This window comes from Collinsella sp. TF06-26, from assembly GCF_002232035.1.
Classification (GTDB): Bacteria; Actinomycetota; Coriobacteriia; order Coriobacteriales; family Coriobacteriaceae; genus Collinsella.
On the sequence record NZ_NKXR01000010.1, the window covers coordinates 1 to 57,671 of the forward strand.

The window sequence follows — 57,671 nt, forward strand, 5'->3', positions numbered from 1 at the left end:
TAGCGGGTGGTTTAAAGCTGGCCGCTGCGCGGCCAGCAGACTAAAGTCTTGAACAAATAGCCGGGGCCCGCGCGATGCGGACCCCGGCTCAATACCGTGACGATATGTCAGTTACGCCCTACACGTAGAACAGGATGTCGTCGTAGGTCGGAACCGGCCAGTAGTCGGCGGCCACGATCTCCTCCATGGCGTCCACGGCGGCACGCAGCGTATCCATAGCGGGAACGACCTCGTGCGCGTACACGTTGGCCTGCTCCTGGCCATCGAGAGCCTCGGCCTTCTGATGTACGGCGTCGAGCGCCTTGATGGAGTCGTTGATGGCGGTGATACCGTTGCAGAGCTTGTTGAGCGTGTTCTGCTCGCACTGCATGGCGGCATCGGCACCGGCGGCACGGATTGCCTCCAAGCCCTTGGCGACCTTGGTGGCATAGGCGGTAATGACCGGGCGATAGGTACGACGCGCCTCGCGAACCATCGTGGTAGCCTCGATGTTCATGAGCTTGTTGTACTTCTCGAGCTTGCAGTCATAGCGGCACTGAGCCTCGGCCTTGGTCAGGACGCCCGTCTCCTCAAAGAGCGCGATAGCCTTATCGGAAACAAAGGCGGGAAGAGCGTCGGCCGTGGTCTTGTTGTTGGCAAGGCCGCGCTTCTCGGCCTCGATGGGCCACTCGTCGGAGTAACCGTCGCCGGAGAACAGGATGCGCTGGTGATCGGTCAGCACCTTCTTGCAGTACTCGAGCGCGGCGTCCTGGAACTTATCCTCGGGCGTACCCTCGAGTGCGTCGGCGAAGGACTTGAGCGACTTGGCCACGGCGGCATCGAGCACCAGGTTGGAGTCGGAGACGTTCTGCTCGGAGCCGCAGGCACGGAACTCGAACTTGTTGCCGGTGAAGGCGAACGGGGAGGTGCGGTTGCGGTCGGTGTTGTCCTGCATCAGTTTGGGCAGGGTATCGGCGCCCAAGTCGAGCACGCCGCGCGTGGCATGGACGGAAGCTTTGCCATCGATGATCTTCTCGACAACCTCGGTGAGCTGGTCGCCCAGGAAGATGGACATAATCGCCGGAGGAGCCTCGTTGGCGCCCAGACGATGATCGTTGCCGGCCGAGGCGACGGAAGCGCGCAGGAGCTCCTGATAGTTATCGACGGCCTCGATCACCGCGGTGAGGAAGACGATGAACTGCAGGTTGTCGAGCGGGGTGTCGCCCGGATCGAGCAGGTTCTCGGACTCGGTGCCAAGCGACCAGTTGTTGTGCTTGCCCGAACCATTGATGCCCTCGAACGGCTTCTCGTGCAGCAGGCAGACCAGGTCATGGCGGGAAGCGATAAGCTTCATCTTCTCCATCATGACCAGGTTCTGGTCGATGGCCTCGTTGACCTCGCCATAGACGGGGGCGAGCTCATGCTGGCAGGGAGCAACCTCGTTGTGCTTGGTCTTGGCGGGAATGCCGAGCGCCCACAGCTCGTTGTCCAGGTCCTTCATATAGGACGAGACGGTAGGACGGATTGCGCCAAAGTAGTGTTCCTCGAGCTCCTGGCCCTTGCAGGGAGCGGCGCCAAAGAGCGTGCGGCCGGTGATGACCAGGTCCTTGCGCTTGCGGTAGGCGTCCTTCTTGATCAGGAAGTACTCCTGCTCGTCGCCCACGGAAGGAACGACCTTCTTTGGCGTCTTGCCGAACAGCGCCAAAACGCGCTTGGACTCACGCGAGAGCGCGGTCATGGAACGCAGCAGCGGGGTCTTCTTGTCCAGGGCCTCACCCGTGTAGGAGCAGAAAGCCGTGGGGATGCACAGGACATCGTCCTTGATAAAGGCAGGGCTAGTGGGATCCCAGGCGGTGTAGCCACGGGCCTCGAAGGTGGCGCGAAGGCCGCCGTTGGGGAAGCTGGAGGCGTCCGGCTCGCCCTGGATGAGGTTCTTGCCCGTAAACTTGGTGATGGCGGTGCCGTCGTGGTTAGGCTCGAGGAAGCTGTCGTGCTTCTCGGAAGTGATGCCCGAAAGCGGCTGGAACCAGTGCGCGTAGTGCGTCGCGCCCTTGGAGATGGCCCAGACCTTCATGGCGTGGGCAACGGCGTTGGCCACATCCAGGTCGAGCGGCTCACCGTCCTCGAGGGTTGCAGCAAGGCGCTTCCAAATGTCCTTGGGGAGGTAGTCCTTCATGACTTCCTCAGAGAACACCATGGTCCCGAAGCGGTCAGTAAGTTCGGCCATACGGAACTCCCTTCGTATCGGCACCGCGTGAGAAGCGGTGTTGATTACTAACGAACGAGTCATAGATTAGGCTCGTCGTGTTTCCGCAACATTACCGTTATGTTGCTGTCACGAAACCAATCAATGAGGTTACCGCATCGCGGCGGCGTTGCCGCCCTCAACGGCCAATCAACTGTATAAATTGCAGACCTCTCCCCATGGTTTAAGGATAGTCAATTTGGGATGGGGCTCTATTAACTGGTATTTCGCATCAGATACCAGTCTTTATAGCCCCATCCTAGATTGGCCGCTCTGCTATAGGGAATGTCGATAGCAAGGCATCTTTGATTGGTATCCCCCAAATAGTGAGTGAAACTCCACCGTGGCATAGTGGTGCTGTAGAATCCTTACAACACATCACACTATTTAAGTATCTAAAGGAGCACGATATGCGCGTCGACGAGGTTTTTAAGCAGGCAGCATCCCAGGGCACCGCACCCGTTTCGTTTGAGATGTTCCCGCCCAAGGGCGAGCTGACCCTCGACACGGCTCGCGAAGTGGCAGGCAATCTGTGCAAGCTTTCGCCGAGCTTTGTCTCGGTCACCTGCTCGGCCGGCGGCTCGGGCAACGGTGCCACCACCGCCCCCATCGCGCATATGATTTCGAGCGAATTCGACACGCCCTCGGTGGCGCACCTTACCTGCGTTGGCCGCACGCATGCCGACATCGCCGCCAAGATCGACGAATACCGCTCCGCCGGCGTAGAAAATGTGCTGGCCCTGCGCGGTGATCTTCCTGCTGGCGCGACCGAGGACGACAAGCCCGCCTCGGACTACGCCTACGCCCGCGACCTCATCCCCGAGCTCGTCGACGCCGGCTTTTGCGTGGGCGCCGCGGCCTACCCCGAGGGCCACATTGCCTGTGAGGACCTCAACGCTTCGGTCGAATACCTCAAGCAAAAACAGGACGCCGGCGCGAGCTTCTTTGTGACGCAGCTCTTCTTTGACAACGAGTGCTTCTACCGCTTCCGCGAGCTTGCCGACAAGGCGGGCATCACGGTGCCCATCACCGCGGGCATCATGCCGTTTATGGGCAAGTCCCAGATCAGCCGCATGGTCTTTATGTGCGGCGCGTCGCTGCCCTCCCCCGTCATCAAGATTCTCGCCAAGTACGAGAACGACCCCGAGAGCCTGCAGGCAGCCGGTGTAGATTATGCCGCCCGTCAGCTTTGCGACCTTAAGGAGCACGGTGCCGCCGGTCTGCACCTGTACACTATGAATCGTCCTGCGATCGCCGCGACCATTATGGAGCGCCTGGGGTAATGGAAAAACCGCACATCGATACAACCGCTGTCGAAGTGCCGGCCGACCTTGCGTCGCCGGCGCTTTACCGTGTCGATGCTGCGCACCATCCCCGTGTCGACCGTGCCGAGATGCTGCGGTATCTGGGCTACGGCGGCCAGCAGATTGAGCCCGAGCTGTCACGACGTATTGAGCTTGTGGTCGAGCGCCTTGAGCTGGACATTGAGCCCCGCGGCGTGCGGCGCGTGTTTACCGTCGATGCCACGGGCGTGGACGAGCAGGGAGAGCCTTGCATCCGTCTGGTTGGCACCAACGTTGAGCTGCGCGGTCGCGACATCTATCGACATCTCAAGGACGCCCGCATGGCCGCGCTCATGGCATGCACCCTCGGCATGGACGCCGAGCGTCGTCTGCGCACCACGGGAGCTCAGCAGCCCCTAGAGGGAGCCGTGCTCGACGCCGCATGCTCTGCCTATGTAGAAGCCGCCGTTGAGCAAATGGACCAGCAGGTCAAGACGGACGCCGCCGTTCATGGGCTCGCCGGCAACTGGCGCTTTAGTCCCGGCTATGGCGACTGCCCGCTCTCGGCCCAGCGCTCGATCGTGAATGCGCTCAACGCCACGCGGCTCATCGGGCTTACCGTCACGCCCACCAGCCTGCTCATGCCCACCAAGAGCGTGACCGCGGTGATTGGTCTGTTTGACGGCGAAGTCCACGACGCCCAGAGCCGCCCCACCTGCAATATCTGCCGCATGCGCGAGCACTGTCGCTTCCGTGCCGCCCACACCACCTGCTATTCCAGCCATTAGGAGCCCTCGATGTTTACTCCGCTTATCACTCATGATCTGGACGGTGCTGCGCTGGCGGCACCTGTCAATGCCGCGCGCTGCAACGGCGCCGCGTACAAGACGCGCACGATCGACGATCTGCGCATTAAGGACGATCGCCTGCGTGCGGCCATCGAGGGCACGGGGCACTTGCTGTTCGACGGCGGCATGGGCACCATGTTGCAGGCCGCTGGTATGAAGGCAGGCGCCCTGCCCGAGCTGCTCAACTTTGAGGAGCCCCAGGTCATTACCGACATTCAGCGACAGTACGTCGAGGCCGGCTGCGACGTGATCACCGCCAACACCTTTGGCGCCAACGCCCACAAGCTCGACGGTACCGCCACCGTGGCAGATGTCTTTGCCGCCGCTGTCGCCTGCGCCCGCGCAGCCGGTGCCCACTACGTCGCCGGCGATATCGGCCCCATCGGCGCGCTGCTGCGCCCCTTGGGTACCCTCAGCTTCGACGAGGCCTACGACCTCTTTGCCGAGGAAGTGCGCGCCGGCGTCGATGCGGGCGTGGACCTCTTTATTATCGAGACCATGACCGACCTTGCCGAGATCAAGGCGGCCGTCCTCGCCTGCCGAGAGAACTCCGACCTGCCCGTCTTTGCCACCATGACCTTTGAGGAAGACGGTCGCACCTTCCTGGGCACGAGTCCCGAGGTTGCCGCCATCACGCTCGATGCCATCGGCGCCGACGTTTTGGGCATCAACTGCAGCCAGGGACCGGCCGAGCTCCGAGGACTCGCCGCTCGCATGCTCACCGTTACGGACAAGCCCGTTATGGTGCAGGCCAACGCAGGACTGCCCCACGTGGACGACGACGGCAACACCGTCTTTGATATCCAGGCGCCCGAGTACGCCGTGGCCGTCGCCGGTATGATTGAGGACGGCGTAAGCGTCGTGGGCGGCTGCTGCGGCACCACGCCGGCGCACATGGCAGCGCTGCGCACGCTTATCGATAACCACACGCCCAGTCCGCGCCACCGCAAGCCCAGCATGTCGGTCACAAGCGCCCAGACCGTGGTGGACCTCCCCTGCGACGGCCACAAGATCGCCGTCATCGGCGAGCGCATCAACCCCACCGGCAAAAAGCGCCTGCAGCAGGCCCTGCGCGACGGCGACCTGGACTACGTGGTGAGCCAGGGCATCAGCCAGCAGGAGCAGGGCGCCGACATCCTGGACGTCAACGTGGGCCTGCCCGAGATCGACGAGGTCAAGATTATCCAACAGGCCACCGAGCAGCTCCAAGGCTCCACGCTGCTGCCGCTGCAGATCGACTCCACCGACCCCGCCGCCGTCGAGGCCGCCGTACGTCGCTACGCCGGCAAGCCCATCATCAACTCGGTCAACGGCAAGCAGCAGATCATGGACGAGATCTTCCCGCTGGTCGCCCACTACGGCACCAACGTTGTCGGCCTTACGCTCGACGAAGGCGGCATCCCCGATACCGCCGAGGCCCGCTTTGCCATCGCCGAGCGCATCGTGGCCGAGGCTGCCCGCTACGGCATCGGCCCGGACCGTATCCTCATCGACTGCCTGGTCATGACCGCCTCGACCAATCAACGCCAGGCCGAGCAGATCCTGCGCGCCATGTCCCTGTGCAAGGAGCGCCTGGGCGTCAAATGCGCGCTCGGCGTGTCGAACATCAGCTTTGGTCTGCCTGCCCGCCCGCTGCTGGGCTCGGTCTTTTTGGCCGCCGCCTTTGGCGCGGGCCTCGATGCCCCCATCATGAACCCGGGCTCCAAGCGCTTTATGGACACCGTCTACAGCTATCGCGTCCTGAGCGTTGAGGACGAGGGCTCGACCGGATACATCGAGCGCTATGCCGGCTGGACCGATCCGTATAAGATCGCCGCCAACCCGGCAGCAGCTCAGGCCGCATCGACCGACACCGTGCCCGCTGCCGGCACCGCCGGCACCGACGGCAACGACGACCCGATTCGTCGCATGGTCGTCTCGGGCCGCAAAGGCGAAATCGCTGCCGAGACCGAGCGTCTGCTGGCAGACCACGACGCCATGGACCTTATCAACAACCACTTTATCCCCGCCCTCGACGAGGTGGGCGTCCTCTTTGACCAGGGCAAGTTCTTCTTGCCGCAACTCATGGCCTCGGCCGAAGCCGCACGCGTGGGCTTCGACACCATCAAGCGCCTGATGCCCGCCGGCGAGATCGCCGACAAGGGTAAGATCTGCGTGGCCACCGTCAAGGGCGACATTCACGATATCGGTAAGAACATCGTCAAGATGCTGCTCGACAACTACGGCTATACCGTCTTTGATCTGGGCCGCGACGTCGATCCGCAGGAAGTGCTCAAGACCGTCAAGGAGCGCGACATTAAGCTCGTCGGCCTCTCGGCGCTTATGACCACCACGGTCGTCGCCATGGAGGAGACCATCAAGCTGCTTCATGCCGAGGTGCCGGGCGTCAAGATCATCGTAGGCGGCGCCGTGCTCACCCCCGAATACGCCAAGCAGATCGGCGCGGACTACTACGCCAAGGATGCCGCCGAAAGCGCGCGCATCGCCGAAGAGGTCTTTGGGCAGTAACACAACGGAAACAACCGAGCACCAAAACGTGCCGCATGCGCCACCTGGCATGTGCGGCACGTTAGAATAGAAAAGACTATGCTCGTTTTGGCAGATAGGAGCGCAAGGATGGCGATCACGCCCGCAGAAATCGCGGAAACCCGCGGCATGGTTGAGGAGCAGAACCTCGACATCAGGACCATCACCATGGGTGTTTCGCTCATGGGTTGCGGTGACGAGAACCTCGACCGCATGTGCACGAAGATCTACGACCACGTGACGCACACGGCTGAGCATCTGGTCGAGACCGCCGAGAACCTCGAGCGCGAGTACGGTATCCCCATCGTCAACAAGCGCGTTTCCGTCACCCCGGTGGCGCAGATCGCCGCGTGTTGCAAGGATGAGGACCTCACCCCCATCGCGCACGCCCTCGACCGCGCGGCCGAGACGCTCGGCATCGATTACCTGGGCGGCTTCTCCGCGCTCGTCCAGAAGGGCATCGGCGATGCCGACCGCCGCGTTATCCAGTCCATCCCCCAGGCGCTCGCCACCACGAGCCGCGTCTGCTCCAGCGTCAACGTCGCCAGCCTGCGCGCCGGTATCAACATGGATGCCGTGCTCATGGCCGCCCAGACCATCATCGATGCCGCCAAGCTCACGGCCGACCAGGATTCCGTCGGCGCTTCCAAGTTTGTCTGCTTTGCCAACATGGTCGAGGACTCCCCGTTTATGGCGGGCGCCGTCCACGGCGGTGGCGAGGCCGACGCCGTCATCAACGTAGGCGTCTCGGGCCCCGGCGTTATGGCCGCAGCCCTGGAGACGCTGCCCGATTCCGCCTCGATGATGGAAGTCGCCGAAAAGATTAAGCAGACCGCCTTTAAGATCACCCGCGCCGGCGAGCTCATGAGCCGCGAGGCCGCCCATCGTCTGGGTGTCGAGAAGGGCATTGTCGACCTGTCGCTGGCTCCCACGCCTGCCATCGGCGACTCCGTCGCGCGCATCCTCGAGATCATCGGCGTGGGCACCTGCGGTGGCCCGGGCACGACCTGCGCGCTCGCCATGCTCAACGATGCCGTCAAGAAGGGCGGCGTCATGGCCAGCTCCAGCGTGGGCGGTCTTTCCGGCGCCTTTATCCCCGTGTCCGAGGACGCCGGCATGATCGCCGCCGTCGAGGCCGGCGCGCTTTCGCTCGAGAAGCTCGAGGCCATGACCTGCGTGTGCTCCGTTGGCCTGGACATGATCGCCATCCCCGGCGACACCCCGGTCGAGACCATCGCCGGCATCATCGCCGACGAGATGGCCATCGGCGTCATCAACAACAAGACCACGGCCGTCCGCGTGATTCCTGCTATCGGCAAGGGCGTGGGCGACTGCGTCGAGTACGGCGGCCTGTTTGGCCGTGCGCCCATCATGCCGGTGAACCCCAACGCCGGCACCGTGCTTGCCCACCGCGGTGGACGCTTCCCGGCACCGCTGAACTCGCTCAAGAACTAGCTGAGGGGTGCTGGCGAGGAGCCCCGGGGAGGGCAAATATATAAGGTCGCCTGCTCGGACAGTCCTGACTCGCACGGAGAGCACATTAAGTGCTCTCCGGCTCGTGCGGAACTCGCGATCGACCTTATATATTTGCCCTCCCCGGGGCTCCCGCACAACGGGCCCTCGGTTGGGTTCTATCCCTTTGGCAGTCGCTTCGCTTCTGCCCCACTTTGCTGGTATGGCGGTTTGGCGTTGGAACGGTTCTTTCTGATATATGCTGGTTGCGGCTCTTCTTTTGGGAGGAGTCGCTTTTTTGTTGCTAGGAGGTTGGCCCATGATTGATGGGGATGCTCGCTCTGAGCTTCTTTCTGCTGATTGGAATCAGGAGTGGATGCGTCTGCAAGCTGGTCGGCGGCGGGCTGATGACTCTTTTGAGTGGGACAAAAGGGCTCGGCATTTTCGGCCGCTTGAGACTGCTCCGTATGCTCGGGACTTTATCAAGCTGTTGGCGTTAAAGCCTGGTGAATCCGTGCTCGATATGGGGTGTGGAGCTGGGTCGATTGCTATTCCGCTTGCTCAGGCTGGACATCCTGTGATTGCTGCTGACTTTTCCCCTGCCATGTTGGGCACGCTTGATGCTGGCATTGAGTACTATGGGCTCGAGGATCGCATTACACCGCTTGAGCTTGCTTGGGATGATGATTGGGATTTGGTTGGACCGGTCGCGAAAGCGGTGGATGTTGCCTTTGCCAGTCGGTCGGTTACGACGACCAATCTAAAAGATGCGCTTGCCAAGCTTAATCGAACGGCTCGTCGGCGTTGTGCTGTCACGATGGTCGCCAACTCCAGCCCGCGCTATGATCTGCACTTGATGAACGCCATCGGCGCCTCGGTTACCTGCAGCAATGGCTTTGTGTACGCCTTTAACATTCTCATTCAGATGGGTGCCCTGCCGCAGGTCACGTACTTTGAATCGCCTCGTCGCGATACCTTCGATAGCCTTGAGGCAGGCGTGGCGGACTTTTCCCGCATGCTTGAGCATGGCAACGAGGATAAGGTCGACCGTCTGCGCGACTACATCGCCCAACACATGATCGAGAATCCCCATGCCGGTGAGCCGGGCTCCAAGGGCGTGCCGCAGGGGTGCTATATGCTCGACCATATCCGTAAGGTTCGCTGGGCGTTTATTGCATGGGAACCGGTCTCTGAATCCCGCTCGTAGCCCGTTCACAGCCCGAGCTGCCCATCACCTCGGCATCCGCATTCTTTGCGAACTGGGCAAACGCGCCCCACACCGCGCCGTTCCTGCGCTATCGTGGGACAGCTCACGTAGATTAAGGCCCCGTCGCGGGGCGCCCCATACATAGAAAGCGAGAACCCATGGCACTGACAGGAGCCCAGGTCAAGCAGCTTCGCAGCATGGCCCATCACCTCAACCCCGCCATCATCATCGGTAAGTCCGATGTCAACGAGGGCACCGTCGAGCAGACGGTCGCCTACCTGGAGAAGCACGAGCTCGTTAAGTGCTCCGTGCTCGATGGCTCCAGTCTTTCCGCCCGCGAGGCCGCCGAAGAGCTCGCTGAGCGTTGCCACGCCGAGGTCGTCCAGGTCATCGGCCGCAAGTTCTCGCTGTATCGCGAGTCCTCGCGCAAGGACATCGAGAAGATCAAGCTCGTCTAAGAGCCAATGATCCGGCGAGCCAACACATAGCAAGCTTACGGGTGCCCAAGTACTTCGGGCGCCCGTTTTTTATCGCTCGACCAGCACGCGATTGAGCCGCCCCTCCACCAAGCGCTCGTATAGATGCCGCGTCTCGGGCTCGGGCACGCCATTGACCTGTTCCCTCAGATGGTGCATATGCCCGCTGTACAGCTCGACGATATCGCGCCGCCGCCCCGCCGCACTGTAGACGCGCATGGCACAGCGCACCATATCCTCGCGCGCCGTTTCCTGCCGAAGCCCCGACTCCGCCAGCCAAATCGCCGACTGCAGATCGTTTTCTTCTAGAGCGGCATTTGCTCCCTTAATCATGCAATCGATGTACTTTGACTGCATAATGCGTCGCATACGCAAAAAGTAGGTGGGGTTACAGCCATTGGGAACATACAGCGGCCCGGCATAAAGCTGCTCAATCTTAAGGCACAGCTCAACTAAATGGGGCCCGCGCGCACCCGTGCGATTTCCCAAAACCTCGCGGCTTATCTGGTCAAACAGCCGTACATCGGTCTTGACGTAGTCGCCGTTGAGTCCGATGCATTCATTTTGGATGAGCACACACGACTTGCCATCCGGCGTCGGTCCCAAAGCCGACCGCAAGCGCGATATCGTCGAGTACAGGTTGTTGCGGGCGCTATTGAACTCGGCATGGGGCCACAGCTCCATGGCCAGCGTCTCACGATCGACGAGCGCGTCCATGCCCAGCGCAAGCCGCTCGGCAAGTGTCGCCGCCTTCTTGCGCCGCCACATTTTGTCCGTGATGGGAAACCCATCGCGCTCGGCGCGAAACGCACCAAACATGCGAATCTCGATATGGTCGATGGTATCAACGGCTTCAACCTCGCCGGCCTGGAACAGGCGCTCGCCCTCCCCTTCCAGATCGTCGCGCAGCGAATACCGCGATAACTCGCGCACGGGAAGCTTCTTGCGAATCCTGGTCGCCGGCTCGCCCAGACAATGCATGGCAAGGCGCGCAAAGAGCCGATACGATGGCTCTAGAATCCCCGCGCGATTCATGGACATCCAGGCCGCAAGATCGCTGTCTCGGCCCGCACAGGCCAAATGCAGCGCCACCATCCAGGCCTCCGCTCCACCAACCTGCGTCTGGCTTATATCGAGTAGCTCCGCTTCCTCGCGCACCGAAACCATCGAGGTGTTACGCAGATACGCCGCGCGCTCCAGCAGCAATGCGTTATCGCGCATGTACGCAATCGACTCCTCGGCAAGTTTGAGCACTTGGACCGCACGAAACTTTGCATTAACCGGCCGTCCCTCTGCCAGCGACTGCCAGCCTTCTAGCAACAGGCCAAACAGCTGAATCTGGTTGTCGCGCATGCGCACGGCAAAACGATCGAGCTCGTTGAATGCCGCGTCGTCGGTTACCGGCAGGCCGGAAAGGAGCCGCCGTGCCGCCAACACCATGCGCACCCAGATAGCCATCGCCTTAAGCCCACGTACGTCGAGCGCCTCCCGCACCACCGTCATCTCGTCGTCGCGCTCGTCGGTTCCCGCAAACGACCCGTCAAAAAGCTCCACCAGCATGCTATCGGCCCGTATAACAATCCCCGCGATGTCGAGCTCACAGTCGTAGGCCTTGCTCGTTTTGAGCTGCTGTAGAACGCCGCCGTCATCTCCCCGCTCGGTCAGGCAGCGCTTGACCTCGATATGTGCGGACAACATATCGAGTGCGGTATGGGATGTCTCGATTTCTGGCACGGCCAGGTTCGTAGGAAGCCCAAGCCCGTTGTCCCCATAGCAAACAGCCGTCAGTGTCTGGGCCACCCTCCATGAAACAGGGTCTATTTCGCAGGCCGCCCGTTCGCCCCCGCGCTCGATGACCGATGCCATATAGCGAGCGAGCTTTGTATTGGACACGCTGACCGCTGCCAGATATACGCCAAGCGCCTCGGCAGGCGTTGGCTCTGGAGCCGGATCCTCGGCATCGATCGTGCCCAGCGCTGCTCGGCAGATATCGGCCCCGTGCCCCGTCAGAGCCAGATCGACCCCATACTGCCCAGCAAGTTCAAGGACCGCATCACGGTCCAAAAAGGCGTCCGCCAGGCCCATCGCCGCATCGCATCTACCCGCCTTAAGCAAAATCCGGGCCGCCCTCGGAACAAGTTCGGGGCGAACCTCGGCCACCAACTTACGCAAGCGCAAGCGTCCGTTATCCTCCGTGCCCAGACACGTAAAACTCCGCTCGGCGGGGTCCAAGCCAAAGATCGGGTAGTCGCGTACAAAGTAGGACTGGTCGACCATCGACAGCCTCACCCCGCAAGCCTCGAGTTCTGCGATATTGCCCTCGCCCATCAAAATCATGAGACATGCCACGCAAAACAGCGCATTATTGTCGAGCGAAGCCAGATCGACAAGTGCCGCGCCATATACGTTGACAATCTCGTTTTCGAGCAGACCGGCTACGTCGCCTTGGCCATACAGACCCGTCTGCAATGCCGAAACGAGCTCGGGCACGCCCTGCGTGAGCTGATAAAAGTCGAGCGATGTGCTGATCGAAAACGCCGATGCCCACGCCGAATACTCATAGGCATGCACCTTGAGCATCTGCGCATTGATCTTAACCGAATCGCCCAGCCCATGAATCAGTTGACGATTTGAAGGACGGCAGGAGATAAAGACCCCTACCCCCATAGCGCGCAGGCCGCGAATCCTGTCGATGAGGTCTTCGGTATCGTGCTGATCGAGGTTTGGCACATTATCAATCGCGATAAGGGAGTGCGGTTTGTCTTTGAGTTCTTCGGTAACCACCTCGAGCTGCATAAACACCTCGCGCCCAGTGGCGCGATCGGCCTCGATAATCCGCACAGGGCCTCGCGTCGGGTCGCATTTAACCTCATGGGTGTACTGCAGCAGCACCGAGGTCTTCCCAAACCCGTCGGGCGCATAGAGAACCACGATGCCGGCCTTTCGGCCCTTGGCGAGAAGCTCATTCATCAAGCGTTCGCGTCGCACCATATAGCCTCCGCCCAGCGGCATCAGCTCGAGGTCGTCTATACTGCTCAAATCGTTTACCATGCCCGCTCCTCAACTCGACCGTATGGACACTGTAACCGCAAGACCATACAAGCCGCGCTATGAATAGAGCGACCTTGTGTTCTAGGTTGTCTTTTGGTACGCAAGCGGCAAGTTTTTGTACAGCGAGGGCCGATTGTTATTAATCCCCCGACTAATCGGTCTTTAAGCAGGTAAATGAGCTTGTCAGCTTGTTCCATCCAAGCGGCAGTGTAACGCAAATGAACAAGGTTCAGCCATGTCATTCAACTCGCCTAGCACCCGCTACCGTCTACGACCTTTTAGTGGCATTTTTGCATAGAATCTGGTATGGAATGAATCAAGCTGTTTGACATCCGGCATTCGTCAAGCTTGCGGCAAGATTTTGGTCAAGCGGGCGGAAAGGGATAGCAAAAAGGCCCCCGCAAAGCGGAGGCCTTAGGCAAGGCTATGTCGAGGTGCAGGATTCGCGCTACTCGCAGAGCGAAAGGGCGGCCTCGTCGGCAACGACAACGCAGTTGGTGTGCAGCTGCAGGATCGAAGCCGGGCACGCAGGCGTAACCGGACCGTAGCACATGTCATGCACGGCCTGAGCCTTGGCCTCGCCGTTGGCGACGACCAGGATCATGCGGGCATACATGATGGTCTGGGTGCCCATGGTGTAGGCCTGACGGGGAACGTCGTCGATGCTGTCGAACAGGCGGCTGTTGGCCTGAATGGTGCTCTCGGTGAGGTCGACGCAGTGCGTACCCTTGGAGAAGTGGTCATCGGGCTCGTTGAAGCCGATGTGGCCGTTGTTGCCAATGCCGAGCAGCTGCAGATCCGGGTAACCGGCGGCGGCGACGATCTTGTCGTACTCAGAGCAGGCAGCGGCGGCGTCGGGGTTGGAACCGTCGGGCACATGCGTGTTGTTCAGGTCGATGTTGATGTGATCGAAGAAGTTCTCACGCATAAAGTAGTGATAGCTCTGGGGATCGTCGTGCGAAAGGCCGCGATACTCGTCCAGGTTGTATGTGCTGACCTCGGCAAAGTCGACGTCGCCCTTCTCGTACCAAGCAGCGAGCTGCTTGTAGGCACCGATCGGGGTGGAGCCGGTGGCAAGGCCCAGCACACAGTCGGGCTTGAGGATAACCTGCGCCGAGATGATATTGGCGGCCTTGCGGCTCATATCCTCGTAGTCTTTAGCTTTAATGATCTTCATTACGCGTCCTTTCTCGTACAAGAGAGGCAAGGCTCCCCTTACAAGCACTTGCCCGCGGCCCGCGTCGGCCGCAACCAACGTGTGCGGCCACCAGGGCGAGGTCGCGTAATGTATGTGTCTCGTGTCTAGCCGCGTCGAGGCCCCTGCCCGTCCACGGTGACCCGAAGCCTTTTAGCTTCGGACAAATCCCATCTTGCCACGGAGGGCGTCCTCTTTCAAGGGCGCCCTCCGTAAACGTGTTTGAATTGTAGGCTAATGGCCACGTGCACTTGCTAGCGCTCGCGAGCAACGATGAGCTGGTCCATCTCTTCGACATGCACGCCAACGGAGCCCTTGATGCTCGAGAACTCAACAGAGTTGCACACCAAGATGGGAACCGTCACATCGTAGCCCTCGGCAGCAATTGCCTCGCGATCGAACTCAATGAGCACATCGCCCTTATGGACGATGTCGCCCACTTGCGCATGTACGGTAAAGTGCTTGCCCTCAAGCTGAACAGTGTCCAAACCAACGTGGATGAGCACGTCCAAGCCATCGACCGTGTTAAGCGCAACAGCGTGTCCCGTGGGAAAAATGGCCTCGACCTTGGCATCAGCCGGTGCAATCACACGCGTGCCGGTAGGCTGAATCGCCACGCCCTGGCCCAAAAGGCCGGTGGCAAATGTCTGGTCGTTTACCTCGGAAAGCGGAATGACGTCGCCCGAGATGGGAGCATCCAGCGTAAGGACTCGACCACGCATACCAAAAGACCTTAGGACTTTAGTGAACATGCTCCCCCTCGGACATACCAATCGACCAAAATAGCCTTAACAGTTTACCACTTGGCACTCGTTTTTGACCATTAGGGAAGTTCGCGCTTGACAACCTCGACGATGTCGTCAACAACGCGCTGGGTCAGCTCGTGCGTCTCGGCCTCGGCCATAACGCGGACCAGCGGCTCGGTACCGCTCGGACGCACCAGAATGCGACCGCGGCCGTCAAGTTCCTTCTCGGCAGCAGCGACAGCATCCCAGATGGGCTGGCAATCGTCCAGACCAGCCTTGTTGTCGGAATGCACGTTGACGAGTACCTGCGGGTACTTCTTCATGATGCCGGCAAGATCGGTGAGGGTACGACCGGTGCGCTTGAGCACGGCCAGCAGCTGAAGAGCCGTCACCAGGCCGTCACCGGTGGTGTTGTGCTCCAGGAAGATGATGTGGCCGGACTGTTCGCCGCCGATGACGGCGCCATCCGCGAGCATACGCTCCAGAACGTAGCGATCGCCCACGGCGGTCTGAACCATTTCGAAGCCCTGCTCCTTCATAGCGATGGAGAAGCCCAGGTTGCACATGACGGTCGAGACGATCTCGGAGTTGGCGAGCTTGCCGCGAGCGGCCAGGTCGGAACCGCAGATAGCCAGGATGTAGTCACCGTCGATCTCATTGCCCTCGCTGTCCACGAACAGCACGCGATCGGCGTCGCCGTCGTGGGCCAAGCCGATATCGGCGTGGGTGCGCAGCACGAGCTCGCGCAGGGGCTCAAGGTGAGTGGAGCCGCACTCAACGTTAATGTCGGTGCCGCAGTAATCGGTGTTGATGGCATGGACCGTGGCGCCCAGGCGCTGCAGCGCAGCGGGCGTGGTCTGGCAGGAAGCACCGTGGCCGCAGTCGACGGCAACAACCAGGCCATCGAGCTTAAGGCCGTCGAGCGTGCTGATGGCATGATCGACATAGGCCTTGCGGGCGTCTTTCATCTTGATGATGTGACCCACACCGGCGCCGGTCGGCAGCGTGTCGGCAGCCATGGCCTCCTCGGACATGACCCAGGCGCTGATCTCTTCCTCGACAGCATCGGGAAGCTTCATGCCCTTGCGGCTAAAGAACTTGATGCCGTTGAACTCCGGCGGATTGTGCGAAGCGGAGATGACGATGCCACCGTCGAGCTCATTTTGGACGGTGAGCAGCGCCACGGCCGGCGTAGGGATAACGCCGCAGCAGTGCGGACGGCCGCCCTCGGCCATAATGCCGGCGGTCAGAGCGCTCTCGAGCATGGTGCCCGAAAGACGCGTGTCGCGGCCGACGCAGATATCCGGACCAAGGAACTTGGTCGCCGCGCGGCCCAGGCGAAACGCGAGGTCGCACGAGAGGTCGGCATTGGCGACGCCACGGACGCCGTCGGTACCGAAGATGTTCTGGGGCATAGGATCGCTCCTTCCCTAGCAGGCGATATGCAACCGCCCACCCTAGTCGAAAAAGAAAAGCGGGACCCGCCGAGGAATCGGCAGGCCCCGCTTGTACATTGTATCTCGTAAGGAGATAAAACCTTAGCGCTTGGAGAACTGGGGAGCGCGGCGGGCCTTCTTGAGGCCGTACTTCTTGCGCTCGACCACGCGAGCATCGCGCGTAAGGAAACCGGCCTTCTTGAGGTCAGCACGGTAGTCGCCAGCGTTCAGAAGAGCGCGAGCGATGCCCAGGCGCAGAGCGCCGGACTGACCGGAGATGCCGCCGCCATCGCACAGAGCGATAACGTCGAACTGACCGGCGGTGTCGGTCACCTTGAAGGGAGCAAGGGCGTTCTCAACGAGCTGATGACGGCCGAAATACTGCTCGGCGTCACGCTTGTTGATGGTCACCTTGCCGGTGCCGGGGACGAGACGGACGCGGGCGACGGCGTTCTTACGACGGCCGGTACCCTGGTAGACAACGGTGTTCTCAGCCATCTTTAAGCCTCCAGCTCAATCTTCGTGGGGTTCTGGGCAGCATGCGGATGCTCGGCACCAGCGTAGACCTTAAGCTTGGTCATCTGGGCACGGCCGAGGGTGGTCTTGGGCAGCATACCGCGAACGGCGCGCTCGATGACCTTCTCCGGGTGCTTCTCCATAGCCTGGCGGAAGCTCTCAGCCTTGAGGCCGCCGTTGTAGCCGCTGTGGCGATAATAGGTCTTCGTGTCGGCCTTGTTACCGGTAAGCTGGACCTTATCGGCGTTGATGACGACAACGAAGTCGCCGCAGTCGCTGTTGGGCGTGAACTGGGGCTTGTTCTTACCGCGCAGGATCATTGCGATCTGGGTGGCAAGACGGCCCAGGACAGCACCATCGGCGTCGACGAGAACCCAGTTGCGCTGGACCTCGCCCTGCTTGGCGTAGTGAGTCGATTTCGAAATCACTTAGACTCCTCCATGTACAGTACGTGTTGTTACAGAGATTCACGGGGCTCTGCAAGTAACCCGTCCATATTACCCCGCTCGCCGTACGAGTCAACAGGTATTTTGGCTCCGACCAGAGTTTCTGCACATGTCATCCACGAGCCGTGATTTTTCCAACTCTTTAGCTGTTGTCATTTTTTGAGGGTTCGCCGTCGCTAGCGCTCAACGAACTCTTGGATTTCCGCGAGCAGGCGCTTTGCCTCCTGACGGCCCTGGATATACAGGTCCAAAAGCTTTGCCGGATCGTGCTCGACATGGCCGACCTCGACCGGCTTTTGCGGAGCGATGACCAGCGCGCGGCCCTCGCGCTCATACTTCCACAGGTGCATGCGCTGGAGGTTATAGCGGTCGTGGCGCGTCTCGATAGCCTCGAGCAGGTAGGGGTAGTCGGCATAGCGGGCGCGCGCGGCAGGCATAAACTCGTAGGGCTTTTTCTCGTACGAGCGGTCCTGGGTGACGATGACGACCGCACGGTCGAAGCCCGCCTCCTCGAGCACATGCTCGATAGGAACCGAATCGGCCACGCCGCCGTCGACGTATTTGTGCCCGTCGATCTCGACCGGCGGCGTCACCAGCGGCAGCGACGTCGAGGCACGCACAGCATCGAGGTCGAGCACGGCGCTTTTGACCGGCAGGTAGGCAGCGGTTCCAAACAGCATGTCCGTCGCGACGGCGTACATCTCGATGGGGCTGGCGTCGAACGTCTCGTTATCAAAGGGATCCAGGCGGTCCTGGATATCGTTGAAGATAAAGTCGTAACCCACGATGGAGCCCGTGGATGCGAAGGATGCGGCACCCATGTAGCGGTTGTCATTGCAGAAGGTCAGGTTGATGCGATTGACGCGACCGATCTGGTGCGACTTGTAGTTGACGCCGTTGAGCGCACCGGCCGAAACGCCGTACACCGCCGGAATTTCGACACCGGCCTCCATGAGAACGTCGAGCACGCCGGCGGTAAACTGCCCACGAAAACTGCCACCCTCCAAGACGAGCGCGACCTTGCCGGCGTTCTTTGCCTTATCTTCTGCAGTCATATTGACCTCCTGCGATTGCGTTTTGGCTTTCTTCTACCCAGTTTTGGAATGGAGGGCGCATGGGTTTTGGAGTTGAGGGGGCGGCTGGCGGAAAGCACGTCCCGTTCTGAGGGGCGATTCCGGGATGCGCTTTCCGCCTGGGTTGCCATGGGGAAAGCATGTCCCACTCTACGGCTCGATTCCGGGTCGCAGCTTCCACTTGAGGCGTCATCCGGAAAATGTATCCCATTCCGAGCTTAGATTCCGGGATGCGGTTTCCGCCTGGGCAGTCATTGGGAAAACGCGTCCCACTCTGCGTCACTGAGGCGTTTTCTTTACGCCCGCGCCCTGCATAGAGTTCGATTCTCCGCGGTACGGGGGATCCGTTGATGCTGGGCGAGGCCAGCTGAAATTCGATAAACATCGCATCTATATTGGGCTGAAGCTTTGCGCGAAGAATCCGCGTATTTGCTGCACCGGCTTCGGCCGGCTGCCGCCGCCCTCGCCCGCGGGCTACAAACGCTTCGCGTTTGCTTAACGCCCGCGCCCTGCACAGAGTTCGATTCTCCGCGGTACGGACTAGAAATAAAAAGACAGGTAGATACGAATATCTACCTGCCTGTTACTTATGGTGGAGGCGCGGAGAATCGAACTCCGGTCCACGAAAGCCCCCTGATTGGCATCTCCAAGCTCAGTCGCTGGTTTAGTCTCGGACGCCTTGCGCGCAGCGACACGCTCGCGACGTCCTAACCGGTTCGGTCTTAGCCCGCGCCATACCGATTACGTGCGCAGGAGCATTCCCCTAAGATGACGTCGCGCCGGTGTCGGGGAAATCACCGGGTTGACGCGCCGCTATAAATTAAGCAGCGAGAGCCATAGGCTCAAAAGAAGAGTTGTTGTCAATTCAATTTGACGGTACCCCTGTTTAACGAGGCGAGGAGACCTCGGCTTGCTTCCTCTCTCAGAGCTATCGTGTCGAAACCAGTCGCCCCCGAATGTCGGGAAAGTCTGGATGGTATCGGGCCTGCAAACACCCGATAACCGTCGACTTTTCAAGGAACATACGGGGCGAGCCCCGCTTGTGGAGTGTTATCTTACCACGTTCTGAAAGCGGACAGCTGTTCTATGCACGAGCTGTGAAGACCCCAATGTGCGCCGCACTTCGCACTTTTGTTACCGATCGCGTCACGTATATTTTCGCCAAGCAAAATTGACCCGTCGAAAGGACCGTTATGGATACCAAGCAGCAACTCGTCGATGCCCTCGCAGGCCTGGGCTCAACCATTACCGAAGCTATGGATGTCATCGAGGGCTTTGTCCCCTGCGGACATCCCGCCCTCACGGTATCGAACGCACTCGTCGCGCTGGACGTTGACGATGATGCAGCTCTCGCCCAGCAGCTTGAGACCGTCGAGGGCTTTATCGACCACGTGAGTGAGAACCGCGGCGTGGCCGCCTACCACGGTATCGAGGTCGAGCTCGCGGGTCCCAAGGCCGATCTGTTCGCAGCAATCCGCGAGGTAGGCACCCTTATGCAGACCGCAGGCGTCAAGAACACCCAGGTCAACGAGTGGGTCTACCGCAGTCTGGCAGCACTCGACAGCTCCGACGAAAAGGCAGCCGAGCAGCTCGCAGAAAGTCCCGCCATCAAGGCCGAGCTTTTGTAAATAGCAGACGCGGGCCCCTTGGCGCATCGTCGTCCAAGAGGCCCGCAAACAGTTCGCGTCAACCGATTGCCGCGCCGCCGCATTCGGCCAAGGCAAGAATCGGCATCATTTGACGAGGTGTCTTTGCTGCAAGATCGGCATGTTCGAGCAGTTTTCGATCGTTGGTCACCAAGTAATCGACCTGGGCGCGTTTGCATGCGGCGAGTACCAAGTTGTCCTCGTAATCGCGATGGAGCGCTAAGTATTTGTCGGCCAGCCAAAGGTCCGACGCATCTGCACCCACGGCCGTGGCGTTTTCGGTCATGTTCCGAACAAACGCCAGCGCCGCATCGCCAATCGCGCGGGCAGAAGCCTCGCCGAGCGCTCCCCCGCTGGCAAGAACGCTGCGCTTCAGTTCGTGCTGTACAACATACAGTACGTCCTTGGCGATGTGCACCGGAAAGAACAGCAATGCCCCCGCCTCCGTCGCCTGCCCAATAAACGCACGCGCGGCAAGCGACTCGGCATGGTCGACGCAAAACGAATCAACCCATACGTTGGCATCCAAATGCAAAAGACCTGCGCCCGGACGACACCGATGCCGTCTGGGCGCAGGCCAGATAACGTGGGCGAACACGTCTGCTAACGCAGGTACGCCTTTGCGTTGCCCAGGCTGTAGGCAATCGTCGAGCCGTTGTGCAGCAGCGACGACGCTTGCGGGGTAATCGCGCCGGTAATGCCCAGCGCCAGGAGCGCTGAGTTGGTGAGCATCACCTTAGAGTAGGAGCTCGTCAGACGATCAACGAGGCCCTGACTCATGCGGCGCAGGCGCACGATCGCGGCAAGATCCGTATCGGTCAGGATGATGTCGGCAACCTCCTTGGCGATGTCGCTTCCGCCACCCATCGCCAAGCCCACGTCGGCCAAACCGAGCGCCGGCGAATCGTTGACACCGTCGCCCACCATGGCAACGTGGCGCCCCTCGCCCTTAATGCGCTCCACATACGCGTACTTGTCCTCGGGCAGCAGCTCGGCCTTAAACTCGTCGACCCCCGCCTCGCGAGCAATGCGCTCGGCCGTGCGCTCCGAGTCGCCCGTGAGCATAACGACATGCTTAACGCCCAACGCGTGCAGGTCGGCGATGGCCTCACGGACCCCGACCTTGAGCGGATCCTCGATGCCGAGCACGCCGACGACCTTTCCATCGACCGCCAGATACAGCGGCGACAGGCCCTGCATCTGGGACTCAATGCGCTCCTTAATGTCGGAATCGAGCTGCGCGCTCTCGTCCTCAAACACAAAGTGTGCCGAGCCGATAATCGCGCGACGCCCTTCGATGGACGAAGCAATACCATGCGCCACGATGTACTCGACCGCAGCATGGCGCTCGCGGTGCTCGAGCCCGCGCTCGCGGGCGGCGTTGACCACGGCACGCGCCACCGGATGCGGGAAATGCTCCTCCAGGCAGGCAGAAAGGCGCAGGACCTCGTCCTCGCTCCAGCCGTCGGTCGTCAGCACGCAAGCCAGGCGCGGCTGCGCCTCGGTGAGCGTGCCAGTCTTATCAAACACAATGGTGTCGGCCTTGGCAAACGACTCAAAGTATTTTGCGCCCTTGACCATGACGCCCATCTTGGCAGCATCGCTCATAGCGGTCATGACGGCGACGGAACCCGTGAGCTTGAGTGCGCACGAGTAGTCGACCATCAGCGCCGCTGAGGTCTTGATGAGGCTGCGGGTGGTAAGCGCGACCAGGCCCGCGAGCAGGAAGTTCCACGGGACGATCTTGTTAGCGAGGTCTTCCATGTGCGACTGGCCCTCGGACTTGAGCGAGTCGGCCGTCTGCACGAGCGAGACGATCGAGCGAAGCTTGGTCTGAGCCGTGTTGGCGCGCACGCGAACCAAGATGCTGCCGTCTTCCACGACGGTGCCGGCGAACACGTCGTCCCCTGCGCTGCGCTCGACGGCCAGCGGCTCGCCGGTCAGGGTCGCCTGGTTGACCATAGCACTCCCCTGCTCGACAACACCGTCGATGCAAATGGACATGCCAGTGCGCACGACGACCAGATCGCCGGGCTCAAGCTCGGTCGCGGCAACGCTTACCTCGGTGTCGCCGACGACCTTTTGCGCCTTGTCGGGCACATCGAGCAGCGAGTTGATGAGCTCGTTTTCGCTCATGGCGCGCGTGTAGTCCTCGAGCAGCTCGCCCACGTTGAGCAGGAACATCGTCTGGCCAGCGGTGTCGACATCACGTTTGACGAACGAAATGCCGATGGCCGAAGCGTCGAGCACGGGAACGGTCAGGCGCGGCTGCGCGAGCTCGTGGAGGGCGGCACGCAAAAAGGCCATGTAACCGACCACGACAAACACCGCACGCAGAGGCGTCGGCAAGAACCAGCGGCGCGCGTAGTGGGCGCCGATAAGTGTGGCAAGATCCATGACGAGCTTGTGCTTGCGTGGCTCAAGCTGCATCACGTAACCCGTCTTTGCGTCGGCAATGGCCTGGGCATCGAGTGCGCCCAAGGCGTCGAGCACGCCCGCACGACACCGCTCGTCATATTCGAGTGCCATCTGGCCGATACGGCCATATACGCGCACCTTGTGCACGCCGTCGATATCGCCGCTGAGCTTAAGAAGTGCATCGAGATCGCTCTCTGGCACAGGACCCGCCAATTGAAGACGGGTCCTGCCGGGGATCTCGCTAATAATCGAGAATCTCATAGTTTGTGCCTGGGAGCGTTACTCGGCTGCCTCGTCAGCAGCGGCCTCGCTCTGGGTGATGTAAGCAGCCTCGGCAACCATGTCGTCGACATTAGCCTTGGCCTGCTCGACCATGTCCTGGTAGCCGTTCTTGATGCGCATACCGCACGCAATACCCTGCACGCAGGCATTCTTGACCGGAGCGCTGGTAAGCAGCTTGATGCCGGCCGTGCCAAGCAGAAAACCGCCACCGACAAGCAGGGTATTGAACGTCGACTTCTTCATGTTGCTTCTCCCTTTTGCCGCATCGGACGCGGCACGGTGCCTCAGCACCCGAGTAAACAAGTTTGCTCGAGCACACTTTTGAAATATCTCAATTTTATCTAACTATCTAGGTCAGCCATGGCTAACCTTTTGAAAATTAACGATGCGGAGTAACCGATTGTCAATGTGACAAAGGGACTGTCCCTTTGTCCCTTCTTACAACTGCCAGGTAGCTGCTTCCTTTTGCAGCGCAACCATGCGGGCGAATTCTCCGCCGGCCGCTTTGAGTTGCGCCGGAGCGCCCTGCTCGGCAACCACACCATCCTTGAGTACAACGATTTTGTCGGCATTTTCCACCGTACGCATACGGTGGGCGATCACGATAACCGTCTTGCCCGCGAGCAGGCGGGAGAGCGCCTGCTGCACCACGGTCTCGTTCTCTACGTCCAAGCTCGCCGTCGCCTCATCCAGCAACACGATCGGCGCGTCTTTGAGCAGCGCGCGGGCGATGGAGATGCGCTGACGCTCGCCACCGGACAGCTTGGAGCCGTTCTCGCCGATCATGGTGTCGTAGCCCTGCGGCATGCGGCTTACAAACTCGTCGCAGTTGGCGGCACGCGCGGCAGCAAGCACTTCCTCATCGGTGGCATCGCGACGACCAAGACGGATGTTTCCCATCACCGTGTCGTCAAAGAGCAGCACGTCTTGGAACACAATGGCGTAGTCGCGCAGCAGCACCTCGGGGTCCACGCTCGCAACGTCCACGCCGCCCACGGTGACCGTGCCTTCGGTGGCGTCCCAAAAGCGCGCGGCCAGGCGGCTCACCGTGGACTTACCGGAGCCCGAAGGACCGACCAGTGCCGTGACCTCGCCTTCCTTGGCGGTAAAGCTCACGTCGGTAAGAACTTTCTCGCCGGCGCGGCCGTCCTCGCCCGCACCATAGCCAAATGCCACGTGATCGAACACCACGTCATGGCCCACGGGCTCAAACTGCTCGCTGCCCCGCGCCACGGGCTCCTCCATGATGGAACGCATGCGCTTGGCAGACGACTCGGCAGCAAACAGCTCAGACATTAACATTAACGCCTGGTCAAAAGGCGCATAGATGCGGCTCACCATAAGCAGGAAGGCAAACATCACCAAAAAGTCGACCTGGCCGGAGGCGACCATCGCAGCGCCCGTGACCAACGTGGTGGCAATCCCCAGGCGCAGGATGGCAAAGGCGGAGTTGACCAAAAGCCCATTGGCGAGCTCGCCTTTGGTGGTCTCGCGCTCCTCGGCATCGATCACGGCGTTGAGCCCCTCAAGATAATGAGCCTCCTGGTTGGTGGCGCGGATCTCGCACACGCAGTCGAGCGTCTCCTGGATCGCCTCGGTAACCTTGACCTTCTCGGCGCGCACATGGTCGAACACCGGGGTCATGGGGCCGCGTGTCAGATACAGCATGGCAAAGGCCACGGGCACGCTCCAAAACGCCGCGATCGCCAGCTGCCAGCAAAAGAACAGCGACGCCACGAACACAATGGCGCTTGCGATGATGGCACCCCAAAGCTCTCCCAGCACGTGGCTGTAGGCGTGCTCCATGGCCTGGACGTCGCCCATGATGGTCTCGGTTAAATCGGCCAGATCACGACGGCCAAAAAACGACAGCGGCAGCTTGCGCAAGCGCTCGGCAATCTCCATACGCTGCTTGCCGCACTCCTCGTAAAAGATGCAGTAGGTGTAGTAATACTGCTGCCAGTTAGAGGCAAAGAGCAACACGAAAAAGACCAGGAGGCCGCCCACAATCGGCAGGGCATCCGGCAGGTCGGCACCGGTGGCGAGATGTTCGACAAAACCGGCCATGACCAGGAACAATAAGCCCATGCCGGCCATGGTAATGAGATTGGTGAGCGCGGTCCAGAAAATGCCGCGTTTTACGCCGGCGACGCCTTTATCGGATAGGAAATACTTCTTTTGGAATGAGGCGAACATTTAGGCCTCGCCTCCCTTCGTGACGGCGGCATCTGCGGCGGCAGTGATCTTCCAGCTCGCGGCCTGTTCGTATTCGGCCCACATCTTGGCATACAGCCCCTCTTGGGACAGCAACTCGGCATGGGTGCCGGCCTCCTGCACGCTACCTTGATTGAGCACCACGATCTTGTCGGCCCCCACTACAGTCGAGAGTCGGTGCGCAATCATAATGACCGTGCGACCCGCCGCCAGCTTGCTAAAGGCGCGCTGGATGAGCGCCTCGTTCTCGGGGTCGGCAAACGCCGTGGCCTCATCGAGCACCACGATAGGCGCGTCTTTAAGGATCGCGCGGGCGAGTGCTACGCGCTGCACCTCGCCGCCCGAAAGATATGCCCCTCCAGCACCGAGCATGGTGTTAATACCCTGCGGGAGCTTGGCCACAATGTCGTCGCACTGAGCTGCGGAGAGGGCCGCACGCACTTCGTCGTCAGTGGCCGTGGGCTTGGAGGCACGCACGTTATCGGCAAGTGTTTGCCGGAACAGCTGGTTGGTCTGGAACACGAAGGCAACCTGGTCCATAAGCTCGTGCGGGTCCATGTCGCGAACGTCCACACCGCCTACGAGCACTCGACCCGAAGAAACATCCCAAAAACGCGGAATCAGGCTTGCGCAGGTTGACTTACCGCCGCCCGAGGGACCCACCAGGGCGAGGGTGCTACCCGCGGAAACGTTAAAGCTCACATGGCTAACGGCAGGTGCTTCGGCACCCTCGTACGTAAAGCTCACGTCCTCAAATCGCACGTCGCCGCCGGCAGGGTGCTTGGGTTGCGCGGGCACGGAGAGCCGCTTGGAATCCATGACGCTTCGAATTCGAGCCAGCGAATCGGCACTCATCTGAGAGGCCTCGCCCACAAACATGAGCTTGGTCATGGCCGTCGGTACCACGGCCGAAAATATCGCGTAAAACGTGAAGTTGGCCATAAAATGCGCGAAGTCCTTCTCGCCCGGCGCCAACAGCAACGCCACGGGCAACAGGAATGTCACAAGACCATTGAGCGCGGTAAGGTTGAGTACCTGCGGACCTCGGCAAAACGTGCCCGCATAGCTTTGTGCCATGTCGGCGTATTCGGCGATCGCGTCGTGGAACGCCTTAAAGGAATAGACCGTCTGCTGAAACACCTTGACCACGGGAATGCCGCGTACGTATTCGGTACCGGTCTTGTTCATCTTGACCAGCGCGCCCATGTAGGCCTTCATGAACTCGGCGCCCTTGCCGCTCATCATGGTGGCCATGGCGCCAAGCGAAACGGCGACCGAGATAAGGCATGCCGCGCCCAAGCGCCAATCGAGGGCGAAAAGCAGCACGAGCAGACCTGCGACCATGGCGGTGGCGCCGGCGATATCGGGTAGCATGTGCGCGAGCAGGGTCTCGGTGGAGGCGGCGCATCCGTCTACGATACGGCGCAGCTCACCGGTGGCGTGTGTGTCAAAGTAGCCAAGCGGCAGCTTAAGCAGGTGCTCGCTCGTAGTCTTGCGGATATTGGACGCGCAGCGAAACGCAGACAGGTGCGTGCACATGAGCCCCACGAAATAGACCACGATGCTTGCCAGCGCAAACCCCACGGCCCACCAGCCATACGTCGCGATGTCGCAGGCTTCGCTCCAGTTAGGTGCCACGGCGATCAGATCGCGCGCGACAAGCCAAATGCACACGTACGGGCCAAAGCTCAGCAGCTGCGAGAACGCCGAGAGGGCCATGCCCAAATACGTTAGGAATTTACGGTCACCGGCATATGCAAGCAGCTCGCCGATGCCGCCACCCTCCTTTTTTGATCCCTTTGCCATGAGATTCCTTTCTAACGGCTTGAGAGTTAACCTTAAGAAACTTATCATTGGCGTGTTAGCCGAGGCACACAATTGAGCCAGGCGTGGACGTTTCCGCAAAGGAAGGGGACGCTTTTGAAAATGCGGCGGGCAGCAACCGATATAACCGAGCTCTACGCACCGCAGTTTGAGCAGTTTGGCCTGCAACTTTCCGGCAAGGGCGCCGTCTTTACCGGTGAGGTGGCAAACGATCGGACGCACGGACGCGCATGGATCATGCCCCTCTCCCCCACTTGCATCGTCATGGAGCATTTCATTACCCCGATGCACAACATGCACCTAGCCGAATACACGCCCGAACCGTACGCGTGCGTGAGCGAGGTCAGCGCGCCCACGCTCATGTGCATGCCCGAAGCCGGCATAACGCCTGCGAACCTCAAGCCGCTGCGTGGGCCGTGGCCGAGCAGCGCAGTCTGCAGCTTTATCCAAGACAGCTGCGGCGAGGAGCTAAGCCCGCTGTTTGCAGGGCAGCTCTACCACTCGCGCTCGGTCCTCTTTTTGCCCGGTTATTTTGACGAGTTGGAGCATCGCTATCCCGCCGAGTTTGCGGGGGTCTTTGAGGCGTTTGCCGAGTCGTGGCACGAGGAGGCAGCATCTGCCATCTGCCACACACTACGTCGAATCAACGAGGACCGCGCTCGCGCCGTAGGCGGACACGTCTATATGCAAGGCATCGTGGAGACCATGGTCGCGGAGCTCGCCTGTTCGCGCGCGGCCCACAAGCAGGCGCAGCAGGCGGCAGACACACGCGCCAGCGTGACCATTGCCGAAGAAGCAACGGCGATGATTGAGTGCGAGCTCGACAAAGGCAGACGCGTGGGTATCAACGAGGTGGCCGAGAGGCTCTACACAAGCCGCTCCAAACTATGCGCCACCTTTAAGGCCCAAACTGGCGAGTCCCTGGGCGCCTACATTCGCAGACGCCGTATGGAGCGAGCACAGGACCTTTTGGCCGATAGCGCGCTCACGATAGCGCAGGTGGCAGAGCGTCTAGGCTACCCTCAGCAGGCCGCCTTCACCCAAGCCTTCAAGCAACACAGCGGCACCACCCCCACCGCTTGGCGCTCCCAACATATATAAAGAATGAAGGCGCCAACGGCACCCTCATTCACTCTATTCCATTCAGCCCCGCCTGACCCGAACGGCCGAGTCGTCACGGAACCGAGGGGCCGGGCGCAGGGCCTTGCCTCTCAATGAGTTCCGCACGAACAGGAGGCGCCAGTGGCGCCTCCGTCGTGAGTCAGGACTGTCCGAAATTGAGAAGCAAGGCCCTGCGCCCGGCCCCTCGGTTCCCGTTTACGAGAGCGACGTTCTCAGCAACTCGTTGAAGAGCTTCGGGTTGCCCTTGCCGCGGCTCGCCTTCATGCACTGGCCCACCAAAAAGCCGATAACCTTCTGGTTGCCGTCACGATACTGCTGCGCCTGATCGGCACAGTTAGCCAGCACCTCGTCCACGATCGGCTGCAACGCACCGGCATCGCTCACCTGACGCATACCACGCTCGTCGACGATCTTGTTGGGGTCGTCACCGGTCTGGGCCATGGCCTCAAAGACCTCGTGCGCCTGGTTGGAGCTGATGGCATCGGTCACCAGCAGCTTGGCCAGCGCTGCTACCTGAGCCGGCGCGATGCCGGACTCGGCGAGCGACACGCCTGCGCTCTTAAGGTAGGCGATCATCTCGTTGACCAGCAGGTTTGCGACCGTCTGGGCCTCCTTGCCAGCCATACCGGCAGCGGCAGCCTCAAAGAACTCGGCAAACTCGGGGTCGCCCGCGATCTGCTCGGCATCGGCCGCCTTAATACCAAAGTCGGTCTCAAAACGGGCGCGCTTGGCATCGGGCAGCTCGGGAATCTCGCCACGGCAGCGGTCGATGAACTCGTCGTCCAGATCGAACGGCGCCAGATCGGGATCGGGGAACAGGCGATAGTCGTCGGCCGTCTCCTTCACACGCATGACCACGGTGCGCTTACGGCTGGGCTCCCAGTGGCGGGTCTCCTGATAGATGATTCCGCCCTCCTCGAGCACCTCGGCCTGACGGCAAATCTCGTAGGCAAGGCCGTCGTGCAGGCTCTTAAACGAGTTGAGGTTCTTGAGCTCGGTCTTGGTGCCCAGCTTGGTCTCGCCGCGGCGGCGCAGCGACACGTTGCCGTCGCAGCGCATGGAACCCTTCTCCATGGAGCAGTCCGAAATGCCCAGCGTCACAAAGATGCGACGGAGCTTCTCCATAAACAGGCGAGCCTCCTCGGGCGTGCGCAGATCGGGCTCAGTCACGAGCTCAATCAAAGGCGTGCCGCAGCGGTTGTAGTCGACGAGCGACTCGGCCGCAGCGGTAATGCGGCCCTCGGCACCGCCCACGTGGACCATCTTGGCGGCGTCCTCCTCCATGTGGATGCGCAGGATGCGGATGGGCACCGTGTAGGAACCGTCCTCGCGGCGCTCGGGCATCTGCAGGTTGGAGGCATCGTAGCTGGCCAGGTGACCGGCGCGCTGGTTGCCCTCGCGCATGGTCGACGTCATAGACGTGGACAGGCCCTCGGCGTTGGCCGAGGCGCTCGCCAGGCTCTGAGCCTCGGCCTCACCAAACGCGCAGTCGGGGCGCTCGGCGGCACCGCGACCGGTCACGTCCAGGTCCAGGTGGCCGTACATGGCAAAGGCGACCGGACCCTGCGTAGTCTGGAAGTTCTTGGCCATATCGGGATAGAAGTAGTGCTTGCGGTAAAACATCGAGTGGCGCTGGATCTCGCAGTTGGTGGCGAGACCGGCCTTGACGATGCTCTCGATGGCGCGCTTGTTGGGCACCGGCAGGGCGCCGGGCAGGCCCAGGCACACCGGGCACACGTTGGCGTTGGGCTCGTCATCGTGGCTGAGCTTGCAGTTGCAGAACATCTTGGTATCGAGTGCGGTGAGCTCGGTATGGATTTCCAGGCCGATCACGGCCTCCCAATCCTGCAGGACCTCGGATAGCTCCTTCATTACAGCTCGCCTCCCTTCCCGGCAAAATCGGGCGCGACAGAAAGCGCGGGCGCACCCGTGGCGGCATCGGCAAAGCCGCGCTCCAGGGCGCGGGCAAACGTAAGCAGCTGACGGTCTTTAAAGGCAGGTCCCACCAGCTGGGCAGAAACGGGCAGCTGAGTATCCTCGCCCAGGCCCAGCGGCACCGAAATGCCACCGTTACCGCAAATGTTGAGCGAGATGGTGTACAGATCGGAGAGGTACATCTGCGTGGGGTCGCTGATCTCGCCAAACTTAAAGGCCGTGCGCGGCGAGGCGGGCATGAGGATGGTGTCCACCTTGGCATACGCGGCGTCATAGTCCTGCGTGATGAGCGTGCGGGCCTTTTGCGCGGCGTAGTAGTACTTGTCGTACACGCCCGAGCTCAGCAGGTAGGCGCCGAGCATCTGACGGCGCTTGGCCTCGGCGCCAAAACCGTGGGCACGCGAAAGCGAGCTCTGGTCGGACAGGTTGGCGCAGCCCTCCTCCTGATAGCCATAGCGAATGCCGTCGAAACGAGCCAGGTTGGAGAACGCCTCGGCCGGGCCGATGACGTAGTAGGCGGCGATGGCGGCGTCCAGGTGCGGCAGGTCGACCTCTACCAGCTCGGCGCCCTGGTTCTGCAGCTCCTGGGCGGCGCGCTCAACGGCGGAGCGGACCTCGGGCGTCAGGCCCTCGGCCTCCATAAACGCGGGGATGATGCCCACGCGCTTACCCTCGATGCTGTCGTTGAGGTGCTCGGTAAAGTCGACGGCGCAATCCTGGCTGGTACAGTCGTACGGATCGTGGCCCGCGCCGGTAAGCGCGTTCATGGCCAGCGCAACGTCCTCGACCGTGTGTCCAAAGGGGCCCACCTGGTCGAGCGACGAGCCAAAGGCAACCACGCCGTAACGGCTCACGGCGCCATACGTGGGCTTAAAGCCCACCACGCCGCACAGCGACGCCGGCTGGCGAATGGAGCCGCCGGTGTCCGAGCCCAGCGAGAGCGCGACCTCGCCCGCGGCGACGGCGGCAGCGGAGCCGCCCGAGGAGCCGCCGGGCACGCGTTCGGTATCCCAGGGGTTGTTGGTGCGGTGGAACGCCGAGCTCTCGGTGGAGCTGCCAAAGGCAAACTCGTCCATGTTGGCCTTGCCCATGGGCAGGCAGCCGGCGTCGAGCATGCGCTGGACGCAGGTGGCGGTGTAGACGCTCTGGTAGTCCCCGAGCATGCGGGAAGCGCAGGTGGTGCGCGTGCCCACGAGGTTCATGTTGTCTTTGATGGCCAGCGGCACGCCCGCAAGCGGGGGTAGCGGCTTTCCGGCGGCACGGTCGGCATCCACGCGCGCAGCGGCCTCGAGCGCAAGCTCGGGCGCTACCTGCAGGAATGCCTGGACCCCGCCCTCGCGCGCCTCGATGGCGGCAAGGGAGGCCTGAGCCACCTCGGTAGCGGTAAAGTCGCCGGCGGCAACGCCCGCGGCGATCTGGGCGGCGGTAAGGGAATCGAAGCTCTGCGCCATTACTCGCTCTCCCCCTCTCCCAAAATGGACGGCACACGGAAGTAACGGTCGCGCGCGCTGCCGGCGTTTTCGAGCGCAACGTCGAGCGGCAGGTCACGCTCGGGCTCGCGCAGGTCGTCGCCCATCACGTTGGACAGGCTTCCGATGGGATGGAACGTGGGCTCCACGTCGGGCAAGTCATATTGCAAGACGGGCTCGAGCATCTGGACGGCGTCGTTCATGTAGGACGTCATCTGGGTGAGCTCGTCATCGGTCAGTGCGATCTTTGCGTACTCGGCGATGCCGCGCACGTCTTTCTCGCTGAGTGCCATAGGCGCTCCCTTCCGCATAACAGATAAACCGCTCTAGTATACAAGGCAACGCCGCTTGGAGCAGGTGCTTTACCCAAATGCAGCGAAAACGTAACGAGGGGGCGGGCTGGCAGGCGGCGGGCTGGCGATTCTGTAGCGAAACCGCACTGTCCATAGCGAAAACCGTCCCGCCCACAACGAAAACCATCACAACATTCGACGCTTTTCGCCAATATCGAGATTTTCATCGAATGTTGTGATGGTTTGGAAGTCCCGACCACCACAAAGGTACCTGTCCCCATTGCGGTGGTTCTGAATGATGCCCTATGCCGAGGCCTTGGCCTTGCGGCGCTTGCGGACCGCGTGGATCACGATGTCCAGCAGCAACAGTACAATAGCTACGACCACAATGAGCACGGCAAACTCGCGCTTGCCCCAGTGGCGACCGGCCAGCGACTTTTGCTTGTCGACGTCCTTCTTGTTGTATTTGGTACGCACGCAATGCACCAGCAGACGATGGTCGTTTACGCCGTAGGGCGTGCAGGTGACGAGCGTCACTTTGTCGGCGCCGGGCTCGATGGCCAGCGACTCCATCTCCTCGGGTAGCACCACCTCGGAGTCCACCATCTTGTAGGCGATCGTCTTGTTCATGGTGTGCAGCAGCACCAGGTCGCCGGGCTCCAGCGAGTGGATGTCGTCGAACATGCTCAGGTTGCGCATGCCCGAGTGCGCGGTGAGCACGCAATGCGTCGAGGTGCCGCCCACCGGCAGGCTCGTGCCCTCCAGGTGGCCGACGCCCGCCATAAGGACTTCCTCGCTCGTGCCGTGGTAGATGGGCATACTCACGTCGATGGAGGGGATCTCGACCCAGCTCATCATGGGGTCGCGGTCAAAGATGAGCTGCTGAGCGTAGGGCTCGATCTGATCGGCGGGAAGCTCGGTGGCCTCGCCCGCAAGCTGCTCGTTAAAGGAGCGAGCCTGGAGCAGGATGCGCTCGCGCTCCTCGGCAGACAGCGCGTCCACGGTGCTGGACACGGTGCTGATCTGGTTGAACACGCCCGAGGCCTCGAGCCGGTCCAAGATCCACGGCCAGGTCATAAGGCCCACGCCGATAAGGATGATGACGATGGTGATGAGACGGTCGGCCCAGCGCGGCAGCCGCTTACGGCGGCGCTTGGGCTTTTGTTGAGGTTTGGGCTGAGGGCTTGAGCCACCGTTGGCCGCGGCGTTATTGCTCTTCATATGTTTGGCGCCCTGCACCATCGCCGGTCACTCCTTACAGCTCAGGTTGTCTAAACAAATAATAGCCGATTAGCGAGCTTCCGCGCCAGACAACGCCGCTAGACTGCACCGTTCGGGCCACGTAACCCCACTCAACCAATCAAGCCATATGTTGCTTTCATCGTCTCGAGCAACTGCGCCATCGTTACGCCCGCAACCCCGATCTGTTTCAGATTGACGTCGCCCACCTCGCAATCTTTAACAAACGCAAGCATATCGTCCTTCAGTTCTCCGCCCAGGTCGACACCTTCCGACTCGCCAAGCAGCTGAGCAAGCCTCAGCGCATCGCGTTTATGCTTTTTTACCTTCTTCGAATCAACGTTCTCCCCCGCTTCCCTTCTGGCTTTTAGGTCGAGATACGCCTTCGCTTTGAACGGGACAATGTATTCCGTACCCAGGACCGAAACGCCGCCTACGGTCCGAATTCCCTGAAGAAACAAGCTGTAGTAAGCATCGTCCAACAAAATTGCCGAAAGACTGCTTATGTTTTCATCAACGTGAATTGGCGCCACATCAATCCCCTCACGACCCTTTAGAAAGTCGGGGCACTTCGCGAAGAGTTCGATCATATGGGGGTAACCCGGCCTCTTAGGCTCTGTAAACCGATAAAAACATGAGCCTTTGCCTTCGCCCCAGCCGCAGCGGTAGCCGCCATCACGCACCAAAGTCCATATAGCTTCTGCCGTCTGAGGCAACCGGTCATCGGCGACAATTACCACATCAAAATCGTGAGTCATCCTAAACGGAAGTCCCGCCTCCGCGAGCAAAATGTCGCATGCCGTGCCGCCGATAAGAGCATACGATCCTACAGCTTCTTGCATATGCTGCTGGAATTCTTGGAGACCTTCTACAGCGCTTCTTGCCATGGATAATCCTTTCCAAACATGCGATCGACTTCGAGCTGAATTCGCTCATCGTCGATTGCCGCCAAAGATAGCGCAAGCGAAATGTCATCGACACGGGAGGAGTTGGCAAACACGGGCGCATAGCGCCACACTTGGATCATCGCCGTTTCGTTATCCGGCAACTCCCCGTCTGCGACTTCGAGGTCACTCAGTTGACGCCATGCACTTCTTAAGACGGCCTTTTGTTCCATACCCGGCGCAGCGAGCATCGAACGCGCAGCGAGCGCCGTCTCCCCGGCGTCAACAAGATACTCGATCTGCGGCGTCTTCCTTGCAAATAAGACCTTCAAGACAGGCGAGGAGAGCTCTGCCATGTGCTCACTGAGCAGAAGATCAACGGCAACAGGGAACACGACGACACGTCGCTCGCAACGCTCGCGCCTCGCGAGCCCCCTGTCAACAAGCTCGGTTATGGCCTCACTCGCGCGGCTTGCCGAAATCCCAAGCGCACGACAAAGGTCATAGGGACGATATGGCTCCTGGGCTGCTCCCCAGATTGCGGCAGCCTGCGCGTTGGGTGACATCTTGGTCGCGTGATTGCGAAACCGGACACTGCCCCTCTCCGTGCAGGCCGTGCCCATAAATGGAAGAAAAGCCTGTCTGCCGGGGCAAACAAACGGAATCCCTTGTGCGACCAATGCTTTGCGCTGACGTGCATCGGCATCAGGAAACGAAACGACAACGGGAGTCTCCGCGCGCAAGGCTAGCTGACTATAGACTCTCTTAGCCTCGGGAAGCCCGACGCCAGTAGGCAAACTTGCAAGCAAAAACGAAAAACCGTTTGCGTCAACAGCGCGGACCTCAATCGCCCGCAGATGCAGCGGCAAGCATGCGGATCCAGGCCAAGTTTTGGTCTTGGCGGAAAGGCCTAGTGCTTCTTGTAAGTAGATTAGCGCTTCGTTCATTTCCATTGTTTTCGTTCGATTCCAGTTTGTATTGGAATTATACATAATTTTCGGAATTAAAGAGATACCGTTCGTGCCTAAGCCCGCATTTGAGTTTTCAAAATGTCCCGGATCGGCGGGACGATTCGGGATACAATGTCAATAGAAAACGACGCATCCCGCGTAAATGTTTGGGAGCGCTGGCGGCCTAGTTTTCAGCTTTTGTTAAATGCCCGGGATCCGACCCCCGGGCATTCTTATTTGCGCTTGCGGCGCAAATGCCGTCCACCGTCCGCACCGCGCGTGCGCCTACGGACCTTAAACCGAACCTCATACGAGTCAAGAAACGCGATGACGAACGCGCCCACCGCCGCGAGGGCGGCGAGCGCGTTAAGGAATTTCAGCATTTGGGGACCTCCGATCGAGTCGTCGGCCGCCCGCGCACGGGATGCGTCGCAAAGCCATTTTACTGCGAGCGCATGCACCCGCAGCTGGTAAACGCAATAATTGCAAACATCTGTTCGATATTCATATGCTTGATCCATCGGACGATGGAGGCTGGCTGCGTTATCCCAAAAAACGGGGCAGACTCCAGTGCAGAGTCTGCCCCGAAAAGAGAATGGCAAAGCAAGAACGTAAATAGACGAGAAAAGTGTCCGCAAGTCTCATGACCATCACATCCCACCTGCCAAGGGGATGGGTGAGTGAGCGTTACTCCTGCTCGGACTCCTCGGCCTGCTTACGGCTGCGGATGAGGTGCGCCACGCCGATGCACAGCACCGCGCCACCAGCGATCCAAGTAAAGGTCACGCCGTTGAGACCGGTCAGCGGGAGGCCGGAGCCCTTCTTGTTCTGGACGGTAAGGGTGACGGTGCCTTCATTGACAGTCGGATCGAGGACGAGGTTGGATCCGCTCTTGGTCACGCTGACGGCTAAGGCGTTGTTGCCCTCATCCCGGTCGAGATCGGACGCGGAGATGGTGAAGGTAAATGTGGGCAGGGTGTTATAGTCGTCGAGGGCATGGGTCTCCTTGACGGTGTAGGTGCCGGCGTCAAGGCCCTTGACGTTAATCTCGCCCTTTTCATTAGTCCTGAACTCATGCTCTTTGGAATCAAGCGAGCCATTTTCTTGGACGTACAGGCCCTTGGAGTTGGAATCGTCGGGGTCGGTGGCTTGGATGGTGAACTTTACTCCCTCGAGCTTAATGTTTTCGTTGGCAGAATCCTGCTTGATGAGCTTGAGCGCGTAGGTGTAGTCGCGTACGGTGTCGGGCACGGAGGTGCCGGTACCCTCTACCATGGGGTTGTTGGAGTAAACGAGCTTGACGGTGTTCTCGTTGCCGTTGCCGCCCACGACAACATTGGCGTCCTTTTCGGGGTCGAGCTTGGCGGTATACTCGACATAAATCTTCGTCTGCGCGGAGAGATCGTCCACGGCGGTCTTGAGGTCGGTGAACTTGACAGTCAGGGTCGACTTGCCGGTGAGTTCGTCGGCGGTGACGTCAGCAGTGTAGTTGTTGTCTGCCGCGATCTCTGTTGCAGTACCACGATCCGTCCCTGCGTAAACCTTGATGCTGCCTTTCTCTGCGGTCAGGCCGGCGGACAGTTCGTCGTAGAACTCATACTTGTACGTGCTAAAGGACGCAACGTTGTTGGCAACGGTGCCGGTAAGCTGGTAGTTCACGTTCTGGCCCATCTGCGAATCGGCCTTGTCCGCCCAGTTGCTGTTCGGCTTGTCGTCCTTGACCTTCTTGGTCACGGTAGGAATGCTGGTCTTCTCGGTAACGGTCACGGACTTGCCGCCAACGAGGGCAAAGATGGGCGAGGTACCGGTGTTGGGCTTAGAGACGTCCAGCGCGTCGGTCACAAAGAGGTAGTAGCCGTTGCTCGGAGCGGTAAAAGGAGTGCCAGCAGCGAAGGAAGCACCCGTCTGGGTGGAAGCCTTGGCCACGGCATCCGCGATCTTGTAGAGCAGGTCATTGTTATTCACGCGGGTATCGTCAGTGGTGTCCTTCACGTTCTGGGCAAGATAGTCCGCGACGGCCTCGGGGGTCGAGGAGTCGTCAATGCCGGAGCCCTTGACCTTCTTGAGAACACCGATGACGGCCTTCTCCGTCTCATCGTTCGCCCAATTAATGTCCGAGGCGACCTTGGATTTGTTCTGGTCCACAACCTTGGCCGTAAAGATCTGATACGCCTTAAACTTGGTCGTGCCATTCTTGTCGACCTGCGTGATCGTGATCGTATTGTCACCCTCAGCAAACGCCATGGTCACCGGAGCCATCACGCCGCCGAAGCTCAGCGCCGCCGTGAGGCCGGCGGTTACTGCCAGGCGTGCGATGTTCTTGTTCATGCTCATCTTCTTTTCCTCCATTTTCCGGTTGGTTCTCATTCGATCGGTCATCATCTGTCTGTGTCTTAGCATCTACTTCGCTACGTCTCGCCCCGCTCTCTGTGGGGCTGACAGCTATTCTTTATGGCTGCCACCTCCCCGCTTGACCAGGAGCGCGACCACGATGAGCGCGGCTCCGGCGACCGCTGCGGCGGCCGCGGCGTACATTGCCATATCGCCAGTCGAGGGCATAAAGCCTCCGGTGGTAATGCTAGGGGGTGTGCCGGTGGGCGTGTTGATGAGCGACGCCTCCAGGCTGCCCGTCGACCCGTCCGCGCTGTCGGCGCGCAGGGGCGACTCGGCCGTGATGGTGAGTTTGGGCTTGGCGGCGGCCACCTGGTCGACGTCCAGGCCCTCGGCCTTGACCGTCACGGAGCGCGTGCCCTCAAAGGCGGTGTAGCCCTTGGGTGCCTTGAGCTCGCGGACCTCCAGTTTGCCCGAGTCCACGCCCGAGACGGTCACGCGGCCGTCGTCGCCCGTGGTGACGGTGGCCTTGCCCTCCGCATCCCACGTGCCGTCGGCCGCCAGCGTGCGACCGCGGTCGTCGGCGATGCTCAGGACCGCCCCGGCAAGCGGCTTGTCGCCGTCGCTTCCGCGCTTGGTGAGCGCGAGATCCCAAGTGTAGGCGCACGCGTCATCGCTCGGCGTGCGGGTAAAGCCGGCATCGCCGGACTGGTCGGCAAAGGGAGAGCGCGGGTAGCGCAGGTAGACCTCGTTGGGGTTGCCCTTCGCGATGCCGTGATTGCATGCGCTGTTGAGCGGCGCGTTGTACACGGCGACCACGCGGGCGCCCGCGGTGAAGGCGTCGACCCCGCCGAGCGCGGCGATCAGGTCGCCGGTGTGCACGGTGAAGGTCCTACCGTCCGCCGCCACCTTGGTGGCGCACTGGGCCGTGATGTCGGTCCAGCCCTTCGCGGGCTCGGTGCCGGCGCGGCCATCCTTGTCGGCCGAAACGGCGTCGAAGCCGCCGTCCGCGCCCGCCGCCACGTACACGCGCATGCTCGCGGCCACCTTGGAGGGGTCGAGCCCCGCGCTCATGGTGTCGACGAACTGCACCGTGTAGGTGTCGTAGGCGGTAAGACCCGCCGGGACCGTGGCGGAGAGGCGCCAGTACAGGTCGTCGGCGACCGTGGCGTCGGCGGCCTTCTGCCAGGCGGCGGTGCTGTCCTCCAGCACGTGCTTGGCGACCTTGGGGGTCGCGGCCTTGGGCTTGACGGTGACGGCGCTGCCGCCCACAAGAGTCATGATCGGCGCGGTGCCGGCCTCACCCTGGGCGATGGCGTCGTCGTCGGCGACGATGAGCCAGTAGCCACAGGGCAGCTCGGCCGTCGTGCCCGCGTTAAGGGCCACGGACACGGCGCCAGAGCCCTGAAGGGAACGAGCGAGCTGTGCGCTCAGCGCGCTCGTAAGGTGGGAATCGGTGTTGAGCCACTCGGCAGCTTCCTGCGCGGTAGTCTGGGAATTGGGCATGCCGGCGCCGTGAAGCATAGGCAGTGCGGCGTCGCGCGCGGCGTCGCTTGCCCAGGTGAGGTCGGTGGCGATCTTGGCGTCGCTGTCGCCGTCGACGACGTTGGCGCTAAAGATCTGGTAGGCGCCGTAGCTGCTCGCCACGGTGCCGCTCACCGTGATGGAACCGGTCGAGGTCGGCGCGGCCTGCGCGGAAGCGGGGAACACAACCGCGCAGGTGCCGATCAGGAGGGCAAGCAGCGCAAACAAGATCGGGAAGGAGCAAACTTTCTTATTCACGACGCTTACCTCCCTTCGCATTCGCCTTGCGACGAATGTGCATCCAGGCCGCAGCAGCGCAAAGCACCGCCGCGCCGGCAAGGTACGTCAGAGTGACGCCCGACATACCAGAAAGGGGCAGAGTGGTGGAGTAGGTGTTGGTGAAGGTGGAGGCGGGAATGGCGTTGGGCGCGGCGTCCTTGCCGATGGTGTTACTCACGGTGTTGCCCATGTCGTCCTTCACCTGCGTGACCGTGGTGGAGGTGGTGAGGCCGGAGTACTTGCCAGTGGTCTCATCCATGACGGCCTTCACCGTGACGGCCACCTGGTACTCGGCCTTGGAGTAGCGAAGCTTGTCGATGGCACCGGTGGTAGGCGCGACCTCCTTCACCGTGTAGGTGTAGGTCTTGGCGCCAGTCGGGTTCGAATCGCCGATCTTGGCGAGGTACTTTTTGGAGAACGAGATACCGCCAAAGAATGCCACGATGTCGTTGACCTTGGTGGAGCCCGCTGCGGGAGCGACGGAAATAGTCGTCGGATCAAGCTTAGGTGCGCTATCCTTATTTGCCCCCGTAGCCTCGATGCTGAACTCGAACGGCACATATTTGTCTTTATCGCCCTTCGGCCAGTCCGTATTGCGAACAGATTTGGTCACCGGGATCTTCACGGACGTAGTGGTAAGGGCGTCGGAAATGTAGACGTTGTTCCCGTCAATCGTCGGGCTCTTTCCCTCGGTCCACGTGACGGAACCGTCCTCGTTGGACACCGTGAACTCATAAACCGTGGTGTTCAAGTTGTAGCCAAACGGAGCCTGGGTCTCAACAAGCGTGTACGTACCCGGCAGCAGACCCTCGAGCGTGAACTTGCCAGGCGCGGTGTCGGTGTCTGCCCACGTGGTATCGCTCGAAGTCGACTGGTCGCTCTCCCGGTCGATCACGGTCCAGGACTGGTCGGCCGTACCATCGGCGTCCTTTTTCTTGGTGAGCTTCCACTCAGAACCAGGCAAAGGAGTGTGTTTTGTGTCGTCCTCCGCCACCTTGGTCCAAGACACCGTACCGGTGATCCTGGCGTTGGGAATGGCACCCGTGGGGTTATTCTCGAACGGAACATTTTTGCCGTTCTCATCCACGTAACCCTGAACGTAGTTCGGCTTCTCGCCAGTATTGTTCATAGTGGCATAGTAGATGGTGTCTGACTTCTGGTAGCCAGCCGGCGCCGTCTCCTCTTTGATGTAATACGTGAAGTAGTTGGTATCGTTGGAATTGCCGATGTTTGCCTTCTGGTTCAGATAGTTGAACTGAAGCTTGCCATCACCCGAAGCGTAATCATTTGCGCCACCGTCAGTCACCGTCACGATAGCGTCCTTGCCCGCGACAGCATTCTCGACAGAACCATAGATAGCCCACGAGGAACCAGGAAGCGACGTGTTGCCGTTCGCCGCATCGACCTTGCTCCACGCAACGGCGGAGCCGTCGGGCGTATACGACCCAGACCACGGGAAGTTGTGACGCTCCTGATCCATATCGATGACGGAAGCCGAGTTACCCTCACCAAATGCTGCGGCAACCTTCGGGCTGTTCATTGAGAAATCGACGCCCACATAAACGCGGCCGTTGGTAGTCACATGGTCGTCGAAACTTCCGTTGGGAACGAGAATCGATCCGATCATAGCCGCCGCAGGATCGTCGTCAGTCCACTTGGCACCGGTGGCTGTGCCGCCGTATCCCCAGTCCGCGCGGTTTTCTCCCGCGATGCCGCCTCGAATGGTAAGGCTTTGCGTATCGACAAAGTTCCACATGATGGACTGGGAAGCCGTCGCGTATGCCTCGCCCCGCTCCTTGCCGGAATATTGAGTTTCGTAACCACGCGAAATCTCGGTACCGTTCCACCAAAAGCGCCAGCCATTGTGAAACTCAATATTCGAAGATCCGGTAACGTTCACAACAACCGAGGCGCCCTTGGGAATGCCCTCGAATGCGAAATCAACGCCACGATAATACTCGTTGTTGTATGTATTGCTCAGCTGAGAAGCATCGATGGTGAACACCTGCTGCATAGAGGTGTTGTCGCCCTTAAACGTGATAAGACGCTCGCTATTCTTGAATTTCTTACCATTGAGCGACGTATCGGCGCAGTCCGAATATATGGTCTTATACGACTCATCAAACACCAGGCCATAATTACAATCCGTCTTGTCGTACTTGTTGATTACGTAGTTGTTGTGATTGCTCGCGAAACCAACCTCGAGCGTGCCGGTATTTGCAAACGAGTTGAGCTGTTTCGATAGCTTCGAGAGGTACCCATCTTCACCGTTGTAGCTCGAATAATCGTTATTGTTGACATTAGTCAAATCAACAGTTTGATTGAACAGGTTGCTTTCCTGAGAGTTCATGCCCTCGTACCAATTACCCTGCGTTGTCACCACGGATTGGCGTTCATTGTTATCGCGCCAGTATGTGATGGGGCCTGCGATCTGCGCAGTGTAGGCAAAGCCGGAAGGAGTCGCGCCCTCAGAAGATTTCTGCCGTCCGACCCAAGCGCCTTTCTTCCAAGCGCCAACGGTAGTCGTCTCCGGCGAGTCGCCGCTATAACCAACGCTCATCTTGGTGATCGCACTTTTAATTCCGGCCACCGCAAGCACGGTGCTGCCGGCGACAGGACGGAACTGGGAACCAAAACCAACGGTGCCAAAGCGGAAACCAGCACCAATTGATTGATAGGGCCAGCTCTCTTTGACTGGATTCATGGCAAGCTTGCCACGGACCAAGGTAAGGCCCTCCGCCTCAGCGGCATATGAGCCGGTGGGGGCGTTCTTCGCATCAAGATTACTAGTGTCGCTCGGCTTACCACCGATGTACATGTCGCGGCCGACGTAGGTGGCCACGCCGGGATCGGGGGTGGAGACATCGATATTCGTACCGATACCGATAGACGTGGGAACATAAATTCCCTTCTCCACGGTGGCCGTCGCTCTCGCTGAAGCCGCATTCGCACTCTGAGCCTGCTCAGCACTATTTGAAGAGCCAGCCTCGCCGCCATTGGTCTCGTCGCTATTCTGGTTTTCGGCATCCTCGCTGGTGTTATCTACAGCAGCGGACTCACTTGAGGAACCCCCCCCATCACAGTTTCCTCGGTAGAAACCGTCTGGGCATCGTTGGCAATGGCCTGCGAGATCGGGGGCATGACGAGCGACAGTACCAGGCTCAAAACGGAGGCTCCGCACAAAACGCCTGCCAGTACACGGCGCGTCGCTTTATTACTCTGCTTAGATTTGTCCGAATTCGCTTTCATCGATGTCTCCTCCCCAAGAGACCGCGATCTTGCTCTTTCACCATCAAACGTATCTGCGCAATCTGTAATTGCGCTCGTTTAGTAATGCAATTATAACGATTGTTTAAACATCTGAGCAACAAAACCGACATTTTTGTAGCGAGTTCTCAATTCTCTTGACATTTGCTCAGATTTACCTTCGTTTATTCGCTATCTATTTTTTGTTTCTGCTGGTAATTTAGTTGCGTATTATTTTTTAATGGCATTAGATTTATTTGCACAACATTTTGCTCAAGAGCAAACATCCTGTGAACGGTCGAAAATCACCCGTGAGCGGTAGGTCATTAACCGGAAGGAATATCCTACCAAACTGATGAGAATATCTTTAACCCATCGGTGGTTAGAAGCATGATGTTCAGACAACAATATTTGAATTTTCACACAGATTTTCGGTATCAATTCGCCCAAATCGCCTGAGGCCGCCACAAAGGCGCCTGCCCCCTTTGTGGCGGTTCTCCCCCTGCGCTACAGCAGATGCTCCTCGATAAAGATCGCGATGCCGTCTTCGTCGTTGCTGGCGGTTACAAAATCGGCGGCGGCGCGGGTGGCGTCGCTGCCGTTTGCCATGGCCACGCCCACGCCGGCGTCAGCCACCATGCAGGTGTCGTTGTCCGCATCGCCAAACACGCAGACGTCCTGGAGCTCCATGTCGTTGAGCTCCGCCACGCGCACGAGGCCGCGCGTCTTGGACACGCGCGGATCCATGAACTCGTAGAGCCGCTGCGTGGTTTGCAGAGCCGCCGCCTTAACAGTGTCATCGGCAAACGTCGACGCCCGCTCAATCACCCGCGGCATCACCTCGGGCGCCATGGTAAACATCACCTTGGGCTGCGGCTCGCGCAAAAACTCGGCAAAGTCGACCACCTTGTAGGGCACACCGTCGACGCGCGACAGGTGCTCGACGCACGCGTTGCTCTCGGGCACGTAGAACACGCCGTCTCGGGGGCAGACGGGCGTTGCCGGAAGGTCCGCCATGTGCTTGCAGATGCGCGCGATGGTCTTGCCCGGCAGCGGATAGCTTAGCTCGTTGATGTCGTGCGCGCGGTCGATGACCTCGGCGCCACCGCAGCCTACCAGCACGTCCACCAGACCTTCGATGCCCCAGGGCTCGTACATGGCCTCGGTCGCGTGGGCGTCACGCCCGGTGCACAGGCCAAAGAGCACGCCGCGCTCGCGCAGGGCGCGGATCGCCGCCGCGGTACGCGGGGACACCGTGTGCTGGCTCGTGAGCAGCGTACCGTCGATATCGCAGAACACGGCTTTAACGTGGCTGAAGGTGGTGTCCATGGGGGCCTTTCTGGGTTGTGCGGCGGTGTGGGGTGTATCTGGAAGTGGCGTTCATGGTATACCAAAGCGCACACGGGGCGCTTTGGCGCAAAACCACCACAAAGGTGCCTGGCCCTCTGTGGTGGTTGCGACGTCTACGGGCCAAACCATCACAACATTCGATGTTTTTCGGCAAAATCGCGATTTTCATCGAATGTTGTGATGGTCTTTACTGCCTTGCGGCACGATCAAAATGCCGGCGCCCAAACAGCAGCAACGCCGCAGGGACAGCCGTCACGACCAGGCCCGCCCCTACGAGTGTCTGCTGCACGCCAAATGTCGCCGCCAGCCACGGGGCAATCGCCAGCGGGGCCACGCCGGCAAACATATTGCCAAAGCCCATGACCGAGTTCACGCGACCGAGCTGCTCGAGCGGTGCCGTCGTTTGCACGATGGTGTTGTGGAGCGGGTTGACGACACCCCAAGCTATGCCCAGGGCGATCTGGCCGACGAGGGCCACGCCCACGTACGGCGTCCCCACATAGAGCAGACTTCCTAGGCCCACGGACATGAGCGCCACGAGCAGCGTTTTAAGGTTGACCAGGTGCGGCGGCAAGCGGAACGCGAGCACGGCACCCAGCACCGCGCCCACGCCCGATGCCGACGAGAGCCAGCCCATCCACTCAACGCCGACGTGCAGAACATCGCGGTAGAAGAACGATTCGAGCGGGTCGAAGGCTCCGTAGCCGAAGTTCGAAAGAAAAATGATGCAAAACAGCAGGGCGAGAACGCTGTTGGTGAAGACTGTCTTGATGCTGGCTGCGAAGGTAGCGCGGGCGGACGTGCTGGGGTTGGAGCTTTGTCCCGCACGCTCCCCTTCCTCTGCCGAATCGGCATCCGCATGCCCGGCGACATGGCTGGTCTGCGGCCTAAAGCCCCAACCGGCGACGAGCGCCAGCACGGTAAAGAGCATCATGAGCACAAACACCGCGCGCGACGACGCAGCCGCCGCGACAAAGCCGCCCAGCGTGGGGCCAACGATGATACTCACGTTTGAAAACATGGCGATGGCGGAGTTGATGTCTTTGAGCTCGACGGGGTCATCGGTGAGGTAGGCCGGATAGGATGTAGCAATGGGCTGGGCGAATCCCATCGTAAAGCCTAGAAACACCGCGCCGAGCAGGACGACGCCGGTCGCGCTGCCAAAGGCGAGGATTGCCGCGCCAGTTGCGAGAGCGCCGACGATGCTCAGCAAGAAATGGCGGCGCGGACCCCAGGCATCGAGCGCCGCGCCACCCGCAAAGGATCCCAGGATCACGAAGACGTTCATGAACAGGACGGCCAGCGATGTCGCGACGACCGAAGCGCCGTCCGCATAGGTGAGCGTTCCGATGACGCCGATAAAATAACTGGTCTGAAACCCGGTGTAGATGAGAAAGCGCATCGCCACCAGACGCTTGGCCTGCACAGACAGCGATGATTGAGGCTTTGAGAAAAGAGAGACGAGCATGGAGACTCCTTGTTTCGTACGAATGAGGACGGCGGGCATTCGCCACCGTCTGTCAAATCAATCTATCCGCATGAAACATTAGACGCATCAAGCCCCTTTTCTCCGTTTTTCGCCCGTCATGAACTACTTGGTAGATTATAAGGCATGTCCCACACATCTACTAAAGCAAAATCCACCACAAAGGTGCCTGACCCCTTTGTGGTGGAAATGACGTTTGCCCAGATAAAACCTGCCAAAACAAACCTGTCCCTATTTGGCATGTTATGGCAGCGCAGCGAGCCGGCCCCTAAAGATGATCTTGGATCAGATCGCAGATGGCTCGGGCGTCGTTGATGTTGATGGCTCGGGTCGCGAAGCCGGCGTCGAAGGCCTGACGCGCCAGGGCCTCGTTGCAGGCAAGTGCCAACGTGCGGCCGTCGACCAGGTCGAGTGAGCTCTTGCCGCGCAGACGGTCGACACCGGAGCGCGCGACCACGATGTTGTCGAAGCCCTCGGTCTTGTAGCCCTCGATGATCACCACGTCGACATCGTTGTAGCGCGACAGCAGCTCGCGCGCGGGCATCTCGTCCTCCTCGCGCGTGTCGGCGTACTCCGCCCAGCGCGTGGCGCAGATGAGTCCCACGTGCCTGGATCCGGCCTGGTGATGGCGCCACGTATCCTTAGCGGGCACATCGATATCAAAGCCATGATGCCCATGATGCTTGAGCGAACCCACGCGAAGGCCGCGGCGGGTGAGCTCGGCAATGACCTTCTCGACGAGCGTGGTCTTGCCCGAGCTCTGGTAGCCGATAAACGCGATCGCGGGGACGGCCGGGGCCGGAGCTGCGGACGCGACGGCGACAGGCGCGCTTGCGGGTGCGGCACCGTCAGCGGCCACAGCCTCAACAGCAGCGGCCTGACGCTCTGCACGATCCCACACGCCCGAGCGACCGCCTTCCTTGTGCAGCAGGCGCACGTCGACGATCTCCATGCCGCGATCGACGGCCTTGCACATGTCATAGATCGTTAAGCACGCGGCACTCGCGCCGGTCAGGGCCTCCATCTCGATACCCGTCTTGCCCGTCACGCCCGCCGTAACCAGTACGTGAAAGCCGACCTGCCCGTCCGCGCGCGCCGGCGCCCATCCCTCGGGCACGTCCTCGGCCGGCGTCCCCGCCGCAGCGATGGGCGCAATGTCGCACTTGCTCTTGGTAATGAGCAACGGATGGCACATGGGAATGATGTCGCTCGTGCGCTTGATGGCCATGATGCCCGCCACGCGCGCGCAGGCAAGCACGTCGCCCTTTTTGGCGCGGTCCTGCAGCACCATGGCCTGCGTCTCGGGATGCATGAGAATGGTGCCCTCGGCGATGGCAATGCGATGGGTCTCGGCCTTGTCGGACACGTCGACCATGCGTACCTCGCCCTTGGCGTCCACGTGCGTCAGCTCGTCGCGACGGGCGTCGCGGGCGGGCTCGGTGGCAGCACTGGCAGTCGGCTGCGCGGACGCGTCGGCGTTGCCAGCATTCGCCGCAGCCGTGACTTTGTGGGCAGACATCGCGGCCCTGCGAGCGGCCTTGGTGGCATCGGCGTACCTGCTCTTGGCCATATGATCATCCTCCGATTTGGGACATAAATCGTTGTGTGCCCTCAATTATCGCGTGTTCCTGCGGCTTGTGGGCCACGGCATCGCGCCAAATCGAAAGTACCTGCATATCATCACCACGGCGCAGGGCGTCGCGCACCGAATACTCGGCATCGCTGAACAGGCACGGACGCACGTTGCCATCGGCCGTCAGGCGCAGACGGTTGCAATTCGCACAAAAATGATTGGACATGGCGCTAATAAAGCCGACCGTTCCCGCCGCGCCCGGAAAGTGCCAATAGCGCGCAGGGCCCGCGCCGGCAGGAGCGTCGTTGATGTCGAGCGGCTCGAGCTCGCCCAGTCCCGTCGCGGTGGCCCCGGCATTGATGCGCGCCCGCAGCTCGTCGCTCGGAACGGTGTCACTCGCATCCCACAGCTCGGGATTGAGCGCGGGCGCGTGAGGGTCCACAGTGCAATGCGAGCTCGTGCGCTCGTCGCCGATGGGCATATATTCGATAAAGCGCAGGTGGATGGGGCGGTCAAGCGTGAGCCGCGCGAGGGCCGCCACATCCTGATTGAGCCGGCGCACCACAACGCAGTTGACCTTAACGGGCTCAAAGCCCCAAGCCAGCGCCGCGTCGATGCCGGCCATGGTCTGCTCGAGCCGGCCCAGGCGCGTGATCTTTCCAAAGAGCGTAGGGTCGAGTGTGTCGAGCGAGATGTTGACGCGGTTAAGCCCGGCATCTTTGAGCTGCGGTGCCAGCTTGGGCAGCAGGGCTCCGTTGGTGGTGAGCGAGATGTCCTCGATCTGCGGAATCGCGCGGATGTCACGAATGAGCGGGATGATACGGCGGCTGACCAGCGGCTCGCCGCCCGTCAGGCGTACGCGGCGAATGCCCTCCCCCGCCACCAAGCGCACAAAGCGGGCGATTTCCTCGGCACTGAGTAGCTCATCGTGCGCGCGGGGCGCCACGCCATCGGCCGGCATGCAGTAAATGCAGCGGAAATTGCACTTGTCGGTAACGGCAATGCGCAGGTAGTTGATATCGCGGCCAAAGCCGTCATGTTGCACGCGCCCGTCCACGCAGCCCTCCCCTCACGCGGCGTTTTATTCTTCGGAAAACATAATACTCCACGGGAGAATCATGCCGACACCCGTACGACAGGACAGGTCGCTTCGAGCAAAACGGACTTTCCAAGCCCATCCTCAGCACGCAAACCATCACAACATTCGATGCTTTTCCCGATTTTGGCAAAAAACGTCGAATGTTGTGATGGTCTGCCTGCCCACGGCATCCTGTAGAAGGGCCGAAACGCCCCTAAAGGCCGCCGTCCCAGTGCCGAATCACGAATTCTCGCAGGTCGTTCTGCCGCTTTTGGAACGCTTCGCTTCGGTCGCACTTAAGGCCCATAGCGAGCGCGATGGCGTTCATCGCCCGGTGCAATTGCAGCTGGTGGGCAAACTGAGTCCCGGTGAGGACGATCATCCTAAAGCCCAGCGCGCTCAGCACGGTCATACGCTCCGCGTCCGACGCGCTGCGCTGTTTATCAAGATGGTCCGAGCCGTTGTATTCAATGCCCGTACCGCTCGCAGGCGCATATACGTCGATCTCGAAATACCCGGCCTTTGCGAGATACTTGAACTCGTTGGGAACATCGACCCGATGGTTGAGCTCGATCTTGACGTATCCCAGCCCGCCCTGGGAACGTTTTGCTACGACCATGATTGCGGTGGCCGTCTCCATGGGCGACCGCGCGCCATCGTGTACGCGCCTGAGCACGGCGGCCGCACGTATGGCCCCTTGACGAGATCGGTTCTCATTGCAATAGGCAACCAAGTCGGCAACGGTATACCTCTGCCCCATCTCGATATAATCGCCTGTCGACAGATGATTCAAATGGTATCGGGCGCAGATTTCATACCCATATTCCAGCTGCTCGGGCTCGCTCATCCACGAACCCGCTTGGACAAAGCACATGACCTCATCAACCACTAGAAGGCCCTCTGCCACCTCAAGAAGATGGTCTGGAGGTACCGGCGCCCCAAACACGTGGCACCTAAATCCAGCCGGCGTCGAGCGCTCAAAATCGAAGTTGACGAGCGTGTCGATGTGATCGAGCTCTTCTCGTGGAATACCAAGCGAAACCAGATAGTCGGTAACGATCCCGACTGCCGCTGAAGCCCTCAGCCCCTTGGCATCGAGCCCCAATTTGGGCAGGTCCGCAGTCGGCTCCGCCTCGCTAGCAAGCGAGTCCTCGTCGTATAGGCTGCTTGCTCGCGAGAGCGGCTCGGACGGGCGCGCCACGTTGTGGTACAGCCAAGCAGTCTTATGGGACAGGACGATCGGCAGGTCCATGAGCCCTCCAATGGAGTCGGATAACCAACCTTATTCTCCTGCCCACGGATCCGCACACCTTCGTGCGCAAGAAAGCGATTCCACCCGATCGAGTGGTAGAAAAACCATCACAACATTCGATGTTTTTCCCGTTTTTGGCAAAAAACGTCGAATGTTGTGATGGTTTGAGGCGAGGTGAGGGGCACGGAGGGGTCAAAGCATCGTGCTCGAACGGGTTAATCCAGCTCTTTTAAGCCATGTGCCAGCTGCCAGTACTCGCCGTGCTGGGCGAGCAGCTCTTCGTGCGTGCCGCGCTCGATGATGCGGCCGTGTTCGAGGACCATGATGGCGTCGGCGTCGCGGACGGTGGACAGGCGGTGCGCGATCATAAACGTGGTGCGGCCACGCATGATGCGGTCCATGCCGCGCTCGATGAGCTTTTCGGTGCGCGTGTCGATAGAGCTCGTGGCCTCGTCCAAGATGAGCACCGGCGGGTCGGCGACGGCCACGCGCGCGATGGCGAGCAGCTGGCGCTGGCCCTGCGACAGGTTGGCGCCGTCGGCCGTGACCGGCGTGTCGTACCCTCTAGGCAGGCGGCGGATAAACGAATCCGCGCAGGCAGCCTCGGCGGCGGCGCGCACTTCCTCGTCGGTCGCGTCGAGCTTGCCAAAGCGGATGTTCTGCGCAATGGTGCCGCTAAACAGGTGCGTGTCCTGCAGCACAATGCCAAGCGACCCGCGCAGGCTGGCCATGGCAATGTGCTTGACGTCGATGCCGTCGTACGTGATCTCGCCGTCATCGACCTCGTAGAAGCGGTTGATGAGGTTGGTGATGGTCGTCTTACCTGCGCCTGTGGAGCCCACAAAGGCGATCTTTTGGCCCGGCTTGGCAAACAGGTTGAGATCCGTGAGCACACGGGTGCCTGGCACGTAGGAAAAGTCCACGGCATGGAAGCGCACGTCGCCGGCAAGTGGGACCAAGCCGCACGTGAGCTCGGTGCCGTCGGCAGCCACCGCACGGCCCGACTCATCAACGGCAGCCACATCATGCAGGTGCCCGTACGCGCCCACGCCCTGGCCCTCGGGAATCTTCCATGCCCACGCGGCGTCGCCCGTCTGCACCAGCTCCACGCAGCCCTCGTCCACCTCGGGCTTAAGGTCCATGGCGGCAAACAGGCGCTCGGCACCGGCCAGCGCGTTGAGCAAAAAGTTGCCCAGCTGCGTAAACTGGTTGATGGGCATGGCCGCCTGGCGTACAAAGACCAGGTAGCTTGCAAGCGCGCCTACGTCGGCGAGCCCCTTGATGCAGAGCATGCCGCCCGCCACGGCGACGATGGCGTAGTTGGCATAGCCGATCACCACGGTCATGGGCACCATGGAGTTGGCGTAGCTCACGGCGGCGGTGCCGGTGCGGCGAAGCTCGTCGTTGCGGCAGGTGAAGCCGGCGACATTCGCTGCCTCGCGGTTAAAGACCTTGATGACCTTTTGGCCCGAGACCATCTCTTCGATATATCCGTCCAGGTCGCCAAGCGATGCCTGCTGGGCGGCAAAGAAGCGCTTAGAGCGCGCGCCCGAGTAGCGCGCATACAGCACAATGGCCGCATCGCACACGAGCGTGATAATCGTGAGCTGCCAGTTAAGGATGATGAGCATGGCCGTGGTGCCCACAACCTGAATGGCGGCCTGAATCACGTTGGCAAAGCTGTTGTTGAGCGCCTCGGAGACGGTGTCGACGTCGTTGGTGAAAAAGCTCATGATGTCACCCGAGCGCGTGCTGTCAAAATAACTGAGCGGCAGCGTCTGGATGTGCGCGAACAGGTCGCGGCGAATATCGGACACCACGCGCTGGGCCGCGCGCACCATGATCTGTGAGTAGCCCAGGGCCGAGAGCACGCCCGCGGCGTAGATGATCGCCGTCAGGATGACCTGCTTGGCGAGCAGTTCCTCCCCGCCCGTGGCCAAACCGTTAACGATGGGGCGCACCATGTAGGTGCCGGCGAGGCTCGCGATGGCGGCGACGGAGGCGAGCACACCCACCGCCAGCAGCGAGAACTTGGCATGCCCCATGTAGGAGAGCAGGCGGCGGAGCGTCTGCGCCAGATTGGCGGGACGGGCCTGAGCGGATGTCTTAGGCATGGCGCTCACCCCCTTCCAAGGTCAATCCGCTGGGGACGGAGGAAAACGGATCATTCGCGCAGCCATCGTCGCTGGCGTCGCCGGTGTCTGCGTTCCCCGCAAACTCCATCTGCGAGGCGTAAATCTCTTGGTAGATGTTGTCGCCCGCCAGCAGTTCCTCGTGCGTGCCCACGCCGTGGACACGACCGTCGTCCAACACCATAATGCGATCGGCATCCATGACGCTCGCGATGCGCTGGGCGATGATGAGCACGGTCGTATTGGGAATCCGAGCGATGTGCTCGCGAATCTTAGCGTCGGTCGCCATATCGACCGCGCTGGTGGAGTCATCAAAAATGAGCACGCGCGGATGTTTGAGCAGCGTGCGCGCGATGCACAGGCGTTGCTTCTGGCCACCCGAAACACCGGCGCCGCCTTGACCCAACTCGCCGTCCAGCCCGCCGATGCGATCAAGGAACTCGTCCACGCACGCCGCGCGGCAAGCCGCGAGGAGCCCATCGTCCGACGCCCGCGGATTGCCCCACTGCAGGTTCTCGCGCACGGTGCCCGTGAACAGCACATTCTTTTGCAGCACAATTCCCACCGCGTCGCGCAAGGTAGCCAGGTCGTAGTCGCGCACGTCGCGTCCGCCCACAAGCACGGCACCCTCGGTGGCGTCATACAGGCGCGCGATTAGCTGCACAAGCGAGCTCTTGCCCGAACCCGTGCCGCCGAGGATGCCCACCGTCGAGCCGCTCTCGATGCGAAGGTCGATATGCTCGAGCACGTCCTCGGCTGCATCCGCGCGGTATTTAAAGGAAACGTCGCGAAACTCGATACTGCCGTCCGCTGGCACCGCAGTCGCGAGGTCTCCCGCAGGGTTGGCGATAAAGGGCTCCTCATCGAGCACCTCTGCGATACGGCCCACACTCGTGAGAGCGCGCGTGAGCAGCAAAAACACGTTGGAAATCATCATGAGCGAGTTCATAATCAGCAGCACGTAGCTCATAAAGCCCGTGAGCGAGCCCACGCCCAAGCGGCCTTCGATGATCATGCGGCCGCCAATCCACAAGATCGAGAGCGCAGCCACGTACATCGAGAGTTGGAACACCGGCAGGTTGAGCACAGCGGTGCCAAAGGTCTTGGTCGCCGTGCCAGCGAGCTCGGTATTGACGGTGTCGAACTTGTCGCACTCGTGCTCGGCGCGCACGTAAGCCTTCACGGCGCGCACGGCGGTAAGGTCCTCTTGCACCACGCCGTTGAGGTGGTCCATCGAGGTCTGGAGTTGGCGGTAGAGCGGGCTCACGCGCACGGTAATGATACCGAGCACGATGGCGAGCATCGGCAGAATGACGGCAAAGACCGCCGCGAGCTCGCGCGAGAGCGCAAAAGCGTAGACGAGGCCCATGACCAGATTTACCGGCCCGCGCACCATGGGGCGGAAGCCGTTACCTACGGCGTTTTGAATCACGGTGATGTCGGTGGTCATGCGAGTGACAAGCGAGCTGGCGTCGTAGTTGTCCAGATTGCCAAAAGCGAGCGTCTGGATCTTGCGATACTCGGCCTCGCGCAGGTTAGCGCCCAGCCCCGAGGCGACGCGAGCGGACGTGCGCGCATAGCCCAAGCCAAGTACCAGCGAACATGCGGCGCACACCAACATATACGTGCCCTGCAACAGCATGTAGTTGATGTCGCCCGCGGGCACGCCCACATCGATGATATTTGCCATGATGACCGGGATAAACAGCTCGAGCGCCGTCTCGGCCGTCACAAAGAACACGCCGAGTATGGCATCGCGGCGGTATGTCCCCAGATAGGAAAACAGAATCTTGAGATTGCGCACGCAGGTTCATCCCCCATCAAACGTCGTTCGCAAACCCACGTATTATGGCGCGGCGTGCGGCGGTGTCAAGTGTTCCGAAATCGATTTCTGCAAGGCTAGTGCAGGCGCTAAGCTTGCAAGGTGCATCTCTGTATTCAATTGGAAATGAATGCGACCGCGACTTTTTCGCCCCGCCGCCAACACAAACCTTGACTCTACAATCGGTGTAGGGTTTTCACTACACTGGTACGTAAACGACCCAAGCCAGAAAGTGCCCCGACCATGGAACACGACCTCACACGCGGCAATGTCCTTAAGACCATCGCGGTCTTTGCCCTGCCCTATATGCTCTCCTACTTTTTGCAGATGCTCTACGGCATGGCCGACCTGTACATGATGGGGCAGTTTAGCGGCGCCGCCGGCATCACCGCCGTGGGCAACGGCGCGCAGACACTCTATATCATTACCGTGACGCTCGTGGGTCTGGCCATGGGAACGACGGTCATCGTCGGCCACGCCGTGGGTTCGCGCCGCTTCGACCGCGCCGAGACCGCCATCGGCAACACCATTACGCTGTTTATGGGCGTCTCGGTGGTGCTGGCCGCCATCTTGCTCGCGCTGTGCCCGCAAATTGTGGCGCTCATTGGCACGCCGGCCGAGGCAGTCGAAGGCACTGCCGCCTACCTGCGCATCTGCTTTGTCGGCATTCCGTTTATCGCCGCGTACAACATCCTCTCGGCCATCTTTCGCGGACTGGGCGATTCGCGCTCGCCTATGTACGTGATCGGCGTGGCATGCATCATTAACATCGCGCTTGATTTTCTGTTTATCGGCCACATGGGGCTCGGCCCCGTGGGCGCCGCACTCGGCACGGTCATCGCACAGACGGCCAGCGTTGCCCTCGCGCTCGTGTGGCTCAAAAGCCGTCGCACGAACATCCACGTTAAGCGCAGCGACCTGCGCCCCCAGCCCGAAGTGCTCGGTAGCATTCTTAAGATCGGCGTGCCCGTGGCCGTGCAGGACGGCTGCATCCAGGTGGCGTTTATGTTTATCACCGTCATCGCCAACCACCGCGACCTGGTCGACGCCGCCGCTGTGGGCCTGGTCGAAAAGATGATCAGCTTTTTGTTCATTGTGCCGAGTTCCATGGGCGCTACCGTCAGCGCGCTCACGGCGCAAAATGCCGGCGCGGGCAAGGGCGATCGCGCGCGTCAGGTACTCAAGGACGCCATGACCATCTCGGTGGTGTACGGCTGCCTGATCACGGTGCTGATGTGGCTGGTGGCGCCGGCGTTTATCGGCTTTTTTGCCAAGGACGCCGCAGTGGTCGCGGCCGGCGCCGGCTATATGCGCAGCTATATTTTCGATGCGATCTTTGCCGGCATCCACATTTGCTTTAGCGGCTTTTTCGCTGCATATGGCAAGAGCTACATCGGCTTTGCGCACAACGTGCTGGCCGTGGTACTCATTCGCGTGCCCGGTGCATGGCTGCTGTCGAATGCCTATTCTGACACGCTGTTCCCCATGGGCATCGCCTCGCCGTGCGGGTCAATTCTGTCGGCGGTCATCTGTGTGATTGCATTTACCGTGCTCAACCGGCGCGGGGCTTTTGACAAGCTGATGGCGTAGAGGGACAACGCGAGCCTGGCGCCCCTCCCCGACCCTATTGAAAGGAGCGGTCCCGTGACCGACATGCCAAGCGAACACACCGAGGGCCTGCTCCGCATTGGCGAGGTGGCGCGTCTGTTTAACCTGAGCGTGGGCACGTTGCGCCATTACGAGCAGATGGGCCTACTGGACCCGGCGCACATCGATCCGGCAAGTGGGTACCGCTACTACGGATCGCGACAGCTCTCCACCCTCAATACCATCAGCCACCTGCGCGTTCTCGACTTGCCACTCGCGCAAATCCGTGAGTTTGTGACCACGCGCGATGTGGACCTTATGCAGCGGCAGCTGGCTCAGCAGCAGGAGCTCATCGAGCGCAAGCGCCGCGAGCTGGAGCGCGTGTCGCGTAAGATCGATAACCGGCTTGCGCTGCTCCACGATGCTTTGAACACCGAGCTCGATACCATTTGCACAATCGATGCGCCCGAGCTTCGCTGCGCCGTGTTGCGCGAACGCGTCAACCCTACCGACGCCTATGCGCTGGAGTGGCAGATTCGTCAACTGCAGAAGGGCCAGCACGAGACCTTTGTCTTTCTGGGCAACTTGGGCGTCGGGATTGGCGCCGAGCGCCTCGCCGCCGGCGACTTTGATGGCTACGACGAGGTCTTCCTGCTGCTCGATGACACCGATGATTACGTGGGCGACGTCGAGGTGCGGCCCGCCGCGCGCTGTCTGACCATAAGCTTCCGCGGTACACATGGGCAAGCAGCCCCACGCTACGAGCAGCTGCTCGGCTATATGTGCGAGCACGGCCTGACCCCCGCCGGTCCCTCACGCGAGATCGCCCTCATCGATGACATCATCAGCGACGACCCTGCAACCTACGTGACGCAGATCACGGTGCCGGTTGCCCCAGCAAAGTAAGAACCGCCCGGAAGGCATCATGCTTCCCGGGCGGTTCTTCAATTTGGTTATCAATGCGCTAAGCCCGGGGCACCTCGCCAGTAGCCAAGATCTGCTCGAGCGCGTCCTCGTCCAGCACGGGCACACCCAGCTGCTCGGCCTTGGTAAGCTTGGAGCCCGCTTTGGGACCGGCGACCAGATAGCTCGTCCTCTTTGACACGCTGCCCGAAACCTTGGCGCCGAGCACCTTGAGCGCCGCGCCCGCCTCGTCGCGCGTGCGGTTGACGAGCGTGCCGGTGAGCACGAAGGTCAGACCCGCGAGTGGCTGTGCGTCGGCGAGCTCGCCTGCCACGCCGGCGTCGGCTGCGGCCTGCGCGTGCGCGGCACCCAGGTCGACCTCGAGTGACAGACCCGCCTGGCGCAGGCGCTCCAGCACGGCAAGGTTCTCGGGCACGGCCAGGAACTGCTTGACGCTCGCCGCAATCTTGGGACCGATGCCCTCGCACTTGGCGATGTCCTCTTCGCTCGCCAAGATGAGCTTGTCAATCGACAGGAATCGCTCGGAGATGACCTCGCCCACGCTTTTGCCCACGTGGCGGATGCCCAGGGCAAACAGCACGCGACCGAGCGGCTGGCTCTTGGACTTGTTGAGCTCGACGATGATTTTCTCGGCCGTCTTGAGGCCCACCGGGATGGGGTCGCCCTTCTTGACGCCCTTTTTGCTGTTGGAGCTGGCATACACGCGCCCCGTGTCCAGGCCGGCGATGTCATCGACCGTGAGCTGGTAGAAGTCCGCGACATCGTGGATCAGGCCGGCAGCGATCATCTTGTCGACGATTTCGTCGCCCAGGCCATCGACGTCCATACAGCCGCGGCTCACCCAGTGGAGCAGGCGCTCCTTGAGCTGCGCGGGGCAGTCGATGGACACGCAGCGGTAGGCCACCTCACCGTCCTCGTGGACCACGGGGCTACCGCACACGGGGCAGACCTCGGGCATGTGCCAGTCGACCGAATCGGCCGGGCGTTTGTCGAGCACCGGACCCACGACCTCGGGAATCACGTCGCCCGCCTTGTGCACGATGATGGTGTCACCCTCGCGCACGTTTTTGCGGCGAATCTCGTCGATGTTGTGCAGCGTGGCTCGTGCGATGGTAGAGCCGGCAACTGTGACCGGATCGAACTCGGCGACCGGCGTGAGCACGCCTGTGCGGCCCACCTGGATGCGGATCTCGCGAAGGACGGTCTGTTTTTCCTCGGGCGGGAACTTAAAGGCAATGGCCCAGCGCGGCGCGCGGGCGGTAAAGCCCAAGTCAAGCTGCTGCTGGAAGCTGTCGACCTTTACGACCACGCCATCGATGTCGTAGTCCAGGTCACCGCGATGCTCGAGGGCCTGGGCGCAGAACTCGTGGACCTCGGCCGGCGTGGCGCAGCGCGCCACGTTGGGGTTGACGCTAAAGCCGGCGCTACGCAGCCAGTCCAGAAACTCACGCTGGCTGTGGACGTGCAGCGGATCGGTATCGGCGATAGCGTAGATAAAGGTGGCCAGATCGCGGCGCGCCGTGACCTTGGGATCCTTTTGACGCAGGCTGCCGGCGGCGGCGTTGCGCGGGTTGGCGAAGGGGTCGCGGCCCTCGGCATCGGCCTCTTCATTCAGACGAACAAAGCTGCCCTTGGGCATATAGACCTCGCCGCGTACCTCGATGGTACGCTCGCGGTCGGCGCCCATGTGGGCGAGCGCCGGCTCGGACAGGTGCATGGGCACATCCTTGATGGTACGCACGTTGAGCGACACGTCCTCGCCCGTGGTGCCGTCACCGCGTGTGGCCGCGCGCACAAAGGTGCCATTTTGGTAGGTAAGCGCCACGCCCAGACCGTCGATCTTAAGCTCGCAGGTATAGGTGACGCTGCCGGCACCGAGCGCATCCTCGGCGCGCTGGAGCCACGCGTCGAGTTCGTCCAGGTCCATGGCATCGTCCATGGAATACATGCGTGCCATATGCGTGACCGGCGTAAACTGCTCGCTCACGTAGCCGCCCACGCGCTGGGTATAGCTGTCGGGCGTCACCAGGTCGGGGTAGGTGGCCTCGATTTCCTGCAGCTCAACGAGCATTTTGTCAAAGGCGGCGTCCGTGATCTCAGGCGCATCGAGCATGTAGTAGCGATAGGCGTGGTAATCGAGCTCGTGGCGCAGCTCGGCCGCGCGCGCTGCCGCCTGGGCATGGGCGTCGGTCGGTGCGGCGGCATCCGCGCTCGCGGGCGTTTCGGTATCGATGTCCACGCCGTCACCAAACAGGCTCGATTGCTCCATAGCGGCACTCCTTCGCTCGATTTCAAACGGATACAAGAGTACCACCGGTCGCCATGGTGCCGA

At 60.9% G+C, this 57,671-nt stretch carries 42 protein-coding genes and 1 other RNA gene; 10 read left to right on the forward strand and 33 right to left on the reverse strand.

Going from position 1 to position 57,671, the window contains the following annotated elements; all coding sequences use genetic code 11:
* Window positions 1–118: 118 nt before the first annotated feature.
* Entirely contained in the window at window positions 119–2,206 is a 2,088-nt protein-coding gene (locus tag CHY22_RS06625; protein WP_089573169.1) for a glutamine synthetase III, read from the reverse strand.
* Between the two features lie 428 nt (window positions 2,207–2,634).
* On the opposite strand from CHY22_RS06625, the gene CHY22_RS06630 reads away from it, so the two are divergent.
* From CHY22_RS06630 to CHY22_RS06655, 6 genes are all read left to right on the forward strand, one after another.
* Complete coding sequence (locus CHY22_RS06630; protein WP_089573170.1) at window positions 2,635–3,507, forward strand: methylenetetrahydrofolate reductase; 873 nt, start codon at window positions 2,635–2,637, stop codon at window positions 3,505–3,507.
* Entirely contained in the window at window positions 3,507–4,295 is a 789-nt protein-coding gene (locus CHY22_RS06635; protein ID WP_089573171.1) for a hypothetical protein, read from the forward strand. The genes CHY22_RS06630 and CHY22_RS06635 overlap by 1 nt, the downstream gene beginning before the upstream one ends.
* Window positions 4,296–4,304: 9 nt before the next feature.
* On the forward strand, window positions 4,305–6,863 hold the full coding sequence (locus tag CHY22_RS06640; RefSeq protein ID WP_199408760.1) for a homocysteine S-methyltransferase family protein: 2,559 nt from the start codon (window positions 4,305–4,307) through the stop codon (window positions 6,861–6,863).
* Between the two features lie 108 nt (window positions 6,864–6,971).
* Complete coding sequence (locus CHY22_RS06645) at window positions 6,972–8,336, forward strand: PFL family protein (RefSeq protein ID WP_035136908.1); 1,365 nt, start codon at window positions 6,972–6,974, stop codon at window positions 8,334–8,336.
* A 316-nt stretch (window positions 8,337–8,652) separates the two neighbouring features.
* On the forward strand, window positions 8,653–9,540 hold the full coding sequence (locus tag CHY22_RS06650; RefSeq protein ID WP_117633795.1) for a methyltransferase domain-containing protein: 888 nt from the start codon (window positions 8,653–8,655) through the stop codon (window positions 9,538–9,540).
* 158 nt (window positions 9,541–9,698) lie between these two features.
* A complete protein-coding gene (locus CHY22_RS06655) occupies window positions 9,699–9,998 on the forward strand; it encodes a YhbY family RNA-binding protein (RefSeq protein ID WP_006234690.1) in 300 nt (99 codons plus the stop codon).
* A gap of 69 nt (window positions 9,999–10,067) precedes the next feature.
* On the opposite strand, the gene CHY22_RS06660 is transcribed toward CHY22_RS06655, so the two are convergent.
* From CHY22_RS06660 to ssrA, 8 genes are all read right to left on the reverse strand, one after another.
* Window positions 10,068–13,067 carry a BTAD domain-containing putative transcriptional regulator gene (locus CHY22_RS06660; protein ID WP_089573172.1) on the reverse strand — a complete coding sequence of 1,000 codons (3,000 nt, stop codon included), beginning with the start codon at window positions 13,065–13,067 and terminating at the stop codon, window positions 10,068–10,070.
* 448 nt (window positions 13,068–13,515) lie between these two features.
* Complete coding sequence (nagB, locus tag CHY22_RS06665; RefSeq protein WP_055251013.1) at window positions 13,516–14,244, reverse strand: glucosamine-6-phosphate deaminase; 729 nt, start codon at window positions 14,242–14,244, stop codon at window positions 13,516–13,518.
* 272 nt (window positions 14,245–14,516) lie between these two features.
* A complete protein-coding gene (locus tag CHY22_RS06670) occupies window positions 14,517–14,984 on the reverse strand; it encodes a PTS glucose transporter subunit IIA (RefSeq protein WP_306421699.1) in 468 nt (155 codons plus the stop codon).
* 101 nt (window positions 14,985–15,085) lie between these two features.
* Entirely contained in the window at window positions 15,086–16,423 is a 1,338-nt protein-coding gene (glmM, locus tag CHY22_RS06675) for a phosphoglucosamine mutase (RefSeq protein ID WP_089573173.1), read from the reverse strand.
* 123 nt (window positions 16,424–16,546) lie between these two features.
* Entirely contained in the window at window positions 16,547–16,942 is a 396-nt protein-coding gene (rpsI, locus tag CHY22_RS06680) for a 30S ribosomal protein S9 (RefSeq protein WP_022094634.1), read from the reverse strand.
* Between the two features lie 2 nt (window positions 16,943–16,944).
* The gene (gene rplM, locus CHY22_RS06685) at window positions 16,945–17,388 is read right to left on the reverse strand and encodes a 50S ribosomal protein L13 (RefSeq protein ID WP_022094635.1); all 444 of its coding nucleotides are present in this window, start codon (window positions 17,386–17,388) and stop codon (window positions 16,945–16,947) included.
* A gap of 194 nt (window positions 17,389–17,582) precedes the next feature.
* Window positions 17,583–18,461, reverse strand: coding sequence for a patatin family protein (locus CHY22_RS06690; RefSeq protein ID WP_089573174.1), 879 nt, complete (start codon window positions 18,459–18,461; stop codon window positions 17,583–17,585).
* A gap of 608 nt (window positions 18,462–19,069) precedes the next feature.
* Window positions 19,070–19,433: a transfer-messenger RNA gene (gene ssrA, locus CHY22_RS06695) on the reverse strand.
* 239 nt (window positions 19,434–19,672) lie between these two features.
* Between ssrA and CHY22_RS06700 the strand changes: the two genes are divergently transcribed.
* Entirely contained in the window at window positions 19,673–20,107 is a 435-nt protein-coding gene (locus CHY22_RS06700; protein WP_089573175.1) for a hypothetical protein, read from the forward strand.
* Window positions 20,108–20,165: 58 nt separating this feature from the next.
* On the opposite strand, the gene CHY22_RS06705 is transcribed toward CHY22_RS06700, so the two are convergent.
* The 5 genes from CHY22_RS06705 to CHY22_RS06725 form a co-directional block, all read right to left on the reverse strand.
* Entirely contained in the window at window positions 20,166–20,654 is a 489-nt protein-coding gene (locus CHY22_RS06705) for a PIN domain-containing protein (RefSeq protein WP_158551182.1), read from the reverse strand.
* Between the two features lie 74 nt (window positions 20,655–20,728).
* A complete protein-coding gene (locus tag CHY22_RS06710) occupies window positions 20,729–22,744 on the reverse strand; it encodes a heavy metal translocating P-type ATPase (RefSeq protein WP_233502839.1) in 2,016 nt (671 codons plus the stop codon).
* 78 nt (window positions 22,745–22,822) lie between these two features.
* On the reverse strand, window positions 22,823–23,068 hold the full coding sequence (locus CHY22_RS06715; RefSeq protein WP_055250999.1) for a DUF6110 family protein: 246 nt from the start codon (window positions 23,066–23,068) through the stop codon (window positions 22,823–22,825).
* A 195-nt stretch (window positions 23,069–23,263) separates the two neighbouring features.
* Window positions 23,264–25,021 (reverse strand): ABC transporter ATP-binding protein, encoded by a 1,758-nt coding sequence (locus CHY22_RS06720; RefSeq protein ID WP_089573178.1) that lies wholly within the window; start codon window positions 25,019–25,021, stop codon window positions 23,264–23,266.
* Window positions 25,022–26,845, reverse strand: a complete 1,824-nt coding sequence (locus CHY22_RS06725; RefSeq protein ID WP_199408759.1) for an ABC transporter ATP-binding protein — start codon at window positions 26,843–26,845, stop codon at window positions 25,022–25,024.
* Window positions 26,846–26,965: 120 nt separating this feature from the next.
* On the opposite strand from CHY22_RS06725, the gene CHY22_RS06730 reads away from it, so the two are divergent.
* Entirely contained in the window at window positions 26,966–27,964 is a 999-nt protein-coding gene (locus CHY22_RS06730; protein WP_089573179.1) for a helix-turn-helix transcriptional regulator, read from the forward strand.
* 216 nt (window positions 27,965–28,180) lie between these two features.
* Here the strand turns inward: CHY22_RS06730 and gatB are convergent, their stop codons facing one another.
* The 18 genes from gatB to CHY22_RS06815 form a co-directional block, all read right to left on the reverse strand.
* Complete coding sequence (gene gatB, locus CHY22_RS06735; RefSeq protein WP_089573180.1) at window positions 28,181–29,857, reverse strand: Asp-tRNA(Asn)/Glu-tRNA(Gln) amidotransferase subunit GatB; 1,677 nt, start codon at window positions 29,855–29,857, stop codon at window positions 28,181–28,183.
* The gene (gene gatA, locus CHY22_RS06740; RefSeq protein ID WP_089573181.1) at window positions 29,857–31,371 is read right to left on the reverse strand and encodes an Asp-tRNA(Asn)/Glu-tRNA(Gln) amidotransferase subunit GatA; all 1,515 of its coding nucleotides are present in this window, start codon (window positions 31,369–31,371) and stop codon (window positions 29,857–29,859) included. The genes gatB and gatA overlap by 1 nt, the downstream gene beginning before the upstream one ends.
* Window positions 31,371–31,682, reverse strand: a complete 312-nt coding sequence (gatC, locus tag CHY22_RS06745; protein ID WP_055250987.1) for an Asp-tRNA(Asn)/Glu-tRNA(Gln) amidotransferase subunit GatC — start codon at window positions 31,680–31,682, stop codon at window positions 31,371–31,373. The genes gatA and gatC overlap by 1 nt, the downstream gene beginning before the upstream one ends.
* Before the next feature lie 303 nt (window positions 31,683–31,985).
* A complete protein-coding gene (locus CHY22_RS06750; RefSeq protein ID WP_158551181.1) occupies window positions 31,986–32,903 on the reverse strand; it encodes a class C sortase in 918 nt (305 codons plus the stop codon).
* Between the two features lie 131 nt (window positions 32,904–33,034).
* On the reverse strand, window positions 33,035–33,808 hold the full coding sequence (locus tag CHY22_RS06755) for a hypothetical protein (protein WP_089573183.1): 774 nt from the start codon (window positions 33,806–33,808) through the stop codon (window positions 33,035–33,037).
* Window positions 33,790–34,758 carry a MarR family transcriptional regulator gene (locus tag CHY22_RS06760; RefSeq protein WP_089573184.1) on the reverse strand — a complete coding sequence of 323 codons (969 nt, stop codon included), beginning with the start codon at window positions 34,756–34,758 and terminating at the stop codon, window positions 33,790–33,792. The genes CHY22_RS06755 and CHY22_RS06760 overlap by 19 nt, the downstream gene beginning before the upstream one ends.
* A 230-nt stretch (window positions 34,759–34,988) precedes the next feature.
* Entirely contained in the window at window positions 34,989–35,138 is a 150-nt protein-coding gene (locus CHY22_RS10095; protein ID WP_168170434.1) for a hypothetical protein, read from the reverse strand.
* 304 nt (window positions 35,139–35,442) lie between these two features.
* Complete coding sequence (locus CHY22_RS06765; RefSeq protein WP_158551180.1) at window positions 35,443–37,083, reverse strand: SpaA isopeptide-forming pilin-related protein; 1,641 nt, start codon at window positions 37,081–37,083, stop codon at window positions 35,443–35,445.
* Between the two features lie 114 nt (window positions 37,084–37,197).
* Window positions 37,198–38,868 (reverse strand): isopeptide-forming domain-containing fimbrial protein, encoded by a 1,671-nt coding sequence (locus tag CHY22_RS06770; RefSeq protein ID WP_158551179.1) that lies wholly within the window; start codon window positions 38,866–38,868, stop codon window positions 37,198–37,200.
* Window positions 38,861–41,806: a SpaA isopeptide-forming pilin-related protein gene (locus CHY22_RS06775; RefSeq protein ID WP_089573187.1), complete on the reverse strand. Its 2,946-nt coding sequence runs from the start codon at window positions 41,804–41,806 to the stop codon at window positions 38,861–38,863. The genes CHY22_RS06770 and CHY22_RS06775 overlap by 8 nt, the downstream gene beginning before the upstream one ends.
* Window positions 41,807–41,931: 125 nt before the next feature.
* Entirely contained in the window at window positions 41,932–42,138 is a 207-nt protein-coding gene (locus CHY22_RS06780) for a hypothetical protein (RefSeq protein ID WP_089573188.1), read from the reverse strand.
* Between the two features lie 504 nt (window positions 42,139–42,642).
* Complete coding sequence (locus CHY22_RS06785) at window positions 42,643–43,464, reverse strand: HAD family hydrolase (protein ID WP_089573189.1); 822 nt, start codon at window positions 43,462–43,464, stop codon at window positions 42,643–42,645.
* A 208-nt stretch (window positions 43,465–43,672) separates the two neighbouring features.
* Window positions 43,673–44,953, reverse strand: coding sequence for an MFS transporter (locus tag CHY22_RS06790; RefSeq protein ID WP_158551178.1), 1,281 nt, complete (start codon window positions 44,951–44,953; stop codon window positions 43,673–43,675).
* Between the two features lie 286 nt (window positions 44,954–45,239).
* Window positions 45,240–46,541, reverse strand: coding sequence for a molybdopterin-guanine dinucleotide biosynthesis protein B (mobB, locus tag CHY22_RS10265; protein ID WP_089573191.1), 1,302 nt, complete (start codon window positions 46,539–46,541; stop codon window positions 45,240–45,242).
* Window positions 46,542–46,545: 4 nt separating this feature from the next.
* Window positions 46,546–47,601, reverse strand: a complete 1,056-nt coding sequence (gene moaA / locus CHY22_RS06800; protein ID WP_233502838.1) for a GTP 3',8-cyclase MoaA — start codon at window positions 47,599–47,601, stop codon at window positions 46,546–46,548.
* Between the two features lie 235 nt (window positions 47,602–47,836).
* Complete coding sequence (locus CHY22_RS06805; RefSeq protein ID WP_089573192.1) at window positions 47,837–48,874, reverse strand: hypothetical protein; 1,038 nt, start codon at window positions 48,872–48,874, stop codon at window positions 47,837–47,839.
* Window positions 48,875–49,089: 215 nt separating this feature from the next.
* Complete coding sequence (locus CHY22_RS06810; RefSeq protein WP_089573193.1) at window positions 49,090–50,988, reverse strand: ABC transporter ATP-binding protein; 1,899 nt, start codon at window positions 50,986–50,988, stop codon at window positions 49,090–49,092.
* Window positions 50,981–52,810, reverse strand: a complete 1,830-nt coding sequence (locus CHY22_RS06815) for an ABC transporter ATP-binding protein (protein ID WP_089573194.1) — start codon at window positions 52,808–52,810, stop codon at window positions 50,981–50,983. Before CHY22_RS06815 ends, CHY22_RS06810 begins: the two co-directional genes overlap by 8 nt.
* Window positions 52,811–53,071: 261 nt before the next feature.
* Between CHY22_RS06815 and CHY22_RS06820 the strand changes: the two genes are divergently transcribed.
* Complete coding sequence (locus CHY22_RS06820; protein WP_089573195.1) at window positions 53,072–54,418, forward strand: MATE family efflux transporter; 1,347 nt, start codon at window positions 53,072–53,074, stop codon at window positions 54,416–54,418.
* 63 nt (window positions 54,419–54,481) lie between these two features.
* A complete protein-coding gene (locus tag CHY22_RS06825; protein WP_089573228.1) occupies window positions 54,482–55,321 on the forward strand; it encodes a MerR family transcriptional regulator in 840 nt (279 codons plus the stop codon).
* A 58-nt stretch (window positions 55,322–55,379) separates the two neighbouring features.
* On the opposite strand, the gene ligA is transcribed toward CHY22_RS06825, so the two are convergent.
* Entirely contained in the window at window positions 55,380–57,608 is a 2,229-nt protein-coding gene (gene ligA / locus CHY22_RS06830; RefSeq protein WP_089573196.1) for an NAD-dependent DNA ligase LigA, read from the reverse strand.
* Window positions 57,609–57,671: the final 63 nt, after the last annotated feature.

What these genes read in the sequence shown, in the direction of transcription:
- CHY22_RS06765 (WP_158551180.1), bottom strand. Translation starts at nt 37,083, where the DNA reads ATGAACAAGAACATCGCACGCCTGGCAGTAACCGCCGGCCTCACGGCG.
- gatA (WP_089573181.1), bottom strand. Translation starts at nt 31,371, where the DNA reads ATGGCGCAGAGCTTCGATTCCCTTACCGCCGCCCAGATCGCCGCGGGC.
- CHY22_RS06650 (WP_117633795.1), top strand. Translation starts at nt 8,653, where the DNA reads ATGATTGATGGGGATGCTCGCTCTGAGCTTCTTTCTGCTGATTGGAAT.
- CHY22_RS06645 (WP_035136908.1), top strand. Translation starts at nt 6,972, where the DNA reads ATGGCGATCACGCCCGCAGAAATCGCGGAAACCCGCGGCATGGTTGAG.
- CHY22_RS06655 (WP_006234690.1), top strand. Translation starts at nt 9,699, where the DNA reads ATGGCACTGACAGGAGCCCAGGTCAAGCAGCTTCGCAGCATGGCCCAT.
- CHY22_RS06630 (WP_089573170.1), top strand. Translation starts at nt 2,635, where the DNA reads ATGCGCGTCGACGAGGTTTTTAAGCAGGCAGCATCCCAGGGCACCGCA.
- CHY22_RS06730 (WP_089573179.1), top strand. Translation starts at nt 26,966, where the DNA reads ATGCGGCGGGCAGCAACCGATATAACCGAGCTCTACGCACCGCAGTTT.
- gatC (WP_055250987.1), bottom strand. Translation starts at nt 31,682, where the DNA reads ATGGCACTCAGCGAGAAAGACGTGCGCGGCATCGCCGAGTACGCAAAG.
- CHY22_RS06700 (WP_089573175.1), top strand. Translation starts at nt 19,673, where the DNA reads ATGGATACCAAGCAGCAACTCGTCGATGCCCTCGCAGGCCTGGGCTCA.
- mobB (WP_089573191.1), bottom strand. Translation starts at nt 46,541, where the DNA reads ATGGCCAAGAGCAGGTACGCCGATGCCACCAAGGCCGCTCGCAGGGCC.
- CHY22_RS06660 (WP_089573172.1), bottom strand. Translation starts at nt 13,067, where the DNA reads ATGGTAAACGATTTGAGCAGTATAGACGACCTCGAGCTGATGCCGCTG.
- CHY22_RS06810 (WP_089573193.1), bottom strand. Translation starts at nt 50,988, where the DNA reads ATGCCTAAGACATCCGCTCAGGCCCGTCCCGCCAATCTGGCGCAGACG.
- CHY22_RS06820 (WP_089573195.1), top strand. Translation starts at nt 53,072, where the DNA reads ATGGAACACGACCTCACACGCGGCAATGTCCTTAAGACCATCGCGGTC.
- glmM (WP_089573173.1), bottom strand. Translation starts at nt 16,423, where the DNA reads ATGCCCCAGAACATCTTCGGTACCGACGGCGTCCGTGGCGTCGCCAAT.
- CHY22_RS06805 (WP_089573192.1), bottom strand. Translation starts at nt 48,874, where the DNA reads ATGGACCTGCCGATCGTCCTGTCCCATAAGACTGCTTGGCTGTACCAC.
- CHY22_RS06635 (WP_089573171.1), top strand. Translation starts at nt 3,507, where the DNA reads ATGGAAAAACCGCACATCGATACAACCGCTGTCGAAGTGCCGGCCGAC.
- nagB (WP_055251013.1), bottom strand. Translation starts at nt 14,244, where the DNA reads ATGAAGATCATTAAAGCTAAAGACTACGAGGATATGAGCCGCAAGGCC.
- CHY22_RS06640 (WP_199408760.1), top strand. Translation starts at nt 4,305, where the DNA reads ATGTTTACTCCGCTTATCACTCATGATCTGGACGGTGCTGCGCTGGCG.
- CHY22_RS06780 (WP_089573188.1), bottom strand. Translation starts at nt 42,138, where the DNA reads ATGAAAGCGAATTCGGACAAATCTAAGCAGAGTAATAAAGCGACGCGC.
- CHY22_RS06785 (WP_089573189.1), bottom strand. Translation starts at nt 43,464, where the DNA reads ATGGACACCACCTTCAGCCACGTTAAAGCCGTGTTCTGCGATATCGAC.
- CHY22_RS06760 (WP_089573184.1), bottom strand. Translation starts at nt 34,758, where the DNA reads ATGGAAATGAACGAAGCGCTAATCTACTTACAAGAAGCACTAGGCCTT.
- gatB (WP_089573180.1), bottom strand. Translation starts at nt 29,857, where the DNA reads ATGAAGGAGCTATCCGAGGTCCTGCAGGATTGGGAGGCCGTGATCGGC.
- CHY22_RS06670 (WP_306421699.1), bottom strand. Translation starts at nt 14,984, where the DNA reads ATGCGTGGTCGAGTCCTTACGCTGGATGCTCCCATCTCGGGCGACGTC.
- CHY22_RS06725 (WP_199408759.1), bottom strand. Translation starts at nt 26,845, where the DNA reads ATGGCAAAGGGATCAAAAAAGGAGGGTGGCGGCATCGGCGAGCTGCTT.
- CHY22_RS06625 (WP_089573169.1), bottom strand. Translation starts at nt 2,206, where the DNA reads ATGGCCGAACTTACTGACCGCTTCGGGACCATGGTGTTCTCTGAGGAA.
- CHY22_RS06790 (WP_158551178.1), bottom strand. Translation starts at nt 44,953, where the DNA reads ATGCTCGTCTCTCTTTTCTCAAAGCCTCAATCATCGCTGTCTGTGCAG.
- CHY22_RS06715 (WP_055250999.1), bottom strand. Translation starts at nt 23,068, where the DNA reads ATGAAGAAGTCGACGTTCAATACCCTGCTTGTCGGTGGCGGTTTTCTG.
- CHY22_RS10095 (WP_168170434.1), bottom strand. Translation starts at nt 35,138, where the DNA reads ATGCTGAAATTCCTTAACGCGCTCGCCGCCCTCGCGGCGGTGGGCGCG.
- CHY22_RS06750 (WP_158551181.1), bottom strand. Translation starts at nt 32,903, where the DNA reads ATGAAGAGCAATAACGCCGCGGCCAACGGTGGCTCAAGCCCTCAGCCC.
- ligA (WP_089573196.1), bottom strand. Translation starts at nt 57,608, where the DNA reads ATGGAGCAATCGAGCCTGTTTGGTGACGGCGTGGACATCGATACCGAA.
- CHY22_RS06690 (WP_089573174.1), bottom strand. Translation starts at nt 18,461, where the DNA reads ATGACTGCAGAAGATAAGGCAAAGAACGCCGGCAAGGTCGCGCTCGTC.
- rpsI (WP_022094634.1), bottom strand. Translation starts at nt 16,942, where the DNA reads ATGGCTGAGAACACCGTTGTCTACCAGGGTACCGGCCGTCGTAAGAAC.
- CHY22_RS06755 (WP_089573183.1), bottom strand. Translation starts at nt 33,808, where the DNA reads ATGGCAAGAAGCGCTGTAGAAGGTCTCCAAGAATTCCAGCAGCATATG.
- CHY22_RS06825 (WP_089573228.1), top strand. Translation starts at nt 54,482, where the DNA reads ATGCCAAGCGAACACACCGAGGGCCTGCTCCGCATTGGCGAGGTGGCG.
- CHY22_RS06720 (WP_089573178.1), bottom strand. Translation starts at nt 25,021, where the DNA reads ATGTTCGCCTCATTCCAAAAGAAGTATTTCCTATCCGATAAAGGCGTC.